Annotated in this window: 54 protein-coding genes, 1 tRNA gene and 2 pseudogenes; 23 read left to right on the top strand and 34 right to left on the bottom strand. The window is 67.8% G+C overall.

Annotation, left to right across the window (positions count from 1 at the left end; translation table 11 throughout):
* From GUY59_RS18225 to GUY59_RS18200, 6 genes are all read left to right on the top strand, one after another.
* Positions 1–935 (top strand): sensor histidine kinase (locus GUY59_RS18225; RefSeq protein WP_161714593.1); only part of this gene is annotated, 935 nt, incomplete at its 5' end.
* 34 nt (positions 936–969) lie between these two features.
* On the top strand, positions 970–1,593 hold the full coding sequence (locus GUY59_RS18220; protein WP_252374914.1) for a response regulator: 624 nt from the start codon (positions 970–972) through the stop codon (positions 1,591–1,593).
* 302 nt (positions 1,594–1,895) lie between these two features.
* The gene (locus GUY59_RS18215; protein ID WP_138201571.1) at positions 1,896–2,189 is read left to right on the top strand and encodes a hypothetical protein; all 294 of its coding nucleotides are present in this window, start codon (positions 1,896–1,898) and stop codon (positions 2,187–2,189) included.
* Between the two features lie 3 nt (positions 2,190–2,192).
* A complete protein-coding gene (locus GUY59_RS18210) occupies positions 2,193–2,927 on the top strand; it encodes a prolipoprotein diacylglyceryl transferase (RefSeq protein WP_132341613.1) in 735 nt (244 codons plus the stop codon).
* Positions 2,924–4,468: a radical SAM protein gene (locus tag GUY59_RS18205; protein ID WP_138201572.1), complete on the top strand. Its 1,545-nt coding sequence runs from the start codon at positions 2,924–2,926 to the stop codon at positions 4,466–4,468. Before GUY59_RS18210 ends, GUY59_RS18205 begins: the two co-directional genes overlap by 4 nt.
* The gene (locus GUY59_RS18200) at positions 4,465–4,701 is read left to right on the top strand and encodes a hypothetical protein (RefSeq protein ID WP_132341617.1); all 237 of its coding nucleotides are present in this window, start codon (positions 4,465–4,467) and stop codon (positions 4,699–4,701) included. Before GUY59_RS18205 ends, GUY59_RS18200 begins: the two co-directional genes overlap by 4 nt.
* Positions 4,702–4,720: 19 nt before the next feature.
* On the opposite strand, the gene GUY59_RS18195 is transcribed toward GUY59_RS18200, so the two are convergent.
* Positions 4,721–5,179 (bottom strand): MaoC family dehydratase, encoded by a 459-nt coding sequence (locus GUY59_RS18195; protein WP_138201573.1) that lies wholly within the window; start codon positions 5,177–5,179, stop codon positions 4,721–4,723.
* A gap of 310 nt (positions 5,180–5,489) precedes the next feature.
* On the opposite strand from GUY59_RS18195, the gene GUY59_RS18190 reads away from it, so the two are divergent.
* Entirely contained in the window at positions 5,490–6,671 is a 1,182-nt protein-coding gene (locus GUY59_RS18190; RefSeq protein WP_132341622.1) for an ATP-binding protein, read from the top strand.
* A 103-nt stretch (positions 6,672–6,774) separates the two neighbouring features.
* Here GUY59_RS18190 and GUY59_RS18185 read toward each other — a convergent pair whose 3' ends face one another.
* Both GUY59_RS18185 and GUY59_RS18180 read right to left on the bottom strand, forming a co-directional pair.
* Positions 6,775–7,566 (bottom strand): MauE/DoxX family redox-associated membrane protein, encoded by a 792-nt coding sequence (locus tag GUY59_RS18185; RefSeq protein ID WP_252374975.1) that lies wholly within the window; start codon positions 7,564–7,566, stop codon positions 6,775–6,777.
* 5 nt (positions 7,567–7,571) lie between these two features.
* Positions 7,572–8,510, bottom strand: a complete 939-nt coding sequence (locus tag GUY59_RS18180; RefSeq protein ID WP_138201575.1) for a hypothetical protein — start codon at positions 8,508–8,510, stop codon at positions 7,572–7,574.
* Between the two features lie 216 nt (positions 8,511–8,726).
* On the opposite strand from GUY59_RS18180, the gene GUY59_RS18175 reads away from it, so the two are divergent.
* On the top strand, positions 8,727–9,221 hold the full coding sequence (locus GUY59_RS18175) for a SigE family RNA polymerase sigma factor (RefSeq protein WP_138201576.1): 495 nt from the start codon (positions 8,727–8,729) through the stop codon (positions 9,219–9,221).
* On the opposite strand, the gene GUY59_RS18170 is transcribed toward GUY59_RS18175, so the two are convergent.
* Positions 9,213–9,701 carry a MarR family winged helix-turn-helix transcriptional regulator gene (locus tag GUY59_RS18170; RefSeq protein WP_252374976.1) on the bottom strand — a complete coding sequence of 163 codons (489 nt, stop codon included), beginning with the start codon at positions 9,699–9,701 and terminating at the stop codon, positions 9,213–9,215. The two genes, GUY59_RS18175 and GUY59_RS18170, sit on opposite strands and share 9 nt — an antisense overlap.
* 102 nt (positions 9,702–9,803) lie before the next feature.
* Between GUY59_RS18170 and GUY59_RS18165 the strand changes: the two genes are divergently transcribed.
* A complete protein-coding gene (locus tag GUY59_RS18165) occupies positions 9,804–10,364 on the top strand; it encodes a YceI family protein (protein WP_138201577.1) in 561 nt (186 codons plus the stop codon).
* Positions 10,365–10,539: 175 nt separating this feature from the next.
* Positions 10,540–10,628: transfer RNA gene (locus GUY59_RS18160), tRNA-Ser, on the top strand.
* A gap of 88 nt (positions 10,629–10,716) precedes the next feature.
* On the opposite strand, the gene GUY59_RS18155 is transcribed toward GUY59_RS18160, so the two are convergent.
* The 11 genes from GUY59_RS18155 to GUY59_RS18105 all read right to left on the bottom strand — a co-directional run bounded on the left by GUY59_RS18155 (position 10,717) and on the right by GUY59_RS18105 (position 18,391).
* A complete protein-coding gene (locus GUY59_RS18155) occupies positions 10,717–12,066 on the bottom strand; it encodes a tyrosine-type recombinase/integrase (RefSeq protein WP_138201578.1) in 1,350 nt (449 codons plus the stop codon).
* On the bottom strand, positions 12,066–12,257 hold the full coding sequence (locus GUY59_RS18150) for a helix-turn-helix domain-containing protein (RefSeq protein ID WP_138201579.1): 192 nt from the start codon (positions 12,255–12,257) through the stop codon (positions 12,066–12,068). The genes GUY59_RS18155 and GUY59_RS18150 overlap by 1 nt, the downstream gene beginning before the upstream one ends.
* Positions 12,257–13,825 (bottom strand): replication initiator, encoded by a 1,569-nt coding sequence (locus GUY59_RS18145; protein WP_171055415.1) that lies wholly within the window; start codon positions 13,823–13,825, stop codon positions 12,257–12,259. Before GUY59_RS18145 ends, GUY59_RS18150 begins: the two co-directional genes overlap by 1 nt.
* Positions 13,826–13,863: 38 nt before the next feature.
* A complete protein-coding gene (locus GUY59_RS18140; protein ID WP_161714592.1) occupies positions 13,864–14,019 on the bottom strand; it encodes a hypothetical protein in 156 nt (51 codons plus the stop codon).
* The gene (locus tag GUY59_RS18135; protein WP_138201580.1) at positions 14,012–14,212 is read right to left on the bottom strand and encodes a hypothetical protein; all 201 of its coding nucleotides are present in this window, start codon (positions 14,210–14,212) and stop codon (positions 14,012–14,014) included. The genes GUY59_RS18140 and GUY59_RS18135 overlap by 8 nt, the downstream gene beginning before the upstream one ends.
* Positions 14,209–15,627, bottom strand: coding sequence for an FtsK/SpoIIIE domain-containing protein (locus GUY59_RS18130; protein WP_138201581.1), 1,419 nt, complete (start codon positions 15,625–15,627; stop codon positions 14,209–14,211). Before GUY59_RS18130 ends, GUY59_RS18135 begins: the two co-directional genes overlap by 4 nt.
* Before the next feature lie 87 nt (positions 15,628–15,714).
* Entirely contained in the window at positions 15,715–16,008 is a 294-nt protein-coding gene (locus tag GUY59_RS18125) for a hypothetical protein (protein WP_138201582.1), read from the bottom strand.
* Positions 16,005–16,418, bottom strand: a complete 414-nt coding sequence (locus tag GUY59_RS18120; protein ID WP_138201583.1) for a plasmid replication, integration and excision activator — start codon at positions 16,416–16,418, stop codon at positions 16,005–16,007. Before GUY59_RS18120 ends, GUY59_RS18125 begins: the two co-directional genes overlap by 4 nt.
* A gap of 115 nt (positions 16,419–16,533) precedes the next feature.
* Positions 16,534–17,250, bottom strand: a complete 717-nt coding sequence (locus GUY59_RS18115) for a GntR family transcriptional regulator (protein WP_138201584.1) — start codon at positions 17,248–17,250, stop codon at positions 16,534–16,536.
* A gap of 371 nt (positions 17,251–17,621) precedes the next feature.
* On the bottom strand, positions 17,622–17,975 hold the full coding sequence (locus GUY59_RS18110) for a hypothetical protein (RefSeq protein ID WP_138201585.1): 354 nt from the start codon (positions 17,973–17,975) through the stop codon (positions 17,622–17,624).
* On the bottom strand, positions 17,972–18,391 hold the full coding sequence (locus GUY59_RS18105; protein ID WP_236667253.1) for a hypothetical protein: 420 nt from the start codon (positions 18,389–18,391) through the stop codon (positions 17,972–17,974). The genes GUY59_RS18110 and GUY59_RS18105 overlap by 4 nt, the downstream gene beginning before the upstream one ends.
* Positions 18,392–18,581: 190 nt before the next feature.
* Here GUY59_RS18105 and GUY59_RS18100 point away from each other — a divergent pair, with 190 nt between their 5' ends.
* Positions 18,582–19,733 (top strand): XRE family transcriptional regulator, encoded by a 1,152-nt coding sequence (locus GUY59_RS18100; RefSeq protein WP_236667252.1) that lies wholly within the window; start codon positions 18,582–18,584, stop codon positions 19,731–19,733.
* Here the strand turns inward: GUY59_RS18100 and GUY59_RS18095 are convergent.
* Positions 19,711–20,274: an NUDIX hydrolase gene (locus GUY59_RS18095; protein ID WP_138201587.1), complete on the bottom strand. Its 564-nt coding sequence runs from the start codon at positions 20,272–20,274 to the stop codon at positions 19,711–19,713. The genes GUY59_RS18100 and GUY59_RS18095 overlap by 23 nt on opposite strands.
* Before the next feature lie 479 nt (positions 20,275–20,753).
* Here GUY59_RS18095 and GUY59_RS18090 point away from each other — a divergent pair, with 479 nt between their 5' ends.
* The 3 genes from GUY59_RS18090 to GUY59_RS18080 all read left to right on the top strand — a co-directional run bounded on the left by GUY59_RS18090 (position 20,754) and on the right by GUY59_RS18080 (position 23,339).
* Complete coding sequence (locus GUY59_RS18090) at positions 20,754–21,590, top strand: hypothetical protein (protein WP_138201588.1); 837 nt, start codon at positions 20,754–20,756, stop codon at positions 21,588–21,590.
* Positions 21,591–21,664: 74 nt separating this feature from the next.
* Positions 21,665–22,009 carry an effector-associated constant component EACC1 gene (locus tag GUY59_RS18085; RefSeq protein WP_138201589.1) on the top strand — a complete coding sequence of 115 codons (345 nt, stop codon included), beginning with the start codon at positions 21,665–21,667 and terminating at the stop codon, positions 22,007–22,009.
* Positions 21,996–23,339 (top strand): caspase, EACC1-associated type, encoded by a 1,344-nt coding sequence (locus tag GUY59_RS18080; RefSeq protein ID WP_138201590.1) that lies wholly within the window; start codon positions 21,996–21,998, stop codon positions 23,337–23,339. The genes GUY59_RS18085 and GUY59_RS18080 overlap by 14 nt, the downstream gene beginning before the upstream one ends.
* Positions 23,340–23,647: 308 nt before the next feature.
* Here GUY59_RS18080 and GUY59_RS18075 read toward each other — a convergent pair whose 3' ends face one another.
* Positions 23,648–24,805, bottom strand: coding sequence for a hypothetical protein (locus GUY59_RS18075; protein WP_138201591.1), 1,158 nt, complete (start codon positions 24,803–24,805; stop codon positions 23,648–23,650).
* A 999-nt stretch (positions 24,806–25,804) separates the two neighbouring features.
* A complete protein-coding gene (locus tag GUY59_RS18070; RefSeq protein WP_161714591.1) occupies positions 25,805–28,564 on the bottom strand; it encodes a helix-turn-helix transcriptional regulator in 2,760 nt (919 codons plus the stop codon).
* Between the two features lie 542 nt (positions 28,565–29,106).
* Here GUY59_RS18070 and GUY59_RS18065 point away from each other — a divergent pair.
* The 3 genes and pseudogenes from GUY59_RS18065 to GUY59_RS51365 all read left to right on the top strand — a co-directional run.
* Positions 29,107–29,331, top strand: coding sequence for a hypothetical protein (locus GUY59_RS18065; RefSeq protein WP_132337067.1), 225 nt, complete (start codon positions 29,107–29,109; stop codon positions 29,329–29,331).
* A gap of 59 nt (positions 29,332–29,390) precedes the next feature.
* On the top strand, positions 29,391–30,584 hold the full coding sequence (locus tag GUY59_RS18060; RefSeq protein WP_236667251.1) for an FxsB family cyclophane-forming radical SAM/SPASM peptide maturase: 1,194 nt from the start codon (positions 29,391–29,393) through the stop codon (positions 30,582–30,584).
* A 446-nt stretch (positions 30,585–31,030) separates the two neighbouring features.
* Positions 31,031–31,246 (top strand): annotated as a pseudogene (locus GUY59_RS51365) (alpha/beta hydrolase fold domain-containing protein); the annotation flags it as partial.
* A gap of 183 nt (positions 31,247–31,429) precedes the next feature.
* Here the strand turns inward: GUY59_RS51365 and GUY59_RS18050 are convergent.
* Positions 31,430–32,014 carry a TetR/AcrR family transcriptional regulator gene (locus GUY59_RS18050; RefSeq protein WP_138201593.1) on the bottom strand — a complete coding sequence of 195 codons (585 nt, stop codon included), beginning with the start codon at positions 32,012–32,014 and terminating at the stop codon, positions 31,430–31,432.
* A gap of 78 nt (positions 32,015–32,092) precedes the next feature.
* Between GUY59_RS18050 and GUY59_RS18045 the strand changes: the two genes are divergently transcribed.
* Positions 32,093–32,539: a nuclear transport factor 2 family protein gene (locus tag GUY59_RS18045; protein WP_201761015.1), complete on the top strand. Its 447-nt coding sequence runs from the start codon at positions 32,093–32,095 to the stop codon at positions 32,537–32,539.
* A 102-nt stretch (positions 32,540–32,641) separates the two neighbouring features.
* Here the strand turns inward: GUY59_RS18045 and GUY59_RS51360 are convergent.
* Both GUY59_RS51360 and GUY59_RS18030 read right to left on the bottom strand, forming a co-directional pair.
* Positions 32,642–33,165: pseudogene (locus GUY59_RS51360) on the bottom strand (transposase); the annotation flags it as partial.
* A gap of 810 nt (positions 33,166–33,975) precedes the next feature.
* A complete protein-coding gene (locus GUY59_RS18030; protein ID WP_171055413.1) occupies positions 33,976–34,554 on the bottom strand; it encodes a CGNR zinc finger domain-containing protein in 579 nt (192 codons plus the stop codon).
* 61 nt (positions 34,555–34,615) lie between these two features.
* On the opposite strand from GUY59_RS18030, the gene GUY59_RS18025 reads away from it, so the two are divergent.
* Positions 34,616–35,449, top strand: a complete 834-nt coding sequence (locus GUY59_RS18025; RefSeq protein ID WP_138201596.1) for an alpha/beta fold hydrolase — start codon at positions 34,616–34,618, stop codon at positions 35,447–35,449.
* On the opposite strand, the gene GUY59_RS18020 is transcribed toward GUY59_RS18025, so the two are convergent.
* Together GUY59_RS18020 and GUY59_RS18015 are read right to left on the bottom strand one after the other, a co-directional pair.
* Positions 35,446–35,781 carry a hypothetical protein gene (locus GUY59_RS18020; protein ID WP_138201597.1) on the bottom strand — a complete coding sequence of 112 codons (336 nt, stop codon included), beginning with the start codon at positions 35,779–35,781 and terminating at the stop codon, positions 35,446–35,448. The genes GUY59_RS18025 and GUY59_RS18020 overlap by 4 nt on opposite strands.
* 52 nt (positions 35,782–35,833) lie before the next feature.
* A complete protein-coding gene (locus tag GUY59_RS18015) occupies positions 35,834–36,724 on the bottom strand; it encodes an NAD-dependent epimerase (RefSeq protein ID WP_201761014.1) in 891 nt (296 codons plus the stop codon).
* A 71-nt stretch (positions 36,725–36,795) separates the two neighbouring features.
* Here GUY59_RS18015 and GUY59_RS18010 point away from each other — a divergent pair, with 71 nt between their 5' ends.
* Both GUY59_RS18010 and GUY59_RS18005 read left to right on the top strand, forming a co-directional pair.
* Positions 36,796–37,731, top strand: coding sequence for a GlxA family transcriptional regulator (locus GUY59_RS18010; RefSeq protein ID WP_138201598.1), 936 nt, complete (start codon positions 36,796–36,798; stop codon positions 37,729–37,731).
* Between the two features lie 18 nt (positions 37,732–37,749).
* Complete coding sequence (locus GUY59_RS18005) at positions 37,750–38,166, top strand: TIGR03668 family PPOX class F420-dependent oxidoreductase (protein WP_138201599.1); 417 nt, start codon at positions 37,750–37,752, stop codon at positions 38,164–38,166.
* A 31-nt stretch (positions 38,167–38,197) separates the two neighbouring features.
* Here GUY59_RS18005 and GUY59_RS18000 read toward each other — a convergent pair whose 3' ends face one another.
* The 11 genes from GUY59_RS18000 to GUY59_RS17950 all read right to left on the bottom strand — a co-directional run bounded on the left by GUY59_RS18000 (position 38,198) and on the right by GUY59_RS17950 (position 51,482).
* Positions 38,198–44,134 (bottom strand): WXG100-like domain-containing protein, encoded by a 5,937-nt coding sequence (locus GUY59_RS18000; RefSeq protein WP_138201600.1) that lies wholly within the window; start codon positions 44,132–44,134, stop codon positions 38,198–38,200.
* 6 nt (positions 44,135–44,140) lie between these two features.
* Positions 44,141–44,440: a hypothetical protein gene (locus GUY59_RS17995; RefSeq protein ID WP_138201601.1), complete on the bottom strand. Its 300-nt coding sequence runs from the start codon at positions 44,438–44,440 to the stop codon at positions 44,141–44,143.
* A complete protein-coding gene (locus GUY59_RS17990; RefSeq protein WP_138201602.1) occupies positions 44,437–44,820 on the bottom strand; it encodes a YbaB/EbfC family nucleoid-associated protein in 384 nt (127 codons plus the stop codon). The genes GUY59_RS17995 and GUY59_RS17990 overlap by 4 nt, the downstream gene beginning before the upstream one ends.
* A 247-nt stretch (positions 44,821–45,067) precedes the next feature.
* On the bottom strand, positions 45,068–45,673 hold the full coding sequence (locus GUY59_RS17985) for a fasciclin domain-containing protein (RefSeq protein WP_138201603.1): 606 nt from the start codon (positions 45,671–45,673) through the stop codon (positions 45,068–45,070).
* 192 nt (positions 45,674–45,865) lie between these two features.
* Positions 45,866–47,020 carry an aspartyl protease family protein gene (locus tag GUY59_RS17980; RefSeq protein WP_138201604.1) on the bottom strand — a complete coding sequence of 385 codons (1,155 nt, stop codon included), beginning with the start codon at positions 47,018–47,020 and terminating at the stop codon, positions 45,866–45,868.
* Positions 47,021–47,097: 77 nt separating this feature from the next.
* Positions 47,098–47,472 carry a VOC family protein gene (locus tag GUY59_RS17975; RefSeq protein WP_330849174.1) on the bottom strand — a complete coding sequence of 125 codons (375 nt, stop codon included), beginning with the start codon at positions 47,470–47,472 and terminating at the stop codon, positions 47,098–47,100.
* Positions 47,473–47,486: 14 nt separating this feature from the next.
* Positions 47,487–47,864, bottom strand: coding sequence for a VOC family protein (locus GUY59_RS17970; protein WP_138201605.1), 378 nt, complete (start codon positions 47,862–47,864; stop codon positions 47,487–47,489).
* Positions 47,865–48,016: 152 nt separating this feature from the next.
* Positions 48,017–49,024: a S1 family peptidase gene (locus GUY59_RS17965; protein ID WP_330849173.1), complete on the bottom strand. Its 1,008-nt coding sequence runs from the start codon at positions 49,022–49,024 to the stop codon at positions 48,017–48,019.
* Between the two features lie 287 nt (positions 49,025–49,311).
* Complete coding sequence (locus GUY59_RS17960) at positions 49,312–50,472, bottom strand: MFS transporter (RefSeq protein WP_138208707.1); 1,161 nt, start codon at positions 50,470–50,472, stop codon at positions 49,312–49,314.
* Between the two features lie 213 nt (positions 50,473–50,685).
* The gene (locus GUY59_RS17955) at positions 50,686–50,922 is read right to left on the bottom strand and encodes a hypothetical protein (protein WP_132341858.1); all 237 of its coding nucleotides are present in this window, start codon (positions 50,920–50,922) and stop codon (positions 50,686–50,688) included.
* 50 nt (positions 50,923–50,972) lie between these two features.
* Complete coding sequence (locus GUY59_RS17950; RefSeq protein WP_138208708.1) at positions 50,973–51,482, bottom strand: VOC family protein; 510 nt, start codon at positions 51,480–51,482, stop codon at positions 50,973–50,975.
* Between the two features lie 197 nt (positions 51,483–51,679).
* On the opposite strand from GUY59_RS17950, the gene GUY59_RS17945 reads away from it, so the two are divergent.
* Together GUY59_RS17945 and GUY59_RS17940 are read left to right on the top strand one after the other, a co-directional pair.
* Positions 51,680–51,868 (top strand): hypothetical protein, encoded by a 189-nt coding sequence (locus GUY59_RS17945; RefSeq protein WP_132341854.1) that lies wholly within the window; start codon positions 51,680–51,682, stop codon positions 51,866–51,868.
* A gap of 104 nt (positions 51,869–51,972) precedes the next feature.
* Entirely contained in the window at positions 51,973–53,385 is a 1,413-nt protein-coding gene (locus GUY59_RS17940) for a xylulokinase (RefSeq protein WP_161714589.1), read from the top strand.
* Positions 53,386–53,708 lie beyond the last annotated feature (323 nt).

Genomic DNA, 53,708 nt, shown 5'->3' with positions numbered 1-53,708 from the left:
CGGTGGGGCCGTCGCTGGGCACGGTTCTGATCTTCACCGACAACCTTTACGCCGCCGCGCTCTATGGGCCGGCCAGGCTGGCCCGGTGGCTGCTGGGGGTCTGCGCTGTGCTGGCGGTCGCCGTGGGGGCGGTGACGGGGTTCGTGGAGGGTGACTGGCTGCTGCCGGCCGTCATGGGCATCCAGGCCGGGCTCGTGCTGGTCACTCCGGTCACCACGGCGATGGTGGTGCGGGAGCAGCGGGACCGGGCGGCGGCCGAACGGGAGCGGGCCGAGCAGGTGGCGCATCTCGCCGAGCTCGACCGGCAGGCGGCGGTGGCGGCCGAGCGCACCCGGATGGCCCGCGAGCTGCACGACATGATCGCCAACCACTTCAGCGCCATCGCCATCCAGTCCACGGCCGCGCTCTCGCGCAAGGACCTCGACCGGGCGACGGTGCGGAAGATCATGGAGTCCGTACGCGAGAACAGCCTGAAAGGCATGGCCGAGATGCGGTCCATGATCGGGCTGCTGCGGCATGAGGGCGACGATGCGGACGAGGTGACCCGGCCACGGCTGGCCGATGCGGAAAGCCTGGTCGACAGGGCCGAGCGGGCGGGCATGGAGGTGGAGTTCCGGGTGGAGGGCGAGCCGCGCGAGGTGCCCGCGGCGGTCGATCTGGCGGGCTACCGCATCCTGCAGGAGGCGCTGACCAACGCGCTCAAGCACGGCGACTCCCCGGTGGAGGTCGTCGTGTCCTACCACCCTGAGCAGGTGACGTTGACGGTGGCCAACCCCCTCCAGGGGAGCGACGCGCGGCTGCCGGGCGCCGGGGCGGGGCTGATCGGGATGCGGGAGCGGGTGTCCCTGGTCGAGGGCTCCTTCGAGGCGGGTCCTCGCGGGGACGGATGGCGGGTCGCCGCGGTGCTGCCCGTGGTTCTCGGTGACAAGTCGTGAGAAGCGGTGACGTGGTGGAGGTGGACGGGTGACCATCAGGGTGCTGGTGGCCGACGATCACGCGGCGGTCAGGGCCGGGATCGTGCTGATTCTCGACGGTGCGGACGACATCGAGGTGGTCGGTGAGGCGGCCGACGGCGAGCAGGCCGTGGCGATGGCCAGGCAGGCGCGGCCGGATGTGGTGTTGATGGACGTGCGCATGCCCCGGCTCGACGGCATCTCCGCCGCCAGAGAACTGTCGGGGGTGTGTGATGTGCTGATCCTGACGACGTTCGATGTGGACGAATATGTGTTCGGGGCGCTGCGGGCCGGGGCCGCCGGCTTCTTGCTGAAGAACGCTGACGCCGATGCGCTGGTCGATGCGGTGCGAGTGGTGGCGCGGGGCGACGGGCTCATCTCGCCCGGGGTCACGCGCAGGTTGATCACCGCGTTCGCGGAGCAGGCGCCGCGCAGGGAGCCGCGTCCCGGGCCGGAGAGCCTGACGCCACGGGAGCGAGAGGTGCTGGCCTGCATCGGGAGGGGCATGTCCAACGCCGAGATCGCCCGCGAGCTCGACATGGCGGAGGCCACGACGAAGACGCACGTCAGCCGCTTGCTGAACAAACTGGGCCTGAAGAGCCGTGTGCAGGCGGCGATCTATTACTCGGAAGGGGGGTGAAGGGTGGGGGTGGCCAGGGGCTTGTTGGCCAAAGTCAACCGTTTGCTCCTAGTCTGATCCCGACTAGGGGGTGAGCGTCAGTGAGCACGCCGGGTGACGAGGGGCCGGAGCAGGGATGGGCGCCACCACAGGGACCTTCCCCACATGAGCCGGCGCCGCAGCAGCCGCCGCCCCACAGGGCTCCGTCTCAGGGGCCGTCGCCGTACGGCCCACCCCGCGAGGGCCCGTACCCAGGCCAGCCGCCCTACCAGCACCCGCCGTACGGACCGCCGCCGCCTCCCTCGCAAGGCGGCTCCGCCGGCGTGCTGGTCGCGTTCGCGTTCGTCGGCCTGGTGGGCTACAGCGTCATCAACGTGGTCGTCGGGTTCGCCGTCTTCCTCGCCGCCGTCGAGTCCGAGGCCAACTCCACCCCCATAGTGATCGCCGGCGCGGTCGTCCTGGCGCTCGTCGGCCTGGGGGCGGGCATCGGATTGTGCCTGGTGCGCGGCAAGGTCTGGGCGAGAGGCACCGGTCTCGGGCTGATGATCGGGTGGGCGCTCTGGTCGATCTTGACGGCGGGCATGTGCACCGGGCTCAACCCCAGCGTGTACGGCTGAAGCATGCCCCTCCACGAGATCTTCGTCGGCCTGGGCGTCCTGGTGGCATCCGTGGTCTTCGTGCGGGAGGCGAGGAGGCGTGGCGCGCTCAACGAGCAGTCGTTGATCGCGGTCGCCGGGGCGCTGGTGGGCGGGGCCGTCGGGATGCGCCTGGCGGGCTGGCTGGAGACGCTCGACGCGGAGGACCTCTGGCTGTACGGCTCCCGCAGCATCCTCGGCGGCCTGACGGGCGCGTACGTGGGCGTCCTGGTGGCCAAGAGGCTCATCGGCTACAGGGAGCGCACCGGTGACCTGTTCGCCCCGGCGGTGGCGCTGGGGATGGCGGTGGGCCGGATCGGCTGCCATCTGACGGAGGCGCCGGGCAGACCTACCGACCTGCCGTGGGGCGTGCACGCTCCGCCGGCCACCCCTGAGTGCCCGGGTTGTCTTACCGGCCAGGCGATGCACCCGTCGTTCGTCTACGAGATCGTCTTCCAGCTCGCCGTGTTCGCCGCGCTGCTCTGGGCCCGCAAACGGCTCACCCAGCCGGGGGAGTTGTTCACCCTCTATGTCGCCGCGTACGCCGTCTTCCGTTTCCTCGTCGAGTTCACCCGGGCCAACGAGACGGTCTGGCTGGATCTGACCAGGCCGCAGTGGTTCCTGATCCCGGGCATGCTGCTGCTCGCCCTCAGGCTGGGGTACGGCTGGCGGCGCGGCTACTACGTCTCCCTCTTCTTCAACCGGAAGGTCATGTCTTGAGCACAGGGATGGGGCTGCGGGGCGACCGCATTCTCCGGTACGTCAACGCGTTCTGCCCGAGCTGTCATGGCCGTGACCTCGATCGGGTGGAGCGGCTGAGCGGCTACCTGGCCGAGCGTGACGGCAAGGTCTGGTTGGAACGCGGATGTCGCGAACACGGATATATCCGGACTTTGTATGACGAAGACCCGAAAATCCTGGCGTACCTCGAAGAATGGACTGCCCCCACCAAGCAGCACATGCCGGACGTGGCGGGGAACTTCCGCCAGATCCCCGAGGCGTACCTCCACGGCCTCCCCGAGATGCAGACCCAGCACACCTGCATCCTCCTCCAGGACATCGCGGAAGCCTGCAACCTGCGCTGCCCCACCTGTTTCGCTGACAGCTCGCCCGACCTGACGGGCGTCGTCCCCGTGCCCGACATCCTCGCGAACGTCGACCAGCGCCTCCACCGCGAGAACGGCAAACTCGACGTCCTCATGCTGAGCGGCGGCGAGCCGACCCTCCACCCCGAACTCGCCACCCTCCTCGCCGAGCTCCAGGACCGCCCGGTCACCCGCATCCTGATCAACACGAACGGCGTGCTCATCGCCAGGGACGACGCCCTGCTCGACCTGCTGACCGAGCACAGGGAGCGCGTCGAGGTCTACCTCCAGTACGACGGTTCGGCCGAGGCCTCGAAACACCACAGGGGCGGCGACCTGACCCGCATCAAGGCGCAGGCCGTGCAGCGCCTGTCCGAACGCGAGATCTTCACCACCCTGGTGATGACCGCCGCGCTCGGCGTCAACGACGGCGAGATCGGCGACGTCGTACGCCTCGCCCTCGACACCCCGTACGTCGGGGGTGTGTCGCTCCAGCCCCAGTTCGGCTCCGGCAGGTCGGGCGCCATCGACCCGGAGGACCGCCTCACCCACACCGGCGTGCTCAGCCGCCTGGGCCCGCAGACCGGCGGCCTGGTCACCTGGCGCGACCTGACGGCGCTGCCCTGCTCCCACCCGCACTGCTGCTCGGTCGGCTACCTCATCCGCGACGACGCCCATGAGTGGCGTTCGCTGACGGCGTTGATCGGGCACGACCGGCTCAAGGCGAACCTGGGCCTGGTCTCCAACCGCATCGCCGACACCGAGATCCCGCGCGAGTTGCGGCTGGCCGTACAGGAGTCCCTGCTCGGGCTGCTGTCGGAGCAGTCGTCGCTCTCGCACCCGCAGATCGGCGACCTGTGGCGCAACATCTGCGAGAACTGCGACCTCGGCGTCTCCACTCTCCTCGCGCTGGCGTCGTCGGCCCTGCCCGGCCGGCGCAGGAAGTTGCGCAGGATGATGGGGGAGCGGATCGTACGCATCACCGTCAAACCGTTCATGGACATCTCGACCATGATCGAGGAACGGCTCACGCAGTGCTGCGTGCACGTGGGAACGCGGGCCGAGCAGGACCAGTGCGCGCCGTTCTGCGCCGTGCAGGCCTGGCCGCAGTTGTCGCGGCAGCGGTTGTCCGCGGTGGCCGCGCGGCCCCGGGCCCCGTTCGAGGTGGTGTCGTGAACAAGGAGCCGTACGATCCGCTGCGGTTGTGCGTGTACGCGACGGTGGCGCTGCTGGCCTGGCTGCTCGGGCCGTGGGCGGTGCTCGGGTTCGCGGTGTTGGGGTTCGCCGGCTATTGGAGGGCGCGGCGAGCCGGGCTGACCCGGAGCAAGTGCCTGCTCAGGGACACCCGGCTCGTGCTGGCCTACCTCGCCCTCATCGGCCTGGCGGCGCTCGCCGCGATCATTCTCTGACTCCCGGCCGCCGCGAGGACTATTCGACGGGCACGTACAGGATGAGGGTCTCGGCGACGCAGGCGGGGCGCCGCTCGCCCTCGATCTCGATGGTCATCTTCAGGTTGGACAGATAGCCCGCGGGCGTGCCCTTGACGTCGGAGAGCTCGCCGGCGGCCCTGACGCGCGCGCCGACGGGGACGGGCCGGGGGAAGCGGACCTTGTTGAGGCCGTAGTTGACGCCCATGGCGATGCCTTCGACCTTGACCAGCTCGAACATGAACGACGGCAGCAGCGACAGGGTCAGGTAGCCGTGGGCGATCGTGCCGCCGAACGGGCCCTCCTTGGCGCGCTCGACGTCCACGTGGATCCACTGGTGGTCATGGGTGGCGTCGGCGAAGAGGTTGACCTGGTCCTGGGTCACCGTCTGCCACTCGGTGGGGCCGAACTTCTCGCCGACGGCCGCCTTGAGCTCCTGAACATTCGCGAAGGTCCGCATGGTCCCGAACGCTATTGCGCGGGCGGCACGGCTGCCAAGTGCACCACCTGCGTCGTGGCGCGGTCGTGCCCGGCGTACATGTCCGTCGCCGCAGCGGGTTCCGAGGTGTTGCGAAGATCTTTACTCGAAACCATCGCATAGATGTTCGAGTCCGCGCTACAGTCTTGGGTACCGCAATCGAACAAGGGTTCGGCCTGGTGAGGGGGTGTGTCCGATGACGGTGCTCGCGCCGGCCCCTGTCCGGACACGCCGTAGCACTTTCTTCCCAAATCTAAGACGGCCGCTATATCCGGCAATAGAGTCCGAGAGCGTGGATCCTGTGCGCAACCCCTATGCTCCCGGCGCCGGGCAGCGTCCGCCGGAGCTCGCCGGGCGCGATCGAGAGCTGCAGCAGTTCGAGGTCGTGCTGGAGCGAGTGGCCCGTGGGCGGCCCGAGCGCAGCATGGTCGTCACCGGCCTGCGGGGGGTCGGCAAGACCGTCCTGCTCAACACGTTCAAGTCCATGGCCATGCAGCGGTTGTGGGGCACGGGCAAGATCGAGGCCCGGCCCGACCAGTCGATCAGGCGGCCGGTCGCGGCCGCCCTGCACATGGCGATCCGCGAGCTGGCCCCGCGGCACCGCGCGCCCGAGCGCATCGAGGAGTTCCTCGGGGTGCTGAAGGCGTTCGCCATGCGCGACCCGGCCGCGGCCAAGGGCACCTCCCACTGGTCGCCCGGCATCGAGGTGCCCGCCAGCCGCGGACGCGCCGACTCCGGCGACCTGGAGATCGACCTCACCGAGCTGTTCGTCGACGCCGCCGGCGTGGCCACCGACCTCGCGGTGGGCATCGCCCTGTTCATCGACGAGATGCAGGACGTGCAGCCCGCCGACGTCTCCGCGCTCTGCGCCGCCTGCCACGAGCTGTCGCAGACGGGCGGGCCGCTGATCGTGGTCGGTGCCGGGCTGCCGCACCTGCCGAGCGTGTTGTCGGCCAGCAAGAGCTATTCCGAGCGGCTCTTCCGCTACGCGCGCATCGACAAGCTCGACCGCGACGCCGCCGACATGGCGCTGATCCTGCCGGCGCGTGAGGAAGAGGTGGAGTTCACCCAGGAGGCGCTCGACGCGCTCTACGAAGCCGCCGACGGCTATCCCTATTTCGTCCAGGCCTACGGCAAGGTCGCGTGGGATCTCGCGCCGCGCAGCCCGATCACGATCGACGACGTCAAGGTCTCCGCGCCGGAGGCCGAGGAGGAGCTCGCCGTCGGGTTCTTCGGTAGCCGCTACGAGCGGGCCACCCCGGCCGAGCGCGACTACATGCACGCCATGGCGCAGATCGGCGACGAGCCGGTCGCGACCGCCGAGGTGGCCGACGCCCTCGGGCGCAAGCCGTCCAGCCTCTCTCCCGCCCGCGACAGCCTCATCAAGAAAGGGCTCATCTACAGCGCCGAGCGCGGCCTGATCGCGTTCACGGTGCCGCACTTCGGTAGGTTCCTGCGCGCTCAACCGGTCTGAGCGACGCCCCTAGACCTCTATTGGGCTGTCTAGTGGGGAAGCTAGACAGCCCAATAGAGTTATATCGGCCTGCCTGTCGAGCGACGTCTAACGCTCTCTAGCGTCAGGCCGATACCGGCGTATATTTCGTCAGAGACTCGCTGCCCTCCGAGCCGACCACGGCCGTCCGCACCGCCGGGCGCCGGCCGCTCAGCTGGACGGCGAAGACGACGTCGTCGTTGTCGTGGTTCTGGAAGGCGAAGAAGCGCCAGCACAGCTCGCGCCAGCTGTCGTACGGCTCCGGCGACGTCAGCCCGGCCCGGTGGTCGCGCCAGGCGCCACTCGACCTGAGCCGGGCGAGCGACGCCGACTCCGACGGGCCGCGCTGCTGCTCGCACGGGGTACGGAAACGGGCGCGGGCGATCAGCTCGTCGATCTCCGGCGACAACACGAGCACCAGGGCCGCCCCCGCGACCGTGAGCCACGACGGGTTCAGCACGGCCACCCACCCCGGCGCCGGCGCCAGCACCGACATCCCGGCCATCCCGGTCAACGCCGCGGTCCGGCCGATCGAACGCCAGCCGACCGGCGCCGAGCTCACCTCGCCGAAGCAACCGCACCCCGCGTCCGGCCGCCGCCTGCGCAGCTCCAGCAGCACGTACGTCGACATCGCGAAGAAGGCGACAGTGGCCCACCTGAAGATCGTATGGCTGGTCGCCAGGAGACCCGCGGCCAGCACCAGCTCGACGGCCGCGCACACCAGCAGCGCGGGGGCCCGCAGGCGCCCCGGCACCAGGACCGCCGGCCCGAGCCTGGCCAGCTCGCCCGGCTCACTCTTCAGGCGGACCGTGACCACCTTGGCCATGGTCCCCAGAACGAGCAGCACGACCAGCAGCGGGAGCTGCGATTCCCACACGTGCCTCACCCCAATCCGATCTGAGCATTGAAGCACCCGTTGACCAGGTCGCCGCCCAGTTCCACGTAGGAGAACGGCGACAACTCCACGATCCGCCCGCGCGGCGAGGTGTCGCACTCGACGCACCGGTCGCAGAACCGCCCGGCCACACATCCGCACGCCACCACCGGAACGTCGGCGGAGCGGGTGGAGCACACGTTCGTGACCCGGAGCAGCGACCCGACCGACAGGTACGGCAGGCCGGCACACGACACCCCCGCCTGCGCGCAGCCCGTGTCGGTGCGCTCCAGCATCGGGTAGGCAGCGCCCCGCTCCTCCTGGTCGAACGTGTCGGACCAGGTGGCGGTGCCCGCGATGCCGGCCGGCATGCCCGCGTGCACGTGCGGCGGGGCGGGCACGGCCCGTGCGAGGTAGGGGGGCTGGGAGGTGGCGGGCAGCAGCGCCAGGCTCCCGCCGTCCTGCCTGACGCCGATGGCGTCGAACAGGTAACCGGGCTCGAACTTGGGATGCCGTACCTGCAGGCGTCCTGAGGCACGGTAGGGGATCGTGATCGTGCGGTGGCCGCGGTGCGGCCCGCAGTCGAGCTCGACCGTCAGGTCCCTGCGTCCCTGGACGGACAGGATCGTTCCCGTGATGCGCGTGGCGTCGGCCCAGATCCGCTCGACCACGCGCCCTTCGCGCAGGGCGCGCATCAGGACCATGGAACCCACGGGAAGGTCGGTCGGCGCCGCGTCCTTTCCGTGCCACGCGGTGGCCCACGGCGCGATCACGAGCCGTTCCTCGGCGCCGTCGGGGGTCTCGATGATGATCAGGTGCGGACTGACGTCCAGGATCTCGCCGGCGACGGCGCGTAAAGGGTCCGCGTCGTCCGGAGCGGGATCCGGCGCGCGGCCCAGTACGGCGGCGGCGAGCACCCGGCGGCGCTCAACGCTCGGATACCCCATCGCCCCTCCCTCGTCGGGTACTAGATTCACACGACTTGGGGGTGGCATACACCGTACCGGGGCAGACAAGAGCAAAATACGCAACCCCGGGGAAGTGACTAGACACCCGGCGGCGTACAAACCGCCACCGACCTTGACGGACCTTTGTCGTGGGCGGGCCGAAACCTGAATTCCGGTTCAGGCCCAATGGGGCATCGGGCTGCGATTCTGGCCACGATGCAGACCACCAGCTGGGAAGACGAGTTCCGCGAGTACGTGCTGGCCCGCGGGCCGGCCCTGCTGCGTGCCGCCAACCAGCTCACCGGGCATCCGCTGGACGCCGAGGACCTGCTGCAGAACGCGCTCACCAAGACGTACCTCGCCTGGGACAGGATCGAGGACAGAGGGGCGCTCGACGGTTACGTACGACGGGCCATGGTGAACATCAACATCTCGCAGTGGCGGCGCCGCAAACTGGAGGAGTATCCCTCGGCCGACCTGCCCGAGACCCCCACGCACGAGGCGGTCGGCGGCGGCGAGGTTCACGAGCAGCTCGAACAGGCGCTGGAGGAACTGCCCGAGCGGATGCGGGCGGCGATCGTGCTGCGCTACTACGAGGACATGACCGAGCCGGAGATCGCCAGGACGCTGGGCATCAGCGTCGGCACGGTCAAGAGCACGGTGTCGCGGGCGATGGCCAAACTGCGCAGCGCGCTGCTGCCGTCACGATGAGACCCGCGCCTCGGCCTCCTGTGCGCCTGCGGTGGCGCACGGGCGTACGACGTCTCTGATCTTGCGCAGGCTGCCGAGGAACGCCTCCAGCTCGGACGTGCTCAGGAGCCCGGTGAGGCAGTCGTCGATGTCCTGGAGGTGCTGCGGCACCACGACCTCCAGCCGCTCGCGCCCGGCGTCGGTCAGCACCGCGTAGGAGGCCCTGCGGTCGGTGGGGCACGCCTCGCGGCGCACCAGCTCTTCGCGTTCGAGCCGGTCGACGACCCGGGTCACGCCGCTGGTGGACAGCCCGGTCTGGGCGGCGAGGTCGCTCATCCGCAGCCGCTGCCGGGGCGAACGAGCCAGCCGGATGAGGGTCTCGAAGTCGATCTCGGACAACCCCGCGGCGGTCATCACGGGCTGGAACCGGGCCATCAGTCCGGCGTGCACCTCGCTCAGCAGTCCGATGGCCGTCAACCGGGAGTCGTCGAAATTCAGCACACTCACAGCCTACCCGACGGTAGTTGACGGTTGGAATATTCCTCGTGTAGATATTTGTTGTCGCAGGCAACTGCACCGAACCCCTTCCAAGGAGACCCTTCGATGACCACTCGCACCTGGGAGTCCCTGACCATCCCCGCCGCCGGCACCTACACCCTTGACGCCGCCCACACCAACGTCGGGTTCGTGGTCAAGCACATGATGGTCAGCAAGGTCCGCGGCACGTTCGACTCCTTCAGCGGCTCGGTCACGATCGCCGACAACCCGCTGGAGTCGTCCGCAGAGCTCACCATCAAGACCGAGAGCATCTCCACGGGCGTCGCCGACCGCGACGGCCACCTTCGCGGCGACGACTTCCTCTCCGTCGAGAAGTACCCGGAAATCACCTTCAGGACCACCCGCGTGGTCGGGCACAAGGACGACGAGTTCACCGTCGCCGGCGACCTGACCATCCGCGACGTCACCAAGGAGGTCGAACTCAAGGTCGAGTACGGCGGAGTCGGCACGAACCCGTGGGGCCAGGCCGTCTGGGGCTTCTCGATCACCACGGAGATCGACCGCGAGGACTTCGGCCTGACCTGGAACCAGACCCTGGAGACGGGTGGGGTGCTCGTGGGCAAGAGGGTCAAGATCGAGATCGAGGGCGAAGCCAACCCTGCCTGACCCGAGCCTGCGTTACGGTTGTCCACAGCCCCAAAGCCCGTCCACGCTGTGGACGGGCTTCATCCACAGACAGTTACCCACAGCCTGTTGATAACTCTTGGCGAAGCCGGGCGAGGAATCGCTTTGCCGCCTCGCCGGAAGGCCGGTACGCTGTGCTGAGCCGCGATGGCTTCCAGGAGGATTCGCCTAGTCAGGTCTATGGCGCCGCACTGCTAATGCGGTTTGGTGGCAACACCATCCGGGGTTCAAATCCCCGATCCTCCGCAGGTGAAAGGCCCTCGCCCGTTCGTCGGGTCGAGGGCCTTTGTCGTTCCTGAGACGTCAAGGTTGCAGTTCGGGTTGCAGTTGCCCCTCAGGCCGAGCCCCACAGGGCCGCGTCCATGCGGTCGCTGGCGTCCCTCATCTGGAGAGTCGCCACGTGGGTGTAGCGCTCCGTCGTGGTCACCCGCGTGTGGCCGAGGACCTCCTGAACCACGCGGATGTGGACGCCCTGCTCTATCAACAGGGTCGCGGCGGTGTGCCGTGCGTCGTGCACTCTGGCGTCTCGTACGCCGGCCTGCTTGAGGATGGACTTCCACTGCTTCCAGTCCTCTGTACGCTCGATCGGCCCGCCGTGCTGCGTCGTGAAGACCAAGTCATGGTCGGTCCACCGATCCCCCGCCTTCAGGCGCTCCGCCGCCTGCACCTTCTTGTGGGCCGCGAGGAGAGCCAGGAGCGCGGGCGGACACTGGAGGGTGAGCTTGCTCTTGCCCTTGCGTTGCCGGAAGACGAGGCCGCCACCGGACCGCTTGGGGCACTTGTCCGCATGGCTGGTGCAGTCCTTCAGGCAGGGACGTCTGTAGCAGGTGTGGGCGCGCTTCTTGCAGTTCGCCGTGCAGGTCCGCAGGTGCCGATGATCTTTGCAGTTCTTCTTACAGGCTTTCCGGTGCCACTTCTCTCCACAGGCGTGTGGATCGTCGCAGCCGTGCTGCCACTCCGCCCGCTGGATCTGGAACCATGCCCGAATCTCGCCGGTCGTCAGATCGATGTACGACCAGCGCAGACCGAGAGCCTCGCCCTGGCGGATGCCGAGCGCCAGGGCCACGCACCAGCGGGCACCGTTCCTGCGGCTTCTTGCCACATCCAGGATGCGCCGAGCCTCGTCCTTGGTGAGTGGCTCTATCTCTACGGTCGAGGCCGAGGGGGCATCGATGAGCGTGGCGACATTGCGTGTGATCCGGCCTCGCCGTACCGCGATGGTGAGCGAGCGCGACAGGATGCGATGCACCTTGAGGACGGAGCCTGTCGACAGGCCCTCGTCCAGCATCCGCGTGTACGCCGTGTCCAGGTGCTCAGGCGTGAGCCGGTCGAGGCGGTGCTTGCCGAGGAGCGGCACGATCCAGTTGCGCGACTTGGAGCGATAGTCGGTCAGTGTCCGAGGCGCCATCTTCTCCGAGCGGACGAGACGCTCGCAGATCACGTCGAGGAACTCCGCCATCCATTCCCCCACGGTGGGCGGACGCCCCGGCTTGCTGACGTGGCCGGCCCCTCGTTGACCTTCAAGCTCTCGGACCTTCCGCGTGACCTCCGCTTCGGTCTTGCCCTTGCGGTGGCGTCGGTCCGGTGAACCGTCCGGCTTGATCCCGATCGTCACCCAGCCGTGCCAAATCCCGTCCTTGCCGAGATAGATGGACGAGCGGCCGTTGGGCTTCCGAGTGGCCATCACGCCACCTCCGATTGAGCGCGATCCTCAAGAGCGCGGGCGTAGTCGAGCAGCGCCGCAGCAGGGATCAGCCGGTAGCCCTCGTGCTTGATCGACCGTAGTTCGCCGGACTTGATCAAGCGAAAGACAGCCGTACGGCTCATGCCGAGAGCCGTGGCCGCGTCCTTGGGGCGGTAGAACAGTCTGTTCATTACGCTGCCTCCTCTCGAATTGCCGAAAGATCTTGGCCGTCTGCTTGGGCTTGGAGTCGGTCCAGGTGTGCGCGCCAGCGTTGCCGCTCGTGGACCGAGCGCAGGAGGCGTACGGCCAGCGGCGCGAGGTTGGCGTCTCCGGCCGGGACGGGTCTCCAGATGTAGCGGTGCGGGTCGGTGGGCTGGTCGCTCTGGCCGAGAGCTTCCAGGACCCAGGTGCGGCGGTCCTGCTTGTGTTCGGCGAGGGTCTTGTTCGACCACTTGTGGGAGACGAGGACGCGGCGACCGGCGTAGCCGAGGTGGTCGGGTTTGTGTGCTTTGCCGTGGCAGCGGCCGGGGGTCATGCCCGGCTTGGCGGCTTTGGGCTGGACGCCGTAGCGCAGCCAGTTCGGGCAGCCGGGCGAGCAGGGTTCGAAGCGCAGCGCGTCGGCCATCCGTCCGGCGTGTTCCCGCTGGGCCTGGTCGTCCGGGGTGAGGGTGTCGCTGATGGACTTGGTGAGGTACTTGGACAGGTAGCGGATGCACTGGTCGGCATCGGGGGTTCCGGCGAGGACGCCTTGCACATCGACCTGGACGCCGAAGCGGATCACGTGCAGCGGTTCAGCGGTCTCGTCGGTGTCGAGCTGGTCGAGGGCCTCGTCCCAGGTGGGCAGCACTTCCCCGGTGGCCGGGTCGCAGTAGCCGGCCCCGTCCTGCCAGATGGGCAGGTGCTCGCCGTCGAAGGCGATGCGATCGGCGGCAGGCCACCACACTTGGTGGTAGGTGGCTGCGGCGATCTGCTTGATCTCTGCTCGCGGGAGGGTGCCCCGGATGGCCATGTGCAGGTGTGGGGCGAGGCGCTTCTGTGGTTCGACGGCCGCGAAGTACTGCACGTCATATCCGGCGACGCGGCGAAGGTTCTGCACGAAGCGGTCGACCAGCTTGGGGAAGTGCAGGGCGTCGCGAGCGGCCCGCCGATAGTCGTAGGCGTCGGGGTCGACCGGCACGCCGTTTCGGACCTTGCCGTAGGAGGGCAGGGTGAGCGTGACGAACAGCGACGGCCGGTAGGTCTTGCCGTCCGTGCCGGTGAAGGTCCGGCCGAGGGTGGTGTTGGTCATCTTGCGTTTGGGCAGGTCCGGGGCGTCTTGGCGTCGTCTGGTCGAGCGGTTGCGCTTGGGTGTGGTGCGGCCGAGGACGTTGCCTCGCATGCCGTTGTCGTTGATGTCCTGATCGATGCCGGTGATGACGTCGTCCAGGTCGCTGGTGTCCTCGCCCGCTTGTTCGGCCGCGTCGCGCTGGGCTTGGATGTCGGCGCGGAACTCGATCAGCCAGCGTTGGGCGTCGTCGGGCTCGTCCGGGGTGATGATCGGTTCGGCTTCCAGGTGCCAGCCTTCCCGACATTGGGCCATGCGGAGTTGCCGGTTGCGCTTGGCGCACGGCGGGCACTTGGCTTCCAGTGTGGCCCCGCACGGTACGTCGAGGATCTCCCAGGTGCCGGTGCTGGTGTCGAGCCGCTTCAGGGGCACGGGGCGGATGCACACGCCGTACTGCTTGGCGACCTCTACGGCGACGTCCAGGGCGTGGGGCATGCGCTGGCGTTCGGAGCGGGGCAGGGTCCGGTCGTAGGTCACTGGCCCTCCTGCTCGTGGTCGGTGACGATGAGCGCGCCTTGGCCGCAGGTGCGGCACTCGACCAGGCCCGCCGCCAGGTCCATCCACAGCGAGTCCTCGGTGAGGCAGGCCGAGCAGCACAGGCCGTCGAGGCGGCAGGCGAGGTCACGCATGGTCGTTCCTCTCGGTCTCGGCCAACTCGGCGCACAGCCGGTAGAGGCCCTGGTAGGGGTGGCGGGAGATGTGGACGCCGAAGACCTCGAAGGCGCGCACGCGCGGCAGGTCTCGGACGGTGAGCATGACCAGGACCGAGCGTCCCGCGATCAGTTCGATCTCTTCGGCGGTGCCGTGGAAGCAGACCCTCATGCCGCTCTCCCGAAGGTGTCGGCCATGGCGCGGATGTCGGTGTCGGAGACGTAGGCCGCGCGGACGCGGATCGGGTCGGGGCTGGTTTCCAGCCGCATGTAGGCCACGCCCGCGCCGAGCTCGGGGACGGGTGAGATGTGGTCGGCGAGCGCGCCGCGATCCCGTGCGCCGTCGCCGAGGACCATGTCCACCTGCTCTGACTCATCGAGCCGGAGCGCGATCTTGTCGGGGAACAGGTTGCGGATGTTCATGACCTCTTTGCGCGGGTCCTGCAAGGCGGCCATGACGCCGACACCGACCGCCCGCCCTTGGGTGGTGAGGGTGGCCAGTGCTGCGCAGATGCGCCGTTTCAGGTCCCGGTCGGCCTGGTAGGCGGTTAGGAACGCCACTTCGTCGACGACGACCAGGACGAACGGGTCATCGATGGTCGGTGTGTGGGAGCGCTGGTCGCCGGCGAAGCGGGCGGCACGGGCTTGCATGACCGTGACCGCCTGCTCCAGCAGATCGGCGCACTCTTCGGGTGTGGCCGCGTACCGGTCGCCGAACAGGGCACGCCCGTAGGACAGTTCCATCAGCTTGGGGTCGAGGGCCCAGATCTCGACCAGGCCCGCCCGCACGGCCGGGAGGAGCCCGCGGATTGTCGACCAGAGGATCGAGCCCTTGCCCGCTCCTGTAGCTCCCGCGACGAGTACGTGTGTGCCGTGAATCTTGAGCCGCCACGGCCGCCCGTCCTCCTGCTTGCCGATCTCGACCGGTCCCACGGTCGGGGTCTCCGGTACTGCCAGCGCAGGCAGGGGGACGGCCAGCGGATCGGTGCGCGGGAAGGTGAGCGTGAGGCGACTGGCCTTGGTGAGCGCGACCCGGCAGGAGGCCGCGCCGAAGCCTTGCGCGAGGTGGTCGAGGCGATCGGCCCAGTCCTTGACCGGCTGTCCCTTGAGCATGCAGACGGTGACCAGGTCGGCCCACGGGGTGCAGGTGACCTTGCCCAGGTGGGGCAGGTAGTCGCGGCCCCGCAGGTGCCTGCCGAGACCAGAGACGATCATGACGGGTTGCCAGTGACGCCGGTACACCCAGATCAGCCGCCACCAGGCCAGCATCCGCCAGCCGACCCAGCGGACGAAGCTCGCGCGGTGGGCGAGTGCCCAGGTGGCCAGGGCGACCGGTACGGGGACGGTCGACAGCAGGCCGACGCGCCAGCCGTACAGAACAGTCAGAACGCCAGGAGTGAGGACGGCGAGCATGGCGACCGGATGCCGCCACACGAGCCGGACGAGCCCGACGAACAAGCGCCAGGCGAAGATGATCAGAGTGAGGATGGCAGGGGTGGTGACGACGGCCGGGCGGAAGACGACGGCCGTGTCGGGCGTGGTGGTGACCAGGTTTCGGGCCTCATCACCAGGCAGCCGCTTGAACATAAGCTTGGAACCTCTCGTGATGTGGAGTCAGGGGAGAACCCAAGGGGCCGCCGGAAGTTGGCGCTTCTGGCGGCCCCGCCTTGCCTGTTAGGCCGCCTTGTCGGTGATCCCGGCGTGCAGGCGTTCGCACTCGGTGAGGTAGTGAGCGGCGGCGTTGAAGATCTCGTGCGCGGTGGCCAGGTCGGCCTCGGTGACCGGTCCCAGGCCCGTCGAGGAGATCGACACGTTGGCCTCGGTGGTGACGAACTCCAGGTACGGCCGCTCGCTCGGCAGGACACCGGAGCGGACCCACAGCGCCGAGGTGTGGAAGGAGACGCCCACGCGTGGAGTCTCGTCGGCGGGCATCGTCAGCGTGATGTAGGTGTAGGGCCGGTCGCTCATGTCGTCGTCTCCTTACCGGCCGGCTGCGGCTGCCTGCCGCGCGGGGGACGCATCCCGGTCGAGCGGATGGAGTACGCCAGTCGTCCGGAGGCGTTCACGTACGGGGTGACGGTCATGCCGACGAACTCCACCGGAATGATCGGCAGTCCCGGAGTCGCGGGCGGGGCGACAGGTTCGGTCGAGGACAGGATCTTGACGGCGACCGTCTTCTGCGCGGCCTTGACGGTCGGGTCGCCGTCCATGACCGGGACCTGCCAGACCGGTTCACCGGTCGTCTTGTCCTTGGCGTAGACGGTCCTGCCGTTGGTCGAGGCGTCGAAGTCCTTGACCTGTTCGGCCTGCCCCACGAGGTAGCAGCCGTGGGGGAAGACCTGCTCGAAGGTGATCGGGATGGGACCTTGCACAGCCATGTGATTCCTCTCAACGGGACGGGCCGTCATCCGCTCGTCCACTTGTCCGCTTAAGTTGAGAGTAAGCCTCGCCACTCGTCCGCACAAGTGGTTCTGTGTGGCGGGAGGGTAAGACCTAGCTAACCTGGTACACGTCCTCAAGTTCGTGCAGGTCACCGGGCAGGGCAACGCTCATCACCATGAGGACGGTCCCAGCGGGATCATGCACCGTGGCCAGCACGCCGAGCACCGGGTTGGACGAGCCGAACAAGTCGGTCTCTTCCTTGGTCGGCTTGCGCGCGGTCAGTCGCTCGGTGACGTGGTCGAAGCGCAGGTGTTTGACCGCCTGGAGGTGATGGCGGATACCGCGTGGCAGCGGTTCGGGCTTGTCCAGGTCGGTGCCGAGGGCGATCTCCAGCGGGAACCAGAAGGTGTCCACCGCCGCCAGCACGCCCCCTTGACGGGCCACCCGCCTGCGCATGATCACCGGCGTGCGCTCGTCCATGCCCAGCAGTCGGGCGACGTGGCGGGGAGCCGGCACCCGTTCCACGGCCACGACGCTGTCTGTCGCTTCGGCCTGCTCTGCCGCCGCCAGGCCGGGCCGGACCCGGTCGGCTGAGCTGTCCGGCCGTCCCTTGACGAAGGAACCGCGCCCGTGCTCGCGCTCGATCCAGCCTTGCATGGCCAGCGTTTGCAGCGCCCGCACCACGGTCGTGCGGCCCACGCCGAGTTCCCGGACAAGCTGCGTCTCAGAAGGCAGCATGTCGCCGGGGGCGTACTCGCCCGCCTCTATGCGCTGCTGAATCGTCGCCATCACCTGGGCGTACTTGGGCGGAGCGAACTCCATGCTCATGACAACCGCCTGTCCGGTCTTCCACTTGTCTGCATAAGCACAGTACCGGCTGAGAGGCGGCCTGTCAGGGGCACCTGAGCGCTATATCAGCCTGCCCGCTACCAACTCCGCCCACATCGCGCGGCCCTCATTGATCGGCCACGCGTCGCTGTAGGAGACTATCGGCGTTGACCAGCCCTTGGCGGCGACGGTACGCCGCAGAAAGGCCAGCCCGGCCGCCGAGCACAACTCATACGACGTCACTCGATGTTCGGCGCATGTCCAGGCGAGAACGCGCGCATACGAGAAGCGCGAAAATCTTGACCACTCCAAGGTCGCATGCGCCGGATCCATCGCGGGAAGGTGCAGCGACAAGCAGCTCCCATAACGGCTCATAGCGGATTTCCGCTTGCCGGTTTGGTCTCCGAGACGACTGCGCTGATCACCCCGCTGAGCGGATGCATTTTGCGCAGCTCCGCGTACTGAAAGGCGACACGGCGGGCGGCGCGCAAAGGATCTTCTGCCGAGTGTCGGGCATAAATGATCCTTTTGCGCTCACTGTTCCAGCCGGTTCGCCACCAATAAAGCTCGCCATCGCACCAGACCACGAGCCCCACCCATACCGACACCAGCGCCAGGCCGTAACCGGCGTGCACATCCGCGCTGACCCCGTCCTCCGCCAATGCCCACTGCAGATGCTTGGCCGTCTCGGCGGGATCAACGAACGGCCGTCTCGGCGCGCTCACGAGGTGATCCGCTCGAAGCGCACCGAGCCCGCCACGTCCAGCGAGGCCCGGAAGATCTCACGCCGGGACCAGTCATCGGCGACCATGCCGAAGTCGTAGATCTTGTGCGTGATCAGGCCCCGTACGCAGGCGTCCGCAGGCAACCGCCGCATCGCCGTCCGCAACGCGTCCATCGCCGTGGCCTGGAACGAGCTGGACCCGCACGGTCCCAACTCCTCGCCGGCGCCGGAGGTGACGAACACCTCCCACTCGAACATCTCTTCCGGCTGATGAAGTGCCGCCGGACCCTCGCAGTAGAGGCAGTCCTGCCGGGCCGACTCCGCCATGCCGAACCGGGCCGCAGCGACATGCCCGCGCCGCGTGACGATCTTCCAGCCGCGATCACTACATGCTGTACAACTAACCTGCGTTGTCATGCCGGACAGCATTCAACTGCAAACCATTTCGGCCTATATCACGGAGGTATTCAACGAGGGCATATAGGCTCTCCGGCACAGCAATGCGCAACCCTCGGAACGTAGCCGGAGGTCAGCAATGCGGCAAAGCGGATTCGACCCGGTCGAGATACCGGCATCGGTCTGGGACCGTGACGAAAGTCGCGAGATCTTGAAGAAACGCGACATCGGCGGACTATTCGGCCTTGCGGTCAAATACGCGGGCGCCAGCCAGGTCCGCATCGGCTCCGCCACCGGAATCGGCCAATCACGCGTCAACAGGATCATGCGCGGCACGGCAGGCCCGATCGAGGAACTCGCCGTCTTCGAACGCATCGCCACCGGCCTTGGTCTGCCCGATCACGCGCGCATGCTGCTCGGCCTGGCCCCGCTCGACACCGCCTCACCCACGGGCGACTTCGACGACGAGCACCAGGAGCAGACCAGCGCCCTCGCCGCCCGGTTGGACGCCGCCGCAACCATCGACGCCACCATGGTCACCATCCTCAGCACCGACACCAACAACCTGCGCCTCCTGGACCGCCGCCTCGGCGGAGTCGCCATCGCCGACAAGATGCGCGCCCAGATGGCCCAGATCGAACGCACCTACCGCCACGCCGTACGGCCCGGCATCCGCGCGCAACTTGCCCACCTACTGGCCCAGACCGCGTCACTGGCCGGATGGCAGGCCGTCAACGCCGTCGCCCTCGATGACGCCTGGAACCACTACGAACGCGCCAAAGCAGCCGGACGAGAAGCCGAAGACCCTGCCGTGCTCGCGTACGTGTCAGGGGAGCAGGCGTACGTGCTCATGGATCTGGGCCGGCCTGCCGAGGCCGCCGAGCTGCTCCAGCACATCCACGCCACCCACCGCAACCGCGTACCAGCCCGGTTGCGGACCTGGCTTGCCGCCGCCGAAGCAGAAGCCGCCGCCGTACTCGGCGACGAGGTGGCCTGCCGTCAGGCACTCGACCAGGCCGCCGCCGCCCTCCCGGAAGGGGACGGCGATCCGGAGATGCCGTACCTGTCCATCAACGCGCACCACTTCGGCCGGTGGCGTGGCAGTTGCCTGCTCCGCTTCGGCGACCCCGGCACCGTCGAGGATCTCCGTTCCTCACTCGCGGGGATGGACGGCACTTACAACCGCGCCGAGTCCGGTGTCCGCTGCGACCTCGGACACGCACTACTCGCGGCCGGAGACCCCGAAGCCGCTCAGCCACACATCCAGCGCGCCCAGCACCTGGCCACCATGACCGGCTCCCGCCGGCAGCGGCGACGCATCGACGAACTCTCGCGAGCGGTCAACCGCGCTCTTGGGCGTTGAGCCACTCCCGCGCCTGGAGGAGGCCGATCAGCGTGCCCGACGTCCAGATGTCACCGCGGGCGATCATCGCGGGGATCTCGGCCATTGGGATCCATTCGATCCGGTCGGCCTCCACCTCACCCTCCGGCTTGCCGACGAGCTCGGCACCGCGCGCCAGGAACAGTATGTGCTCGGAGTCCACCATGCCGGCCATCGGCTGATAACTCACCAGATGCTCGACCGTGGCCGGCCGGTAGCCCGTCTCTTCCTCGATCTCCCGCGCTGCCGTGGTCTTCGGGTCCTCACCCGCATCGACCAGGCCGCCCGGCAACTCCCAGCCCCAGCGGTCGAACACGAACCGGTGACGCCACATCAACAAGACCCGGTCCCGCTCATCGAGCACGACCGCGATAGCCGCCCGGTCCAGATGCACCACATGATGCTCGAACCGCTCCCCACCAGGGATCTCCACATCAGCCAGCCCCAACCGAATCCACCGGTTGTCATAAACCAGCCGCTCACCATGCACGACCCAGCGCGTCAGCTCAGCGTCATCAGCCACACCGCGAAGCTACCGGCCCAACCCCAAGCCGTACACGCACTTCCCAGTGACAACCGAGATCGTTGCCGAATAGTCCCTATGAGGATCAAGCGGCGGCGCGGCGCGCCGCCGTACCCCCGGCCCTCCACCCGCCCGCCGTCCGGGCGTGCGGCCTGGGGGCCGATCCCGGACGGCGGCGGGACACCGGGCCGGGCACCGCACGCCGGCCCCGCCGTATCAACCCGAACGCTCTGACCGGGGTTGCCGCGCCGCCGCACAGATGCAGCCCTTGCGATCGCCACTGCATAGCTGGTCGTCGTAGATGGCTAGGGGCGATCGACGATCCAGGGTTCGTTCCTCACCCTGGCTCACCGAGCATCATGGCTGATCTTCAGTGCTACTAACTGCGTCCATAGGTCGGGCGGAACATGCGGTCAAACTACGCTGCGTTCTGGGAGGATATAGGATCCGCCATTCACCGAAGAGTTAAGGAGACCGAGTTGACGCCCTCTGACGGTCCTGCGTGGACCGACATTTTTACTGCCATCGCGGCCGTGGTGGCCTTAGTGGTCTCTCTGTTCTCGGTCTGGTTCGCCAGGCGGCAGGCCAGCGCTGCGATTGATCAATCGGCCGGTGCTCAGCGAGCCGCTGACGCAGCCAAGGACCAAGCGGTGTCGGCACGCGATCAGGCGGAGATTGCTGCCAAACAGCTTGCGCTCGACCGCACCGCATTCACAGAATCGCAGCAACCATATGTAGTCGTTGACATCCGAGCGTCCGACTTCATCTCCGAGGCCCTGATTCTCATAGTCGAGAACGTAGGACCCACAGTCGCCCGCAACGTTCGGATCAGATTTAATCCACCGATTCAGACCTCGATGGATGGGGACGATGGGGAGAAGCTCGCGGATGCCCTCATCTTCACCCAGGGCGTCCCTCATGTGCCACCTGGGCGCAGAATCGAGGCGCTATTCGATATCGGATGGCAGTTCTTCAAGAAGGACCTGCCTCGTAAATACACCGTAACAGTAGAGGCTGATGGACCATACGGCGCTGTCGAACCACTCACCTATCTGATCGATTTGGAGATCTACCGTAAGCTCCGACACCTCACCATCAAAACCCGCCATCAGCAGGTAAAGGAAATCGAGAAGCTCCGTAAAGCAGTAGAGAAAGCCTCCCAAGAACTCGCCCGTCCACGCAGGGAAGCTGAAGCAGCGGAGTGGCGGCAAGTAGTCGAGGAGCAAAGAGAACAAACTAGGCGCGTCACTCCAACTAGCGCGCACGGCTCCTTGCAGTCCGGAACAGAAGAGGAAGGCGAGGGAGACGTCGAATAGCGTTTCACCCGCGCCACTGATTCATCGGCCAGCCATCCCAGCTAGAGCATATCAATAATGCGGAGGGTGAAATCATGGAACTGCACGTAACAATCTTAGGAGATGCCGCCGAGCGAGAGCTGCGTAGTTTGCGCGCCTGGCTTGATGGCGAGAGTCAACTGCACGGAAAAGTGCAGTATCTGCTAGCGGCGCCCCAGGACACAGAACTCGGCTCTATGCTCGATACGCTGGCGATAGTCATCGGATCCAGCGGCACCACAGCCCTCTTTGCGCGTGTTCTCACGACCTGGATTAGAAGTCGTCGGTCGGACATTACCATCAAGATCAAAGCTGCGGACAAAACCATCGAGATCAGATCGCAAAGCGTAAGTGACCCTCTCCATCTCCTAAAGGAAATACTCAAAGATGAGCAGCAATAGCGAATCACGAGACTTCTCGGCTTCGCGAGCCGTACTTATCGGAGTATCGGATTACGATGATCCTGAATTCCTTCCCGTCCCCGCAGCACGTAATAGCCTTGATGCCGTCTATGAGGTGCTCACCGATTCAGATCTTTGCGGTTGGCCAGAAGGTCGCGTGACTATGATTAGGAATCCAAGCAATGCGGGGAGGCTGGCGGCGCAACTTCGGTCCATCGCTGCTGATGCGCATGACATTTTCATGCTCTACTTTGTAGGACATGGCACGCTGACGCCGAGAGGGGAATTAAGTCTCACTCTGACTGATACTGTCGCTAGTGACTGCGACTACACGGGATTGCGCTACTCCTGGGTACGAGAAGCGTTTCTCGATACGCCAGCACGGACAAAAGTAGTAATTCTTGATTGCTGCGCCGCTGGACGTGCACTTCAAGCTCTGTCTGTCTCCAATCAGATTCTTCAAAGCGTTGCAATTGACGGCGTCTATACATTCGCAGCCACGGAGGGAAGCGCGCCTGCTCATGTGGTGCCATTGAAGCATCAGGCTAGCGAGATGACATCGTTCACTCGCGAGTTGGTCAGGGTTATCAGATCAGGAGTACCGTTAGCACCCACATGGCTCACGTTGGAGCACATATACACCCACGTTAGGCATGGGCTATTAGGAAAGAATCTTCCCGCTCCCAACCGCAGTCTTCTAGGCAATGTGAATAACTTCCGTTTCACAAGGAATGCGGCTTCCCATGCGATTCACTCCGAAAAAGGTGGTAACTATCTGGATCTGCGTCGGCGGGAGCTAGCTGAGATAATAACGGTCAATCCTTCCATTACTCTTCCCTCTTGGCCTGCGCTAGGGCAGGAGATGGATTACAACCTGTCCGTCGAAGCTAGAGACTCTTCGTTTATATGCATGGACAGGTATTTTGTGCGCACTGGCACTGACGGGCGTAGCCGCTTTGAAATTTGCGATCTACTGGGACCTCAGAACGAGCTTATATATGTGAAGCGGGCGCTAAACTCGCTACCGCTTAGTCACCTATTCAATCAAGCAATTGTGGCGGTCGATCTGCTGGTTAATGTACCGGAAGTTCGCATGGCTTTCAGTGCGGCCGTCCGCGAACATGGCCGGAATCGGCTTTTGAGCGACGACAGCTTTCCGTGGAAAGTCGTTTTTGCGTTGGCGGGGGAAGTTGGAAAAGTTTTGACCCCTGAATCCCTGTTTCCGTTCTCGCAGATTACGCTCGTGCAGGCATCTAGGGCTATCCGATCTCTCGGAGTGGTGACAGAAATGATCGGTATAGAGATTGAAGCAGAGAGTCCGGGCACCTAGGTAGATCTCTATCCGAGAAAAAGTGCGGATCACAGATGGCTCGTATTTGTATTTTCTCGCCGTATAGATCGTTGAAGAACGACGGCAATGCGTGCATGGCTGCCCTGAACGATGCTCTCCAGACTGCTCTGCGCCCGGATGCGGACGGTTGCGACACTGGGGTCTGGGTTTGATGATCCGGAACATGCGCGTAATGATCCTTATGTTCTGAGGTATCTACGGATCATTTCCTGAGGTTCGCTTGCAACAGGGCCACCCTGTCAAGGGTGCCACCGGCGTCAAACGATAGGTCATTGGTTTTCGATGGGTCATGCCTTCTTCCCGCTGAGCGTCCTCGCATATGCAAGGGTGAGATACCGATCGAATAGCTCGATGCATTCTCTTGAGGGATAGGCGTCGGACTCGCCGGCAGAGCCATGGGCGATGCTATTACGAGCCTTATTGAGCATCTTAAACAACTCAACGTCATCCGCTGCGGTTGTTCGAGAGAGCGCAATCGTCATCAGTGAAAATTTGAATGCCAGATTGCGCCACGGATAATCTTTGTCGCTGTGCGTTGTTGGCCAAAAAAGCCCTTCGACTGGCAATCCACTTGTCTCTATTTTGAGCAAGGAGACAACCTCGTCGCGCACACTACTTGTGACGAACGCATTGACTAGCAACTCTAAACCGACAAAAGCAAAAAGGAATCTACGCAGTGCGTCTTCCTCTGCCTTCGCTAGCCAGAGTAGCCGTGCCGCTGAAGAGATTCCCTTTAGTGTTCTTGGCGGGACACTCTTAGCGGCCTCTAGGGTATTAGTGATTTCCGCTACAGGCAGACTCTTCCAGTCACGAGACAGCGAGACTGTCACTGGGAAAACTTGTGATCGCCCGAACGAAAACGGCATCTTGCCAGGTGCAATAAAATAGGCGAGATTGTTTCCTACCAGGGTACGATCGAATCTCATATCGCCAAGAGCATGGGAGACGTAGGCGGCAACTGCGTCAAGATGTCTCCCAGCTTCAAGTTCGAATTCTTCGCTGAACCGTAGAGCTTCTCTACTTGTCACCCAGGCATACCTGGTGCCTGTGTCGGGCACTTCAATTGGTCGGCTGATTTGTAGAGTCACCCAAAGTCCCTGTCCATCGAGAAACTCTGGGCGTCCGCGATTTCGGAGACTTTCGTCGATGGCTTCATCGCGAGCTCTCAGCGGATCTTCCGCCTTCCGCCACTCGCCACCGCCGAAAGAGGTAAGCATCGTCGCGGTAGCAGCATTCATTGCGTCGGCAACAAGAGTGGGCGGGCCGCCAACAGTGACGGTGGTAGAGTCGCCGGAAGCTAGCCAATCCTTAATCTCGGTGGTCCAGTCCGGCGCTGATGCTTTCGACGTGAGATAGTCGTTGTTTATTCCAAAGACTCGCCATACACAGATTCTTGCGCCCTGTACGAGCGTGGGATCATCTCTCTCTGGTTCAGGTTGTTCCATGAGTACAGGATGTCGCACATGGTCGCTCGAGTTGCGTGAGTCCACGCTTCCGTTACCTATCTCGACTGCCAAATGGGGGCTGCATCTGGCCTGGCAGACCCGTCAACGTCATCACCGCAGAACTGATCTGCAGATGAGTGATGCGGCACATGGCTCGATCGCAGGTCAGTGCACGGTTGGTTCGACATGTAGAGGTCCTCGTCGCAGTCCTGACCCTGAATGCACCCGAGGTCGGGGCCACCGTAGTAGGAGCCGCTGTGGTGGTAGCGCTACTCGCTCAGCTCATGGCCCGCGAATGACCAGCGGCCTCGTCCAGGTCGACGAGCGAAGTCCCCTGCCGCTTCCCTTACGGGCGGTCGACAGCAGACGAGATGATCAGTCGGCGGGACGCTCGCTGACAGGGTCGGACATTAGGGTTGCAGTTTGGGTTGCAGTCCCCCGCCGTACCACCCGGTTCCAGGACGTTTGTATAGCCGCATCGGTGCACGATGAACGTCCTGGAACGGCCAGCCTCCAAGCTGCTAATGCGGTTTGGTGGCAACACCATCCGGGGTTCAAATCCCCGATCCTCCGCACATGAAAAGGCCCTCACCCGTTCTCGGGGTGAGGGCCTTCTCCGTCCTTTGTTACGTCCCTGTGGACATCAGGGTTGCAGTCGCCCGTCAGAGCCGTTCCACAGGACATCGTCCACACGCCGGCCGGCTGGAGTGCGGCCACGTGCGTGTAGCGGTCCGTGGCCGTGATGCGAGTGGCCGAGATCTCCTGCACGAACCGGATGCGGCGTGGCTCGCCGCCGCGATCGTGCTGCCCTTCGGGAACCACGCCCTGATCAGTCAGAAGTGTCGTATATGACAGGTGACTGGGTTTTGATGAGGTGCCTGTTCTCCGGGCGGCACGACAGTTAGGTTTGCGGTCGATACGGGCAAGATCAATCGCCCCTTCGCACACGAGGGTGACCGTCCGGGCGTGGGCTCGCTGCCGAGCGTGCCCGTACGGCTGCTAGCTCAGACCGGAGCTGTCGCGGCCGTCCGGGTCGAGGTCCATGCGGGCCAGGTCGTTGCGCGAGCCGATGCCGAGTTTGGGGTAGGCCTTGTACAGGTGATAGCCGACGGTACGAGGGCTGAGATACAAACGGGCCGCGATGCCGGCGTTGCTGAGCCCGGCCGCGGCCAGCCTGACGACCTGCAGCTCCTGCGAGGTGAGCCGGTCCAGCAGCCCAGACGTCCGCTCCTTGGGCTGGGAGGTCTCGCCGGTGGCGCGCAGCTCGGCGCGGACGCGGTCGATCCAGGGGGCCGCGCCGAGTTGTTCGAAGGCGTCGAGCGCGGACCGCAGAAGCGGGCGAGCCCTGTTGCGCTGCCGCCTGCGGCGCAGGAACTCACCGTAGAGCAGATGGGTGCGGGCCGCTTCGAAGGGGTAGGCATCGTCCTGCCGGTGTAGGCGTATGGCCTGCTCGTAGTGCCGTTCGGCCTCCGCGCCGTCGGCAAGCTGGGCCTGACATCGTGCCGCGATGGCCACGGTCCACGGCTGGCCCGTAGCGTGCGCCCATCGCTGCAGCCGGGCGAGAGGGGCTACGGCGAGGGTAGGGTGGCCCTGACGGACCGCAGCCTCCACGAGAGTGGCGGTGCCGAGGCTGTGATCGATGGCCGGATGGTGACGCATCAGAGCTTGGGGCACCCGCGTGAGGCGGCGCAGCACCGCCTCGTACTGCCCGTTTCCCAGGTCCAGCAGCGCGCGTGCATACACGCATTCGATGCCGCGCTCGCTCACACCATCGGCGAGGATGTCCTCGGTCAACTCGGCACACCGCGCCTGGTCGCCCTCGATCGCCGCCACGCAGGCCAGCAGTCCGGCGTGGTGGCCGACGAAATGGGGCTGTTCGGTGTGGGCTGCGACGCGCAGGCCCTCCTCGCTGGTGGACAGCACGTCCCGGTGCCGGCCCAGGAGCAACTGGGTGCGCGCCAGATGCAGCAGGGCGCGGGGCAGCAGACCGATGTTGCCCTGGGCCTGGCATCGGTCGGCCAGGACCACCGCGCCCTCCTGGCCCGCGTGGATGTCGGCGAGCCACAGGAACCACCACTGCACGGTGATGCGCTGCCAGGTAGCCAGGTTCGCGGCGCTGGAGATCCCGTGGACGAGCGATCTGATGCGGGGGACGGCCTGCGCCCATCGCTCGTCGGCGAGGTGGGCGATCGCCGCGGTGACATCGGCCAGCATGGGTGAAGAGCGGGGCACGATGGCCGTACTGGCGGCGAGCTGGGGCATCTGGTACGGCTCGCCACCGCTCCAGACGCTGATCAGTGCGAACAGGAGCATGGTGGCGGCGGTGTCAGGAGCCTGCTTCGCGAGCCCGGCGGCCGCCTCGACCGTCTCCTCCGGCCGGGCCCGCAAGTCCTGCTCCTGGGCGATGGCCGCGCGGACCATCGCCAGGCCGGCGCGGACCGTCGGGTCGCGCGCGATCGGCCAGGCACGATCGGCCAGGTGGGTCGCGAAGGAGGTCATCCCCGCATCGAGTGCGGCCTGTGCCGCCGCGTCCAGGCGCCGGGCGCGCTGCCCCAGGTCGGATGTAAGCTGAGCGGCTCGGTGATACGCGGTGGCCACCGCTGCGTGACCGCCCCTGGCGCGAGCGTTCTCGGCGGTGCGTTCCATCTCCGCGGCCACGCTCTCGTCCGCGCCGTGTACGGCGGCGGCGCGGTGCCACGCGCTTCGGTCGGCCATGCCGCCTTCTCCGAACGCCTCCGCCAGCGCGGCATGAGCGGCCAGGCGGGCCTGCAGCGACGACGAACGGTAGGCGGCGGCGCGGAAGAGCGGGTGGGTGAATCTCAACCGGTCACCGCAAATGTGGACCATCCGGTCGTCCTCCGCCGGCTCCAGGTCGGCGACGTCGGCGCCCAACCGTCGGCCCGCCGTGAGCACGAGGTGCAGATCGCCGCTGTCGTCAGCCGCTGCGGCGAGCAGCAGCGATCGGGTTCGCTCGGGCAGCGCTCTGACCCGCTGGGCGAAGGCCGATTCCAGTTGCCCGGACATAGGGCCGTGGTGGAGGTGGAACGTGGCGCCGGGCAGTTCACCGGCACGCTGCTCGGGCGTGAGCGCGGCCGAGAGTTCCAGCAGGGCGAGCGGGTTGCCCTGAGCCTCGGCCAGAAGGTGGTCTTTGACGTGACCGGCCAGGTCCCCCAGCAGCATGGCGCTGGAGCCCCGGTCCAGGGCCGTCAGTCGCAGGTCCCGTACGTCCGGTACGCCCTCCGCGGGCGTCGGGTACCCGTCTCGTACGGCGAAAAGCAACGCGACGCCCTCGGCGCGCAACCGGCGCGCAACCCACGACAGCACCGCAGCCGAGCACTGGTCCAGCCATTGCGTGTCATCGACCAGCACGAGCAGGGGTTCCGCCGCCGCCACCTCGCCCAGCAGCGACAGGGTGGCCAGCCCGAGCAGGAACCGGTCACTCCTGGCCTGGTCGACCAGACCGAACGCCGCGTCCAACGCCTCGGACTGCGGCCCTGGGAGCTTGTTCCGAAGGTGCAGCACGGGAGCGAGCAGCAGATGCAGTCCTGAGAACGGCAGTTTCGTCTCCGATTCGATGCCCGTACCGCGCAGCACCCGCATGTCTGTGGCGGCGCCGGCCGCGGCGTACTCCAGCAGCGCCGTCTTACCGATTCCCGCGTCGCCTCGCACCACCACGACCCCGCTGTCGCCGGCACGCGCGCGAGCCAGCACCTCGTCGATGACAGCCCTCTCCGTACTTCTTCCGTAGATTTCAGCCACAGGGAGTCCCGAAAGGTCGTCGAGCCCGCTCAGCTCACATGCGGTTGACGAATGAGCATCCACCTCGGGGACAGGCCCGTGCGGACGGAGTGGAGGGGACGGCGACTCGGCCGAGATCACCCCTCACCGGTCCCTGCGCTGGGCAGGCCACGCATTCTGCTCGGTCATCTGTCACGTCTCTCCGTATCGCCGTTCATGACAATCGACTCGCCCAGGCCGAGAAATGTGACACCCGGCCTCGCCCGCGCGTCGAACCCGCCGGGGAGAGCCGTGACGCCGAGGAGCGGGCCTGGCGTCGCTCGGGCTCGTGACCCGGCTCAGAAGCGGGCGCTCAGGACCGATGTCCAGTCATGTGACGGATGCGTAGCCGGAACGGGCCCGCCAGTCTTGGATCATGCTCGCCGCCCCTGGAACCCCTCAAAGGAAGGAACTGTGCAATAGGGCGCGTCCCGCGAGCCGCCGAGGAACTGTCCACGAGTGTCCAGCCATCGTGTGGTGTTGATCTGCAGAACCGACAGTCTTTCCGACAAAGGAGGATTCTTATGGACGCTACGCACGCCGAGAGTCAGAACACGCGGATCGTGGCTGCGCTGGCAGCCGCGGCGTCGCTCGCGCTCGCCCCGCAGGCCCCGCTGATCGCGCAGGCCGCGACCGAGACCGCGGCCGAAGTCGTCTCGACCGCCTCATCCGTCCTGGACAACGCCCTGGCCATCCGCGCGACGGCCGAGCCCGAGGCCAAGATCCTGGCCGGCAGGCACAACCGCTAAGTCCGGGAGAGAGCGGGCGCGGCCGACCACCGCGCCCGTCCAGCGCCGAAGGGACCCTCATGATGTGGCCCACCGAGGAGTGGAGCGCGGCTGCCCGCGACAGCGGGGCCTGGCGACCGTCGCCGTTCCAGCAGTTCTCGCTCAAGCTGCACGGCTGGTGCAACCTGGCCTGCGACTACTGCTACGTCTACGAGATGGCCGACCAGTCGTGGAGGGACCGTCCGCGGAAAATGGACCCGGCCACGGTGGAGCGCGCCGCCTTCCGCATCGCGGAGCATGTGGTCACGCATGGCGTCGAGTACGTCAACGTCGTCTTCCACGGCGGCGAGCCGCTGCTGGCCGGACGCGAAGCCGTCGCCCATGCCGCACGCAGCGTCCGCGCCGCGCTCCCGTCCGGAACCGAGCTCAGCTTCCGGCTGCAGACGAACGGCACGCTGCTGACCGGCGAGGTGCTGGACGTACTGCTGGCCGAGGGCATCGCGGTCGGCGTCAGCCTCGATGGGGGTGCGCGGGCGCATGACAGGCACCGCCGTCACGCCGGCGGCCGTGGAAGCCACGCCGAGGTGACCGCCGGGCTGCGGCGGCTGCGGGCCGAGCCGTACCGGGAGTTGTTCTCGCATCTGTACTGCGTGGTCGATGTGGCGAACGATCCGGTGGAGGTGTACGAGTCGCTGCTGGAGTTCGAGCCGCCGGTCGTCGACTTCCTGCTGCCGGACGGCACCTGGTCCACGCCGCCACCACTGCGCGCGGCCGGAGCGGATGCGACGCCGTACGCGGACTGGCTGATCGCCGTGTTCGAGCGCTGGTACGGCGCGCCCCGGCAAGAGACGGGCGTGCGGTTCTTCGAGTCGATCATCCAGCTGGTGCTCGGTGGGCAGAGCAGGGTGGACTCCGTGGGGCTGTCGCCGAACGTCCTGGTCGTGGTGGAGACCGACGGGACCATCGAGCAGGTGGACACGCTGAAGTCGGGGTACGAGGGTGCTGCCGGGACCGGGACGAACGTCTTCGACCATCCCTTCGACCGGGCACTGGAGCACCCGGGCATGGCGGCACGTCAGGCGGGGGCGGCCGCGCTCTGCGACACCTGTGTGAGCTGTCCGGTGGCGAGGGTGTGCGGCGGCGGTTACTACGCCCACCGCTACCGCGAGGACACCGGGTACCTCAACCCGTCGGTGTACTGCCCGGACCTGTTCAAGCTGATAACGCACATACATCAGCGGGTCCGGGCGGATCTGCGGTCACGCGCCTCCTGAACGCTGAAGAGCGCAACCTAACGCTGTCCGACCACGGGTCGAGCTGTCCGAGTATCGGTAGCCTGCTGCCCCCGGCATTATTCGCCAGCGGCAATAGCTCCTCCACCGCAACATCCAGCAGCCAACCTCGCTGTTGGGCGGTCTCCCACTCCTCGGCGTCGGCGCGGCGGTGCTCACGACGCCGCGCCCGAGTAGCCCGCCGCAGGCTCTTCGGGCGAGGCTGCGGAGGGCGCAACATCAACAGCAGTCCCATGCCAGTGACGGTACTGACTCCTGCTGGATGAGCTTCACCGGCTGGCGTCACATCCTTCGATCGAGGCGTGCTACGGGAGCCACCTGAATGGACAATCGCGAACTGAGGCAGACCACCCTGAACGGCGGGGCGACCATCGACCAGCGCGACGAATGAGCCTGAACGGCTCTGGAGATCGTTTGGGGACCTACGGATCAGAAGGTCAACGGACCTTGTTCCAGTTGCAGTTCTAGTTGCAATCCAGCTCCGTACAACCCTGTTCGAGGCCTACGCGGGCAATGCGCCCGACCGTACCCACCCGGACTTCTCCCCGATCTACGCCGAACTGGCCAACCTCCCACCGGTGCTGATCGTCGTCGGAGGAGAGGACATCCTGCTGCGCGACAACCTCGCGATGGCTGCGCAGCTATCCGCAGCCGGCGTCGATGTCGACCTGCGCGTCCACCCTTCCCCGCCTCATGACTTCACCGGCATGCGACGCCCATGGCGGCACTCGACGATCTACGCACCTGGCTCGACGGCCGACTCGGACGGTGAACGGCGACACCGTCGACGCGAAATTCTCACCCACGGCTGCGTTCTGCGAGGGGCCCTAGCGGCTTCCCGGGGGCCGTATGCCGTCGAAGAGGAGATCGAGCGCGCGGCGGCGGAACTCCTCGCTCCAGTCGTCGGCGATCGCCTCCTGGCACACCGCGGCGAGCAGCGCGATCAGCTCGTCGGTGCTCAGGTCAGCGCGGACAGCGCGGCCGTCGCGAGCCCGTTCGAGCAGAACGTCGACGGCAGAGCGCAAGCGCGCCAAGGCATCAGAGACGCGGACCTGAACGCCGGTCTCGGCCAGTCGCTCGAAGACGTCCCGGTGAGTGACCCCGGCCGACATGATGAGCGAGCAGAACTCGAAGAGGGCCGTGACGGCGTCCTGGTCGCGCACCATCGCGTCGGCCTCGGCGACGATCCGATCCTGCAGGCTCATCACCACGGCCCTGAGCAGGTCCGGCTTCGTCGGGAAGTGCCGGAAGACCGTGCCGATCGCGACCCCGGCGCGCTCGGCGACGGCATCGGTCGCGGCGGACGCGCCCTGCTCGGCGAACACCGCTTCGGCCGCCTCCAGAATCCGCGCGCGGTTCCGCCGCGCGTCGGCTCGAACGGGCCGCTCGCTCTCGCGGTCCGCAGGGGCCATAGGTGCCTCCTTGCTAAAGTGAGTCGCACTCACTATCGTGAAGTCGAGTAACGCTCAGGTTACTTCAGGAGGCACCACATGTCCCACGCGACTCCCCTCGAGGTCTACCGGCGGATGCAGGAGGCCGTGCTCCGCGAGGACGACCCGACCCTGCTCCCCGCCGAGTTCCTGGCCGACGACATTGTCGTCGAGACTCCGTTCTCCCCACCGGGAATGCGACGCTACGAAGGCCGCGAGACCTGGCTGGAGTTCTACGCGAGCAGGCCGCTGCCGTTCCGATTCGAGGAGTTCCGCGACATCGCCACCCGCGAAACCGCCGACCCCGAAGTCCTCGTCGTGGAGTACGAGTTCACCGGAACAGTTACCACCACCGGCCTCGCCGCATCCGCCGCCTTCATCGCGATCCTGCGCGTCCGCGACGGCAAGATCCTGCACTGGCGCGAATACCAGGACGTCATGGCCATCACGCAGGCACTGAGCCTGCGCCCGGAAGACCTCGGGGCCTCGAACCCTGAACGTCAGTGAGGGGCTGCGTCGAGCCTCGCCCGGTCGTAGATCTGGGTGGCGTCTTCGGAGCGGTGTAAATAGCTCGACGAGATAGGTGCCGTGGGTGAATCTCAGGCGGCCGTCGGTGACGGGTGCCAAGGCCGGGTCGTCGGTCGGGTGGAGCTGGGCGGTCGGGTGGGGCAGGCCTCGGCGGAGGTCTTGCAGGATGCGCAGGCCGTTGCTGGTCATGGTGAAGCCGCGCCAGCCGCGGGCGGCGCGATCGAGCACGGCCCACACCAGTGAGACGTAACTCGTTTCGCCGGGGAAGCGGCCGATGACCTTGACGCGGCGCGGGTCTCGCCGAAGGTGCGCTCGATGAAGCTGGAGTGCCGCACGCGCTTGTGGTGCTCGATCGGGAAGCGCAGGTAGGTGGTCAGGCTCTGGCGGTCGGTGAGCAGGCACTTGACCGCCGCGGCGCTGATCAGGCCGGGCGCGCCGTCGGAGACGATCAGCCGCGGCGGGCGCAGGCCGCGGCCTGCCGAATCGATCAGGAAGTCGTGCCAGGCGTCGGTGGACTCGGAGCCGGCGGCGGCCAGGCCGACGAAGACCGGCTTGCCGGCAGTGGTGATGCCCCAGGCGGCCAGGATCGGCTCGGCCCGCTGCCCGCATCCTCAGAACGCGTCAACGGTGCGTCGTCCTCGCCGAGGGAGTCCAGGAGCCCCGAGGTGTGGTTGAGCAGCTGCTGTACGGTGATCGGCCGCTTGTCCTCGGGTACGCCAGAAAGGAGGTCGCCGATCCGGCTGTCCAGGTCGAGTTGCCGGTCCTGCCACAGCGTCAGGATCACGGGCCGCTACCTCGTGTCCTTCAACGCCGAGACCCGCAAGAACACCGGCCGCAGCGCCGGAGACGAGATCGAAGTCGCGCTGACCGTGGACCCCGACCGCTGAGATCAGCGATCGTCCGGATTCCCAGCGAATGACGAACGCCGCGTGCATTCGCCATTCGTCATCTCAGGGCGCGACTACGAGTCGTCTGCCGTGGAGGTCGGTGCGTTGCCAGGCGGTCTCGATGTCGCCGAGCGGCACTCGCTCCAACGGCCGAGCCGCGCAACGCACGCGCACCAGCGAGCCGCCTGCCAGCGCCTGCGTTCGCGCATCATGGAGACGCTGGACGAGGCCGACGTGCCGCTCTTACGTCGTGGGCCAGGGCCGCGTGAGCCTCCGCTTGCTGGGCCACGATTCTCATGAGTGAACCATTTGTCCCGCGCGCCTCAGACGCGCGCCGGCACCTGTCCCGCCGACGTTCCCTTTCGCGGCGTACCGGCGGGGGCGTCCGGATCACCGTACGGGCCTCACCGCGACGGGAGCGACGGACCGGGCACGGTGCCGGGCTTCGTCCCCAGACCTCCCCGCCTGGTAGCCGCCACCTGAGACCCGCAACCACATCCTGGGCCCTGAGCGGAGCCGGGGCCGGCCCTAGGAACCCCCTTGCCAGGAGGCGGGGCGGCGGGCGCGGTGGTTGGCGACGTTGACCCGGTTGCCGCAGAGGTCGGGCATGCAGTAGCGGCGCCGGCCCGCGCGGCTCGTGTCGACGAACATGCCGTTGCACGCGGGGGAAGCGCAGTGGCGGAAGCGGTCACGGCTCAGGGTCCTCAGGACGGCCAGGAGGCCCACCCCGATGAGTACGGCCAGTTCGTCGGCGAGGGAGGCCTCAGGGGCGGTCACGACGTGCCACTCCCACCTGCCGCCGGCGTCGCGGTGGAGGCCGGGACCGACGCCCGCCCTTCGGACGAGCGCGCCGGCCTGCTCGGCGACGTGGTCCTCGTCGGTCGATTCGAGGATGGCGCGGACCTCCTGGCGGAGGGCGAGCACCTGGCCGAGGTCGTCGTGGGACGGGGTGCGGCTGTCGGAGTGAAGGTCGTGTTCGGCCAGGAACCGTGCGAGCGCGGCCGGGTCGGGCAGCATCTCACCGGCGCTCTGCACCTCCGGTGAGGTGTTGACCAGGTCGGTCGCCACCCCGGCCGCCCACACGTAACCGGTAAAAGTTGCCTTCAAGCCTTACCTCTCCTACTGTAACCGGGATAAGGTAACTATACCCCTTACACGAGAGGTGAGTATGAGTACGCACACCGCATGGCGGCTTCGTCACCGGGTCCGCGTGACCGGTGGCGAGGTCGCCGTCGACGTCTTCGGCCAAGGGCCGCCCGCGATCCTCGTCCACGGCACCCCGGCCTCGTCCTTCCTGTGGCGCGAGGTCGTTCCCGTCCTGGCCCGCGAGCACGCCGTCCATGTGTGGGACCTGCTCGGGTACGGCGACTCCCGGCTCGCCCAGGGCGCCGTACCGTCGATCGACCGGCAGGCCCGCACGCTCGCCGAGCTCGTCAGGCACTGGGATCTCGGCGCCCCCGCCTTGGTCGGGCACGACATAGGCGGGGCCACCGTGCTGCGGGCCCACCTGGTGCACGGGGTGCCCGCCCGCCGTATCGCGCTGCTCGACGCCGCCGTCCTCGGCTCGTGGCTGACCCCGTTCACCCGTCACATGCGGGCCCACGCCGACGTCTACCGCACCATGCCCGAGCAGGTCTTCGCCGACATCATCCGGCCGCGGCTGGGAACCGCCACCCACCGGCCCATGTCCGAGGCCGTCGCCGGCGCCTACCTGGCCCCATGGGACGGGGCCGCCGGGCAGCGGCGCTGGATCGATCAGGTCGTGGCCGTGGGCGACGACGACACCCGCGATCTGGAGGCCCGGCTGTCCGAGATCGCCGTTCCGACGCAGGTGTTGTGGGGTGAGCACGACCGGTGGCTCCCGCCGGCCACCGCCGCCCGTCTCGCCGCCGCGATCCCCGGCGCCCGCCTGACCATGATCCCGGAGGCGGGCCACTTCCTGCCCGAGGACAACCCGTACGACACCGCGCAGGAGCTCCTGCGGTTCCTCGGCCCGGCCTAGCCGGCGAACTCGCGCGCGCGGTCGCGGGCCCACCGCGCGGCCTGGGCGGCCTGGTCGCCGGTGAAGGGGGAGCCGGGCATCCCGCCCAGGCGCTCCACCAGGTCGGCGAAGCGTATGAGCTCCCGGTGGGCGTGTTCCCGGCAGGCGAGGCACGTGACGCTCCCGGGATGGGGTGAGGTCATCGCGTAGGGCGCCCGGATGCCGCAGCCGGTGGTGACGGTGCCCGGCGCGTCGGGCGCGCGGCCCAGCATCGAGGCGAGCACATTGCGGAAGTCGGCCCCGGCCTGCAGCACCTGCCGGTCGACGTGGATGTGCGGATCGGTCTCGCCCATCTTCGCCCGCCTCCGTCCGGCTCGCTCAGCGATCAGACTAGTACGGCGGACGTCAGATCACTTCGCGCAGGACGTCGTCGACCGGTGTGACGCCCACCCCGAGGATCTTCTCCGTGTCGGAGTAGTCGACGACGAACGGATGGCCGGGCTTGATCAGGACTTCATGCATCTCCCCCCAGAACGGGTTGTCCAGCGCGAGCAGGGTCAGGTCGCGTTCGGTCAGCTGTTCCATGCGCGGTTCCGGCGCACCGGCGAGCCTTGCGAGCCGGCCGGCCAGCTCGCGGGCGGACAGGGTCGAGGTGGGCACGTGCCACGCCCGCCCGTACGCCCGCTCGTCGCGGCCGGCTGCGACCAGCGTGCGCGCGGTGTCGCCGATCGCCGAGTAGCTGTGCGGCACGTCGAGCTCCTGCGGCACGAGTGCGAGCCGGCCTTCGAGAACCTGGCGCTGCACCATGAGGCTGAACACGGAGAAGGCGCCCGCGCCGTAGAACTGGGCGGCCCGCACCTCGGTCACCCTCACCCCCGAGGCGACGGCCTCCTCCCACACCCGGGCTCTGGCCCGGCCCTTGGGTCCGGTGGCGGCCAGCGGGAAGCCGGGTTCGACCGGCCGGTCCACCGGCCCGTAGCCGTAGAGGTTGCCGAGCATGACGTACGCGGCCCCGGCGCGCTCGACCGCGGTCAGCAGGGACGCTGACAGGATCGGGAACTGCTCCGGCCACAAGTGGTAGGCCGGCGCGGCGGTGGTGAACAGGGTGCGCGCCCCTTCCGTCAGCTGGGTGAGCCGGTCGGTGTCGGTGGCGTCCGCGGCGACCCTCTCGACGAGCGGGTGCTCGGGTCCTCCGCCGGAGCGGCTGATCATCCGTACGCGCTCGCCGTCGCCGGCCAGCTGGAGGGCGGTCCTCGTCGCGGTGGCGCCGCGACCCACGATCACATGAAAGGTCATGGCCACCACGATGCCGACGCGCGACCTCATGACATAGTGGCCGGAGCGCCGTCTATCCGGAGGATCTGGCCATGCATCGCATCGCGGTGGTCGTCGTGTCCCCTGTGTTGAGCTTCGACGTCTCGATCCCGCTCATGGTGTTCAACAGCGTTCCGCACTATGACGTACGCATCTGTACGGCACGTCCCGGCACGATGCCGACCGTCGGAGGCCCGGACATCGTGGTGCCGTACGGACTGGACAGGGTCGACTGGGCCGACACGGTGATCGCCGTCGGCAGCGGCGGCGAGCAGGCTCCTCCGGAGACGCTCGCCGCGCTGCGCAAGGCCGCGGACGGCGGCGCGCGCATCGCCTCCCTGTGCACGGGTGCGTTCGTCCTGGCCCAGGCCGATCTGCTGGACGGGCGCCGCGCCACCACCCACTGGGGCCTGGCCGGCGACCTCGCCGCCCGCTTCCCGGAGGTCGACGTCCAGCCCGACCGGCTCTTCGTGGAGGACGGCGGCATCTACACCTCGGCGGGCGCGGCGGCCGCCATCGACCTGTGCCTGCACCTGGTCAGGCTCGACTACGGCGCGGCGGTCGCCAACACGGCCGCGCGGCTCGCGGTCGTCTCTCCCGTACGGCCCGGCGGCCAGTCCCAGTACATCGAGACCCCGCTGCCCGCCGAACGCGGCACCTCCCTCGCCGCCACCCGGGCCTGGGCCCTTGAGCGCCTCGACCGCCCGCTCAGCCTGACCGACCTGGCCGCGCACGCGAGCATGAGCGTGCGGACCCTGACCAGGCGCTTCCACGCCGAGACCGGGACGAGCCCGCTCCAGTGGCTGCTGCTCCGGCGCATCGACCGCGCGAGGGAGTTGCTGGAGACCACCCGGCTGCCCATGGACCAGGTGGCGGGGCAGAGCGGGTTGGGCAGCGCCGACTCCCTCCGCAAGCACATGGTCAACCTGGTCGGGCTCACCCCCACTGCCTACCGGGCGGGATTCACCCGGCTGCCCGCGGGCACGTAGCCCGCAAGGGGTGACGGCATGGACCGCGAGCGGGCCCGTGACCTGTTCGCCGGCGAGCGGGTCGCCCGTCTCGGCACGGCGGACGGCCGTGGCGTGCCCCATCTGGTGCCCGTCACGTTCGCCGTGTCGGGTGACGACGTCGTGGTCGCCGTCGACCACAAGCCGAAGTCGACCACCCGCCTGCGGCGGCTGCGCAACATCGAGGAGAACCCCTCCGTCTGCCTCCTGGCCGATCGTTACGACGACGAGGACTGGGCGCGGCTGTGGTGGGTGCGGGCCGACGGCCGGGCCCGCGTCGTGTCCGGGGGGACGGAGGGGGAGCGGGCGCTGGACGACCTCGTCGCGAAGTACGCGCAGTATCGCGAGCGACGACCACAAGGGCCGGTGATCCTGGTGGACGTGAGCCGATGGTCGGGTTGGGCGTACGCGGACTAGCGCGGCACGTTCCTCATGCTCATCCCGAGGGTCAGCGCGCGATGGCGCCGGGATGCGCGGCGTCGAACTCGGCGAGCCCTTCCGGGGTGAGCCTGAGGTAGAGGCCCTTGTCGACGTCTAACACCAGCGGCTCGCCCTTGCCGTAGAGCACGACGGAGATGTCCAGTTCCAGATACGTGTTCTCGTGCTGCTCCTCCAGAAAGTTACGTTCGATGATGTTGGCGTTCCGCGAGGCGGCTTCGTCTCCAGTCTTCGTGCTGCCGCCAATACCGCCGTAGCCGAGGTTTCCTTCGCCGGTCGATCCGGCGGACCCGCCTCCCCGGAAGGCCTGGCCCCGGCCCTGCCCATGCCCGTGCCCGGTGGTGCTCATGGTCTGCGCGTAGACGCGCTGCTTGACGAGCGCGTTCGTGATCTCATGGGCTCCGTTGACGTCGATCCCCACCTTGCCGACGCCTGGGATCTCATAGTCGTGCGCGAGCAACTGCTCCACATGGGCTCGCATGGTTCTTTCCTTGGCGGCCTCGGCGAGGGAGATGCCGGCCGGGCGAGACAGCTCGAATCCGTTGGGCCGGTTGTCCAGCGAGGGCACCTCCTCCCGGAGCTTTGGAGGCACCGCGGCCACCGGCGCCCACTGTTCCACCACTGTGGCGGCGGGGAAGGCGACCTGGCTGACGGCCCCCTTGGGCACCCCGTTCCCGAGCGTGGTGGCCATCGTGTTGGGCCCTGCCGGCTCCCCCCATCGTGGGTTCGCGGCGAAGACCGGTGTACCCGCCGTAACCGTGGTGCCGTGCGGAACCTCCGTGGTGAGATGCCCCGGCACGAGCAGGCCGAGATCGCCGTCCGCGACCGCCCTGGATGTCGCCGTGACCCCGACACGCTTGTCGAAGAGCGTCACGGCTCCGTCGTGTCCGGTCACCTCACCCACCTTGAGCAGCATGTTTCTGGCCACGCCCTGCATGGGCTCCAGGATAGGGCGGACCTGGGAGCGCTCGATTGTGATCTCGTACGTGACCGGGTGCTTGAACTCCTGCGGGGCCTCCCGCGTCTGATAACGATTGATGTCTTTCATATTCGTTCCGCGAGCGTCCACGGTGTGGGAGTCGTGGTGATTGGCGTATGCCGCTTCCACTCCCTCGAGACGGCCGTCCGAGGACTTGGTGTAGCGCGCGAGCGCCTCCGCGCCGTGGTCGGACCCGGCCTCGCGCAGGGTCACGTCGCCGTTGAGGCGCTCGCTGCGGAGCATGAGACCGGTGTCAGGACGCTCACCGACGTGTACGCCGTCACCGATCTCGGCCGTGACCCGGATGCCCACGCGTTCGGTGACCCGGCCGTGGACATCCGTGGCGAACATCCAGGAGGACACCCCGTTTCCGCGGAGTTCCCCCAATTTCGTGGCGAGCGCGTGCTGGCCGTAGTGGCCGCGCAAATGCTCGGCCACCGGGTGGTTCGTGAGCTCCTGGCCAGGGAGGAGCAGGTGTTCGCCGCGGAGCGTCTCCAGGATCTTCGGGAGTACGGCCCGCGCGTCGAGATGCTGAACGGAGGCCGTGCTCATCGCCGCCTCGGGCGCGGAATAGGCGCGGGTTGTGGCCCCTGCCCGTTGGGCGGGCTCTGCGGCCTCCGGGCCTGCCAATCCGTGACGGCGCGCCACCTCGTCGGGAAGGACGACGTCCGTGATCTCTTCCACCCGAACGTACGTGGTCGGGCCACGTTCGACCGTTTCCCCGTTGGTTCTGGTCGGCGTGAGCTCCAGTACGAGGTCTCCTCGATACCAGTGCGAGGTGCTCTGGTCCGAGTAGGTGACCCGGGCGACGTCGCTGCCGCCCACGTAGGAGCTTTCCAGGGTCATCCGCGTCGCGGCGGCGTGCATCCCTGCTCGTGCCACGATCTTTCGCTCGGTTCCTCCGCTTTCCTCGTTGCCTCTCGTGTGACCTGACGTCTCGCCGCCGTGTTCACCGTCACGGCCGGAGGCGACGCGCGCACCGGCCCTGGCGTGCCCGCCCAAGGCCTGCCTGCTGCGCTCGCTGTCCGCCATCCGCGAGTTGCTGTTGGAGTAGATCTCGTGCTCCACCCCGGTCTCCGACTTGACGTGGCGCAACCCGGCCACGTCGGCCTTCACATGCACATCGTGACGCCATTCCCCTCGGTCGGACACCGTGTAGTGCAGGCCGTCGGGGTGGGAGGTGATCATGGTTTCCAGCTTGATCACGTCGGTAGCCGTTTCGAACACCGGCGGCACGTCAAGACGCTCCCCGGGCACCGGCAGCCCTGCCCAGTCGGCGCAAACCTTGGCCACCGTCTGGGGCAGATCAGGCATAGCACCCAGGCGGACGGTGGCGTGCAGCCGGTCGTCGTGAGCCAACACATCGGCGGGCGGTTCGCTTGACGACTCGATGCGGCCCAGATGCGCGACGTCCTGCGCGAGCACCGGAGACTCCGGCACATGAGTGTTCGGTACGAAAATCTCCGCCTTGCTGCCGTGCACCTCCCACGACGTGTTCGTCACCTCTGTGCCGTCTCGCGAGAGCCGCATCCTGACGTCGAAGGAGAGGTCCCGCGTGATGGTGAAGCCCCCGCTGGTCTCCGTGCGGTCGTATCTCGTGTGGCCGGCGGAGACGCCGACGGTCTCCGCCTTCGTGCCGCTCCCGGTCAGAGACAGGTTCGCCGCGTCGATCTTGAATCCTTCGTTCGCCTCGAGGCGGACGACACCGCGCACCTCCGCACGACCTCCCGCAGAGGTCTCCCGCTGGCTGGTGTCGGTCCCTGACGTGATCCTGCGCTCGTTCGCCGTCATGTCGGCCGAGCCGACCTCGTGGCGCCGGCCGAGCGTGCCCTCGGCCAGGATCTCGAAGGTGCAGCCGCCGATCGTCTTGTCGTACCTGATCCCGTGCAGGGCGTGGGTCAGGTCGGCTTCCAGCGCCACACCCCCGAATCGGCTCTCGATGTCGCGCATGATCTGCCGCCTGATCTCCGGGGGAAGGTCGGGCACCGCCCGATCGACGGCCTGGCGGATCTCCGAGCTGAGGAGTGCCTCCGAGTGGACGCGGATGCCGCTGCCCAGGCCTGTCCCCCGCCCGGCCGCGAGCGCCTCCGGCTCCAGCACGTGCGGGTCGTAGCCACGGTTCGGATGCTCGCCCCCGGCCGGACGTTCACCGAACGGTTCACTGCGGACGAACTCCGCCCGTACGTCGTCCATCTCCCGGTGGAGATCGGCGAGTTTCTGCCGGATGTCGTTGAATTCCCCTTGCGGCCGAAGATCGTGGCCGAAGATGTCCTGCTCCATCCGGGGCGCGTCGCAAGCCGGTATGGCCAGCTCGGCCTTCACCTCTACCTCGAAGGTGCCCAGCTTCTCGGTCTCGACCCGCACCAGCATGTGGGCGTCGTACATGGTGACGTCACCTGTCCTGGTCAGGACGGTGTGGTTGCCGTGTGCTCGGTGAGCGGTCGTCACATGGTCCGTTCCGAAGCCGAACCCGCCGATGGCCCGTCCGATGACCTCCGCCCTGTCGCCGAAACCGAGACCGATCTTCCCGCCCGCGTGAACGTTGACGCTCGCGCCTTGCCGATGTGATGTCCCTTCGCTGTCGCGCCGCCCCATGTCGTCTCGGAACATCGTCTCGATCGGTGGTCGCTCGCTTCCGTCAACGGGCTCAATCCGCGAAATCCGGCTGGTGACCTCGATGGAGTCCTCCGCTGACCGCAGCGCGGAGCTTTTGTACCGGAACGCCTCTGAGGAGACCCCGCTCGACAACAACGACTGACTGCGGTTCTTCATCCCCTGTTCGCTGAGCACGGTGGACGTGAGGTGCTCGGTGATCCTGACCACCTCGCTCGCGGGTACGCCCTGCGACAAGGCCCGGCGCTGCACCTCCAGCACCAGAGGAGTGCAGTCCATCCCGGTGATGGCGATCCCGTGAGAACGGAACTTGTGCTCGGCTCCCGCCGGGACCTCGTGGCGAGGCAGCGCCGGTGGGTGATCGGCGGCCAGGAGCGGCCCTTCGCGGGTGAACTGCTCGGGAAAGGGGAGCGTCACGGACAATTCGGGGACCGCCGCCGTTTCTGTGACCTTCTCACCGTTGCGGTAGACGTCCAGGGAGATGTCCGCGACAAAATAGCGGTGGTTCGTGGAAATGGGTTTGTGGCCGCTGATGATTTCGACGCCGTTCGTGTGCGTCGTGCGTAATGTGCTGCTGATGCCCGTACGAGGCAGGGCGCTCGCCTCGGCTTCGTCCGACGAGTGGTTCAGCGCGCGAACCAGCCCTCCGGTCCGCTCCAGCGAAGAGGCCTGGGAGGATTTGCCCTCAACACCGTCCCCGCCGAACGCGACCGGCTTCTCGGGCGGCAGGCTCGGGTGTTCCACGTGGGTCAACTCGTTCGGCGTCAGCTTGAGATAGATCACCTTGTCTTTGACGTCGAGCGTCGCGCCCCTTTGGAGGTGGTCTGTCCATGTGTCACGATTGCTGCCGGAAAGCGCCTGCGTGAGCCAGTCGCTGATCGCGGCTCTTTCCCGTATGGTGACACCCGCGATGCCGTCGGCCAGAGCCTCGGCCGCCGCCTTCGGGTTTGCCGGGACCTTGACGTCGTGCACGGCCGTTTCGCCTAAAGCGCCGATCTCGGTTGAGCGCGGCGGATGGATCTTGGGAGGCGGATGGATCTCGGGCTTGTCCTTCCAGGCCACCGGGCCGTCCGGCCGGGCCGACTCGCCGCCCGCGTGCCGTGTGGACGCGTTATTCCACACTGGCGAACCGTCGGGCAGGGACGACGAAGGAGCGTTCACCACCGGCTGAGGCGCCTCCGGGCCGGCTGCCGGACGAGACCCGGATACCTGTCCCTGCTGGAGCAGCGTGTCAGGGCTCTTCCAAACAGCCTGCAGGTCAGCCCCGGCCGACGCGTTCGTGGCGGTCCGCTCGTTGTGGTTCGCCGCCGCAGCCAGGCTCGGTTCACCGCCGGTGTCGGGCGCGCGCGGCGCGGGCGCTGCCGACCCGTGGTCCGGGCCGGACGGGGATTGTCCGGACGGCGGAGGGTTTCCGGACGGAGTGGCCGGAGGAGGGGAGGGCGAGCCGTCCGGACCGCGTAGCGCTGCCGCGGCCATGTATTGCCCATCGGCGCCCAGCGCGCTGGACGTGATGCCCTTGGCCAGCATGTCCCAGCTGAAGTGTCCCTGGGCCAACAGGGTGCCCGCGGTTGTGATGCCGCCGGTCAGGGCGAACTGCGCAGCCTGTCCGTACAACGACGAACTGGCCGCCGCCAGCAGTTTCTCGGCCGTGGACATCTCGGCCCTGGTCAGCCCGGCTCGCAGGGCCGACGTGGAAAGCCGGCTCAGCCCGCCGGAGAGCAATCCCATGAGCCCGCCCATGGCGCCCCCGCTCACCGCCGAGATCGCCAACTGCTGGACGTCGATGTCATCCCTGCGGCCCTGTGCGATCTGCAGGATCTGGACGCCCAGGTCCATGCCGAGCACGATCCCCGCGAACAGCGCCATGTTGCGCAGGCACTGCTTGGCGATCTGTGCGACCGTCATCCGTGCGAGCTGTACACGCGGCGGGATAAGCGCCAGACCCGCCCCGCCGCTGGCCAGTGCCGCTCCCAGCAGATACGCCAGTTGTGCGATCAGCAGCCATACGGTGACCTCGATCATGTACTTGGCGTACTGGATCTGCACTCCGACGCCGTTGAGCGCGACAGCGGTGTTCACGAGGTGCTTGACCACAGCGGCGACCTGACCGCCTGTCACCGCTTCGACGTGGGCGGCGAAGGCGAGGTGGGCTTCCCCGTCCCAGGCAGAACCGATCTTGGTGCTGCCTGCCGGCTGCTCGGCGTCCGTGCCCTCGACGAGCCGGTGCGCGGCGATCATGCAGGCGTCGGCCAGCCGGAAGCAGCCCGTCTCGTCCCCCTCCGGCCAGTCCATGCCGACCACCCAGCCGACGTACGGCTTGGCGAAATCGGGCACCGCGAACCCGTCGAAGCCCACGGACGGTCAGCCGCGTTCGCCGGGCGGCCGCTCGGCCCTCTCATAGGTGCGGGCGTTGACGTTCAGGTCCGAGGCGACGCGCTCGAGTTCGTCGATGTAGGTCTTGAAGGCGTCGAAGATGCCGCGTTCGATCTCGGGCATGCTTCTGGCGAGTTCGGCGCCGTACATGTCGTGGCCGAGCGTGTTCCTGTCCCGGGCGAAGGCGGCGCGGAGGTCGTCACGTGCTTCCTTCGCGTTGCGTTCGAGCTCGTCGTAGACCCTGGCCTCGCGGTGCAACGCTGCCCACTCGACAGAGTAGCCGCTCATGGGGACGGCTCCACGGGGCCGGGGAAGAACGCGTCGAGTGTGGCGTGTTGGCCGAAGACCTCCTCGTGTGGCAAGTCCTCCGGGAGGAGGGGTTGCAGCAGTTGCTTGCTCTGCTCAGAGACTGCGGCGGTGGCCTTGTTGATCTGTTGCATGATCGCGTCGGCCAGCTGTGAGGGGGACTGGGTGCGATACACCCGGGGATTCAGCTCGATGCGGCGCACCTGACCGTGCCTGCCAACGGTCACGCTCACCATCCCGTCCTCGGAAGACGTCGTGTGCTTCATGGTGGAAAGCTCGCTGTACGCTTCGCGAATTCGGGTTGTCTGCTGATTGATCTCACGCGCGAGCGCACTGATCTCCGCGTCGAACGCATCCGCCACAGATCGCCCTCCCGTCTGTTGGTCTTAGACTCGCATAGCCTTCCTGTGGGCCCAAAGAGTGATCTTCAACCCTTCGCTTGTTATTAACGCTGCGGTCACAGCGCAAACGCGCGGCGAGGCCTCTCTGTCAAGGCGAGACGGTGGCCCCTCTACTTGGGACAGGAAACGCCCCGGGTGAGGGGCGCGGTCACGAGGGTGGTGGCCTGGCGATCGCGCCCGGTCCGGGGCGTGGATCCGGTGGTGGCGGTCACTCGGGCATGAGGACCTTGTCGATGACGTAGATGGTGGCGTTCTGCGTCTGGATGTTGCCGCAGACCACCTTCGCGTCGTTGACCGTCAGGTCTTGGCCGGAGCCCTTGACCGTGAGCTCGCCGCCCTCCAGCGACGTCAACGTGCCCTCCTCCTGGAGGTCGGCGGGCGTCTTCTTGCCCTCCACGACGTGGTAGGTCAGAACTCTGGTGAGTTCCTCGTTGTCGCCCATGAGCTGGTCGCGGGCATCCTGCGGGATGGCCTCGAACGCCTTGTTGTCGGGCGCGAAGATCGTGATCTCTTCGGCCTGGTCGAGCCGGTCGGCCAGACCCGCCTCCTGCACGGCCTCGTCCAGCGAGGACAGGTCCGGCACCTCGCTGAGCGCGGACCCGGCCGTCTGGTCGGCGATGTTCGGCAGGCTGCTTTCGAGCGCGGAGCAACCGGGGCCGATCGGGGCGCCGCCGGGCCCTGGTGACGTGTCCGGTGACGTGCCGGGTGACGAATCCGGCGAGGGGGCCGGTGACGAGAGGGTTGGTGAGAGCGCGGATGCGCCGGTCATTCCGGCCGTGGAGGCGGTCAGCGCCAAGGCCGCCGCGAGAAGCATACGTTTCACTGTGTACCCCCGTGTTCTGTGGCGCCGTACCGGGCGGGCCTGGCACGGCGTCGAGGTGCCCAGGTACGCGACCCGGGTCTCCACTACCAGTGTCGGAGGTCATTGCGCATGCCGGAGTTGCATTTGCCCCAAAATGCACAAAAGGCATAGAACGAGACTTTTGCCATATAAGGGATTATGAACTCATAAGGGAACAGAAGTCGCTGTCGTGACGGATGGGCCCGTGACGTAGAGGCTCATGCCGGTGAAGTCGAACGTGAGGGCGAAACGCTTGAGGAACTCGTGACCGAAGGTCGCGATCGTGTCGAATCCGAGACGGTCGTCGAGCAGCGGCCCCACCATCCCCGGGATCCCGCGCACCGTCGCGCCGCCGAGCGCCACCTCGTCCGCGACGATCGGGCGGCCCGGGGCGCCGCCGCTCCCCGTTCGAGCCGTGCCGAACTCCAGGCCCCAGCGCGTGGCCAGCTCCTCCGAGGTGGTCACCCCGATGCCGGGCTCGCCCGTGGACAGGCAGACCAGGCGCGGTCCGTGGCCGTTGACGCTGCCCACCGTGCACGGGAAACGCCCGCCGGCCAGCCACAGCGGAAGGATCTCCGCGTCGTGCCGCGCCGCCTCCACCTTGAGCGCCCGCAGCTGCGACCTGCGGCGCAGTACGAGAGTCCGGCGGACGTAGTCGAAGGTGGTGAGGAAACGGGACAAGACGATCATCCCGATGGTTCCGGACGCCGGCAGGTCCACGTCCCGCCAGACGACGGGCACGTTGCGCGCCTCGATCGATCCCAGCTGGAACGACCTCACGACGCCGAGATGCGTCTCTGTGCCGTCCCTCGCACGGGTGGAGGCCACCGCGCGCAACCGCGCCCGCTCGGCCGCCTCCATGGTGAGGACCGGCTCCGCCGCCGTGTCCAGCAGGAACCTCATCGGCGCGGACCCGTTGACCGACGCCTCCACGGCGGGCAGCGGGTCCAGCTCCTGGAAGGCCACCTCGGTCCTGCGCGGGCCGCGCAGGGCGAACGGGGTGTCGCCGGCGGCGGCGTACTGCTCGGCGACCGCGTCCCTCCCGGCCGCCCTCAGCACCGGGACGGCCCGGGCGAACTTGTATTGGCGCGCGTAGCAGTCCGCCAGCAGTTCCTTGAGCGCGTCGTCGCCAGGGGCCAGTTCCACGGCCCTGGCCAGATACTTCTCGGCGGTGACGAACGCGTTCGACAGCAGGGCGATACGGCCGACCTGCGCGTTGGCGTGGGCATCACCCGGGTCGGTGCGCAGGACGTCCGCGTAACCGCGGCGAGCCCGCGCGAAATGGCCGGCGCGGAACAGGCCGTCAGGAGAGGTCAGCATGGTCAGTCCAGGGGACCGGACGGCGCGTTTCCCCGCTGTTTCCGGAGGGCGCCATCCGGCGCCCTCGCGCGAGCCCCCTAGTCCTGAAGGACCGACAGGACGTTACCCGCCGGATCCTTGAACCAGGCGATCGGCGGGCCCTCCGCGCGGAAAACCCCCTTCTCGTCCGTCGGCATGTGCTCGTAACGCTCGAAACGCACCCCCCGCGCCCCGAGCTCCTCCACCGCCTTGTCAATGTCCTCGACAGGGAAGTTGAGAACCGTGAACGAGGCCGGCGTGTGGGCGTCGCCCTTCGGATAGATCAGGACGCCGTTGCCGCCCTCGATGTGCAGCGTCAGCAGCCCGTGCTCCTCGGAAACCCGGAGCCCGAGCGTGCTGCCGTAGAAATCTTTCGCCGCCGCGATGTCGTTCACGGAGAAACCGCTGTACGCCTTTGTCGTGCCGAACACCACAACCATCCCCCTTGTCACATTGCCGCGCGGTGCGCCTCGCTGAGCTGGATGATCTGGACATAGTTGCCGTCGGGATCGATCGCGGTGGCGAACAGGCTGCCGTCGCGGTCCTCCAGTTCGGCCAGCCACGTAACGCCCAGGCCTTCCATACGGGCGACCACGGCGCGGGCATCGGCCACGTCGAAGTTCAGTATCACTCTGCCGGGCTCGGCATTCTTGTCGGCGATGTCCGCCCGCGTGTCGATCAGCAGATGAAACCCGCCGTACTTCAGCACCCGGATCACTCCGACGTCGGTCTTCTCCTCGGGCTCCAGCGCCGCGGCGTACCAGTCGCGCAGCCTGTCCGGATCGGTGCTCGCGAGCAGCATGCTGTCGAGAATGGGTCGTCTCATGGCCGCCTCCTCTGTCGTCGATGTGCCTTCCACCAGGACAGACCGGCCATCCGCCCGAAACTCATCGGCGCCGCCGGGATGTTTTTCCCGCGGCTCACAAAAGGGCGCAGCGCGCCCGGCAGGCGGGCGCGCTGCGCGTGTTCATGGAAGGGTCAGCCGGTACGGAGCGTGAGCCCGTACGTGCTCAGGATCTCGTTGACCGGCTGGTGGTACGTCGTGCCGCCGACCCGGCAGTTGCCGGAACCGCCGGACGTGACGCCCTGGGCCTGGTTGCCCGAGATGAACGAGCCGCCCGAGTCGCCGGGCTCGGCGCAGGCGCTGGTGCGGGTCAGGCCGCCGACGGTGCCCTGCGGGTAGGTGACGCTGGCGTTGTGCTGCTGGATGGTGCCGCAGCGCCAGCCGGTGGTCGAGCCGGAGCGGCAGATGGACGAGCCGACGGAGGCCTGCGACGAGCCGCGGACCGTCACCGACGAGCCGCCGGAGCCGCGCACCAACGGCTGCGGGGTGTTGCCGGGCGCGGCGACCCAGGCGTAGTCGTTGCCCGGGAACGACGAGCCCTGGAAGGTGCCGGTCGGCTGGCTGGTCCTCGCCCCGGCACGGCCGCAGTGGCCGGCGGTGACGAAGCCCGGGGTGCTGCCGCGGGTGACGGAGAAGCCGACGCTGCACCGGCTGGAGCCGATGTAGTAGGCCGCGCCGCCGATGATGTCGATGAACGGCTTCGGCTGCTCGGCGGTCGCCGACGCGCTCACCGCCTCCTTGTCGACGCCGGCGGCGTCGGCGAGGGCCTGCGCGGCCTCCACGGTGGGCGCCTGGACAGAGACGTTGTTGGCGGTGACGTCCACGTACCAGAGGGCGGCACCGGACCTGGCGGGCTCCGGAGCCTGGTCGATCTTCTGGACGATGCCCTCGAGCTCGGCCAGGGTGCGCTTGACGACGACGGGCTGTGCGCCCTGCTCCTCGATGGCGGCGCTCTCGGCGGCGTCGGTGGTCGCGACCATGAGCTTGGAGGCGTCCTCGTTCAGCCAGGCGCCGCCGAACGAGTCGGCGCCGAGCTTGCTGCTGAGCGTGGCCTCGGTGGCCGCGGCGCGCTGCTCGTTGGCCAGCCGCGTCATGACCTGGTCCTCGGAGAGGCCGAGGTCGCGTTCGAGTGCGTCGATCACGGGGGGAGGTGCGGAGGGGGGAGCGGATTGCGGTGCCGGGTCAGCGAATGCGGGGCTGAGGGGGGTGGCCAGGCAGGCGGCTAGGATGATCGATCCTGCCACCGCACCGCGCTTACTCAACATGAGCACTCCTCGGTTGGGGGTGCTGTCAAGTTAACGGCTGCTAACGCTTCTTGACAGATGTCAAACGAGCCCTATTTCGGTGTTATAGCCGCGGTTTCGGCCGCGAGCCAGGACGGCGGCCGCCCTGCCTTAAGGCCGCTGCCGCCGCCCCGTCGCTGGTCAGGTCACCGGTTCGCCGGTGCGATCGCCGTGGAACGCGCCGTCAGCAGGGCGATGAACGCGTAGGGCACCACCATGAGGACGAATGTCAGCCCGTGCGACACGTACGACGACGCAGCCCCGTACGCGGCGTAGACCGCGAGCGTGACCACGTTCATGCCGAGGCCGGCGACCGAGGTCACGGTGGCCCTGGCCGTACCGGTGATCCGCTCCTGCAACCGTGCGTCCGCCACCACACTGGCCAGCTGGAACGCCCCGAAGGCCAAGGCGATCAGCACGAACCCCGCCGGATGCGCGCTGACCGCCCCCGCGGCCAGGGCCAGCGCCGCGAAGGCGATCGTGCAGGCATACACGCGGGGCGGCATGTTCCGGGCACGCCCGGCCAGCAGGCCGCCCGCCGTGGCGCCGACCCAGCCGAGGAGGATGAGCAGCGGGACGACGGCCTTGGCGACGCCCGTGTCGGTCGCGAGGTACGGGACGTACTCGTCCAGGGCGCCCCAGATCGCCGTCACCGAGGCGACCACCAGCACCGCGCGCAGGACGCGCCGGTCCGTGCGGGCCTCGGTCAGGCCGGCCTTCAGAACCCCCAGGTAACCCTCGTCGTCGCCGTCGCCGCCGCGCGCGCGGTGTTCGGGCAGGGTGAGCGCCGTGGCCGCGCAGAGCACGCAGGCCAGCACGCTGGCGACACCCACGGCCGGATAACCGCCGGCCGCGAAGACGGGCACGGCCAGGCCCATCGCCGCCGCGACGGCGACCGTGCCCACGGCGGTCGCCCGGCCCATGATGGCGGTGTAGCGGTGGGCCTGGCCGCGGCGCTCCAGCTCCTCGTAGGAGAGGGCCTCGAACGCGCCGGACACCAGCGCGCCCTCCGCGCCCCACAACACGAAGCCGAGGGCGAACGCCCAGTAGGAGGGGAAGAGCAGCCACAGGCTGAAACCCAGCGCGGCCAGCAGCGGGCCCAGGCACAGGGTGACACGCCTGGACAGCCGGTCGGCCCAGGCACCGGACGGGATCTCGAGCACCATGCCCGTCACCGACCAGATGACGAACAGGGACGACGTCTCGGCCACGGACAACCCGGTGTCGATGAACAGCAGCGTGTAGACCGGGTAGATCAGCAGAAATTCGCCGAGGAACGTGTAAAGGTACAGCGACGCGACAAGCATGAGGCCTTCCAGGGGGACGAGTAGGGACTCCGAGTGCTTGTCGCCTCGGAGGCCCGCGCGCCCCGCGCCGGCCCCTGGTTATGGAACGGGATCAATGTCGCCAGGTCATACCGGGAAGTTTAACGCCCTCTCCGCCGCCGTGCACCCCACAATTGGCCACGGGTGAGCGGCGCCGGACTCCTGCGGCGGGCCCCTGCGGCGGGGCCCGTCGCGTCAGTCGCGGCCGTCGTCGTCGAACGACTGCAGGACCCGCTCGAACGCGTCGCCGACAGGCCGCAGCACCTCGGTGAACGCGTTGACGAGCGGACCGAAGATCTCGCCCACCTCGGTCATGAGGTCAGGGCTCTTGTCCTCGGGAGGCGCCCAGCGCATGGCGTCGGCGCTCAGCGTCTCCCACTCGTCGACTACGCCGTCGATCGCGTCGAGCACATGGTCAGGATCGCTTGGCATGGTCGTTCCCCTGGAAGTCACCCGGTGGAATCCCTCATGACCACGGTACTTCAGGCCGGGACGGACACGCCCACGCCGCCTCGGGTCTGTGGGCCGTACCGCTCCTTGTCGGCGCTCAGGTCGAGCGGGCGGACGCTGGAGCGGGCGGCGAGCGCGTCGTCGGTCAGCAGCGCCGCAGGCACCAGCCACGACACCTCGAACTCCAGCCCGTCGGGGTCCTTCGCGTAGAGGGCCTTGGTGGTGCCGTGGTCGGAGGCGCCGACCAGCGCGCCGAGCTCGCGCAGCCGGGCCGCGATGCGGTCGAGCTCGTCGAGGGTGTCGACCTCCCAGGCCAGGTGGTAGAGGCCGACCGTGGTGCGGCCCGCCGGTGAGGGCCCCGCGTCGCCACCGATCTCGAACACGCCCAGGTCGTGGTCGTTCGTCGAGCCGGGAGCCTGAAGGAAGGCGGCGCCCGGCAGGGCCATGACGACCTCGAAACCCAGGGCCTCCCGGTAGAAGGCGACGCTGCGCTCCGTGTCCCTGACGTAGAGGACCGCGTGGTTGAGCCGCTGGATCGGCATGGTGTTCTCCTTCCGATGGAGCCCACCTCAAATGTATGAGAATTCAACCACTTTGGCCGCCCGCCGACCGGGCGGCTTTCGGGCGGCTTCCGGGCGGCTCCCCGGGCGGCTTCCGGGAACACGCGGGCGGGTGTGGCGCGCAACTGTCGGACCGAGGCCGTACCGTTCTCCGGGTACCCGAACCGAGGAGATTGCCGATGCACGACACCGAAGAGGCGCTGTTCAGGGCGGTTCACGGCATCGCGGGCAGGCTCGCAGGCCAGCCCGTTCCCGTGGTGATGGACGCGCTGCTGCGCGACCTGCCCAAGGCTCCCGGCCTCGAGGTGACGGAGATTCGCAGGATCGCTGAGGAGATCAGCGTGGGCCGCGATCCATCGGGCTTGTGAACTCAGGGTCGCGGGGGGAGCATCGAGGCATGGCCGCTGGGCGCGGGTAGCATTTGCCCCATCTCGGCCAGCCTTGGGCTGGAACACGTGTCAGGAGGTCGTGGGTGACGCTGGTCGCAGGGGTCGATTCCTCCACGCAGAGTTGCAAGGTCGTCATCCGCGACGCGGAGACGGGCGCGCTGGTCCGGCAGGGCCGGGCCGCGCACCCCGACGGCACCGAGGTCCACCCTTCACACTGGTGGGCCGCGTTACTGCAGGCCATCGAGGAGGCCGGCGGGCTCGACGACGTGGCCGCCATCAGCGTGGCAGGCCAGCAGCACGGCATGGTCTGCCTCGACGCGTCCGGAGAGGTCGTCCGCGACGCCCTCCTGTGGAACGACACCCGCTCCGCCCAGGCCGCCGCCGACCTGGTCACCGAGCTGGGCGGCCCCCAGGCGTGGGCCGAGGCGGTGGGCTCGGTGCCCGTGGCCTCGTTCACCGTCACCAAGCTGCGCTGGGTGGCCCAGCACGAGCCCGGCAACGCGCAGCGCACGGCGGCGGTGTGCCTGCCGCACGACTGGCTCACCTGGCGCCTTGCCGGGGCGCTCGCCACCGGCCCCTTCGACGCGCGGGCCTGGCGCGACGCCCCCACGCCGCCCCTCGACCGACTCGCCACCGACCGAGGCGACGCCTCCGGCACCGGCTACTGGTCGCCCGCGACCGGCGCCTACCGCACCGACCTGCTGAAAACCGCCCTCGGCACCGTCCCCCACCTGCCCAAGGTGCTCGGGCCGCGGGAGCCGGCGCCCGGCTCAGGACGCGTCGTGATCGCGCCCGGCACCGGCGACAACATGGCGGCGGCGCTCGGCGTCGGCGCGCGGCCCGGCGACATCGTCGTGTCGCTCGGCACGTCCGGCACGGTGTTCGCGATCGCCGAGACGCCCAGCGCCGATCCCACCGGCGCGGTCGCCGGTTTCGCCGACGCGACGGGCCGCTTCCTGCCGCTGGTGTGCACGCTCAACGCCGCCCGGGTCATGGACGCCGCCGCCCGCATCGCCGGCGTCTCACTCGACGAGCTGAGCGACCTCGCCCTCCAGGCGCCGCCGGGGGCCGGCGGGCTCACGCTGGTCCCCTACCTCGAAGGCGAGCGCACCCCCAACCGCCCCACCGCGACAGGCTCGATCCACGGGCTGACCCTCGCCACCGCCACCCCGGCCCACCTGGCCAGAGCCGCCATCGAAGGCATGCTGTGCGGGCTCGCCGACGCGCTCGACGCCCTCGGCATGCGGGCCGAACGTGTCCTGCTGATCGGAGGCGCCGCCCGTTCCGAAGCGGTCCGCCGCATCGCCCCCACGATCTTCGGCGTGCCGATCGCGGTGCCGCCACCCGCCGAATACGTCGCCGACGGCGCCGCCCACCAGGCCGCCACCCTGGTCACCACGCCCGACTGGCGCCCCCACGACACCGCCACCTACGAAGCCGCCCCGGCGCCCGACATCCGTCTCCGCTATGCGCGCGCGGCGGGGGTTTTCGACTGATCTTCTTCACGGCTGCGCATGGTGGGGCTGGAAGGCCGGGAACCAACAACGACGCATGGGACCCATCATGCGCAGCCGTAAAAAATCACCCCAGGCAACTAGCGCCAGGGCCCGATGCGGTGGGGTGAGGCTGGTAAGCGTCTCCCTGGAAGGCCGGGAACTCGCAGCGGCGGGTGGGGCTCACTTTGGCGCAGCCGTAAAGGATGTGTGCTTGATGGGTGGTGAGCGTCCCTGTGAGGTCGGAACCGCGGGCGCCGTGAGGGATGTGTTCTTGATAAGTGGTGAGCGGCCCCTGAGCGTCCCCCCTGAGCGTCCCTGCGATC

The sequence above is a fragment of the Nonomuraea sp. K271 genome (assembly GCF_009908215.1).
In the GTDB taxonomy this organism is placed as follows: domain Bacteria; phylum Actinomycetota; class Actinomycetes; order Streptosporangiales; family Streptosporangiaceae; genus Nonomuraea; species Nonomuraea longispora.
Note: the sequence above shows the minus strand (reverse complement) of the source record. Positions and strands in the feature narration are given on the sequence as shown.

Coding starts and splice junctions, on each gene's coding strand:
- GUY59_RS17950 (WP_138208708.1), bottom strand. CDS start 51,482: ATGCCGATCCAGCGGCTCAACCACGCGGTCCTCTACGTCAGGGACACG.
- GUY59_RS18155 (WP_138201578.1), bottom strand. CDS start 12,066: ATGGCCACTCGGAAGCCCAACGGCCGCTCGTCCATCTATCTCGGCAAG.
- GUY59_RS18120 (WP_138201583.1), bottom strand. CDS start 16,418: ATGGCTGTGCAAGGTCCCATCCCGATCACCTTCGAGCAGGTCTTCCCC.
- GUY59_RS18010 (WP_138201598.1), top strand. CDS start 36,796: ATGCATCGCATCGCGGTGGTCGTCGTGTCCCCTGTGTTGAGCTTCGAC.
- GUY59_RS18020 (WP_138201597.1), bottom strand. CDS start 35,781: ATGGGCGAGACCGATCCGCACATCCACGTCGACCGGCAGGTGCTGCAG.
- GUY59_RS18025 (WP_138201596.1), top strand. CDS start 34,616: ATGAGTACGCACACCGCATGGCGGCTTCGTCACCGGGTCCGCGTGACC.
- GUY59_RS18180 (WP_138201575.1), bottom strand. CDS start 8,510: ATGGGGTATCCGAGCGTTGAGCGCCGCCGGGTGCTCGCCGCCGCCGTA.
- GUY59_RS18085 (WP_138201589.1), top strand. CDS start 21,665: ATGGAACTGCACGTAACAATCTTAGGAGATGCCGCCGAGCGAGAGCTG.
- GUY59_RS18005 (WP_138201599.1), top strand. CDS start 37,750: ATGGACCGCGAGCGGGCCCGTGACCTGTTCGCCGGCGAGCGGGTCGCC.
- GUY59_RS18080 (WP_138201590.1), top strand. CDS start 21,996: ATGAGCAGCAATAGCGAATCACGAGACTTCTCGGCTTCGCGAGCCGTA.
- GUY59_RS18075 (WP_138201591.1), bottom strand. CDS start 24,805: ATGGAACAACCTGAACCAGAGAGAGATGATCCCACGCTCGTACAGGGC.
- GUY59_RS17970 (WP_138201605.1), bottom strand. CDS start 47,864: ATGAGACGACCCATTCTCGACAGCATGCTGCTCGCGAGCACCGATCCG.
- GUY59_RS17985 (WP_138201603.1), bottom strand. CDS start 45,673: ATGCTTCTCGCGGCGGCCTTGGCGCTGACCGCCTCCACGGCCGGAATG.
- GUY59_RS18105 (WP_236667253.1), bottom strand. CDS start 18,391: ATGACAACGCAGGTTAGTTGTACAGCATGTAGTGATCGCGGCTGGAAG.
- GUY59_RS17945 (WP_132341854.1), top strand. CDS start 51,680: ATGCACGACACCGAAGAGGCGCTGTTCAGGGCGGTTCACGGCATCGCG.
- GUY59_RS17955 (WP_132341858.1), bottom strand. CDS start 50,922: ATGCCAAGCGATCCTGACCATGTGCTCGACGCGATCGACGGCGTAGTC.
- GUY59_RS18140 (WP_161714592.1), bottom strand. CDS start 14,019: ATGCGTGACCTCGCCTGCCGCCTCGACGGCCTGTGCTGCTCGGCCTGC.
- GUY59_RS18175 (WP_138201576.1), top strand. CDS start 8,727: ATGCAGACCACCAGCTGGGAAGACGAGTTCCGCGAGTACGTGCTGGCC.
- GUY59_RS18210 (WP_132341613.1), top strand. CDS start 2,193: ATGCCCCTCCACGAGATCTTCGTCGGCCTGGGCGTCCTGGTGGCATCC.
- GUY59_RS18015 (WP_201761014.1), bottom strand. CDS start 36,724: ATGACCTTTCATGTGATCGTGGGTCGCGGCGCCACCGCGACGAGGACC.
- GUY59_RS18165 (WP_138201577.1), top strand. CDS start 9,804: ATGACCACTCGCACCTGGGAGTCCCTGACCATCCCCGCCGCCGGCACC.
- GUY59_RS18145 (WP_171055415.1), bottom strand. CDS start 13,825: ATGCCCCACGCCCTGGACGTCGCCGTAGAGGTCGCCAAGCAGTACGGC.
- GUY59_RS18050 (WP_138201593.1), bottom strand. CDS start 32,014: ATGGCCCCTGCGGACCGCGAGAGCGAGCGGCCCGTTCGAGCCGACGCG.
- GUY59_RS17980 (WP_138201604.1), bottom strand. CDS start 47,020: ATGCTGACCTCTCCTGACGGCCTGTTCCGCGCCGGCCATTTCGCGCGG.
- GUY59_RS17960 (WP_138208707.1), bottom strand. CDS start 50,472: ATGCTTGTCGCGTCGCTGTACCTTTACACGTTCCTCGGCGAATTTCTG.
- GUY59_RS18060 (WP_236667251.1), top strand. CDS start 29,391: ATGATGTGGCCCACCGAGGAGTGGAGCGCGGCTGCCCGCGACAGCGGG.
- GUY59_RS18045 (WP_201761015.1), top strand. CDS start 32,093: ATGTCCCACGCGACTCCCCTCGAGGTCTACCGGCGGATGCAGGAGGCC.
- GUY59_RS18150 (WP_138201579.1), bottom strand. CDS start 12,257: ATGAACAGACTGTTCTACCGCCCCAAGGACGCGGCCACGGCTCTCGGC.
- GUY59_RS18065 (WP_132337067.1), top strand. CDS start 29,107: ATGGACGCTACGCACGCCGAGAGTCAGAACACGCGGATCGTGGCTGCG.
- GUY59_RS18195 (WP_138201573.1), bottom strand. CDS start 5,179: ATGCGGACCTTCGCGAATGTTCAGGAGCTCAAGGCGGCCGTCGGCGAG.
- GUY59_RS18135 (WP_138201580.1), bottom strand. CDS start 14,212: ATGAGGGTCTGCTTCCACGGCACCGCCGAAGAGATCGAACTGATCGCG.
- GUY59_RS18125 (WP_138201582.1), bottom strand. CDS start 16,008: ATGAGCGACCGGCCCTACACCTACATCACGCTGACGATGCCCGCCGAC.
- GUY59_RS18115 (WP_138201584.1), bottom strand. CDS start 17,250: ATGAGCATGGAGTTCGCTCCGCCCAAGTACGCCCAGGTGATGGCGACG.
- GUY59_RS17995 (WP_138201601.1), bottom strand. CDS start 44,440: ATGAGCGGCTACTCTGTCGAGTGGGCAGCGTTGCACCGCGAGGCCAGG.
- GUY59_RS18130 (WP_138201581.1), bottom strand. CDS start 15,627: ATGTTCAAGCGGCTGCCTGGTGATGAGGCCCGAAACCTGGTCACCACC.